Annotated in this window: 41 protein-coding genes, 2 rRNA genes, 1 pseudogene and 1 riboswitch; of the genes and pseudogenes, 15 read left to right on the top strand and 29 right to left on the bottom strand. The window is 71.5% G+C overall.

The annotated features are described in order from the left end of the window. Window positions 1-79: 79 nt before the first annotated feature. From ung to fabG, 4 genes are all read right to left on the bottom strand, one after another. Window positions 80-763, bottom strand: coding sequence for a uracil-DNA glycosylase (gene ung / locus ACFW01_RS19860; RefSeq protein WP_125494973.1), 684 nt, complete (start codon window positions 761-763; stop codon window positions 80-82). Between the two features lie 74 nt (window positions 764-837). Then, window positions 838-2,424 carry an ABC transporter substrate-binding protein gene (locus ACFW01_RS19855; RefSeq protein ID WP_384505079.1) on the bottom strand — a complete coding sequence of 529 codons (1,587 nt, stop codon included), beginning with the start codon at window positions 2,422-2,424 and terminating at the stop codon, window positions 838-840. 209 nt (window positions 2,425-2,633) lie between these two features. Next, window positions 2,634-3,395 carry an SDR family oxidoreductase gene (locus ACFW01_RS19850; protein WP_234957601.1) on the bottom strand — a complete coding sequence of 254 codons (762 nt, stop codon included), beginning with the start codon at window positions 3,393-3,395 and terminating at the stop codon, window positions 2,634-2,636. 42 nt (window positions 3,396-3,437) lie between these two features. Continuing rightward, window positions 3,438-4,199: a 3-oxoacyl-ACP reductase FabG gene (fabG, locus tag ACFW01_RS19845; protein WP_125494976.1), complete on the bottom strand. Its 762-nt coding sequence runs from the start codon at window positions 4,197-4,199 to the stop codon at window positions 3,438-3,440. A gap of 263 nt (window positions 4,200-4,462) precedes the next feature. Here fabG and ACFW01_RS19840 point away from each other — a divergent pair, with 263 nt between their 5' ends. Continuing rightward, window positions 4,463-5,188, top strand: a complete 726-nt coding sequence (locus ACFW01_RS19840; protein ID WP_384505075.1) for a hypothetical protein — start codon at window positions 4,463-4,465, stop codon at window positions 5,186-5,188. Between the two features lie 40 nt (window positions 5,189-5,228). Here ACFW01_RS19840 and ACFW01_RS19835 read toward each other — a convergent pair whose 3' ends face one another. The 3 genes from ACFW01_RS19835 to ACFW01_RS19825 form a co-directional block, all read right to left on the bottom strand. Further along, entirely contained in the window at window positions 5,229-5,612 is a 384-nt protein-coding gene (locus tag ACFW01_RS19835) for a DUF3037 domain-containing protein (protein WP_234957603.1), read from the bottom strand. Beyond that, on the bottom strand, window positions 5,609-6,364 hold the full coding sequence (locus ACFW01_RS19830; RefSeq protein ID WP_384505072.1) for a HipA family kinase: 756 nt from the start codon (window positions 6,362-6,364) through the stop codon (window positions 5,609-5,611). The genes ACFW01_RS19835 and ACFW01_RS19830 overlap by 4 nt, the downstream gene beginning before the upstream one ends. Before the next feature lie 67 nt (window positions 6,365-6,431). Beyond that, the gene (locus ACFW01_RS19825; protein WP_384505069.1) at window positions 6,432-6,821 is read right to left on the bottom strand and encodes an FCD domain-containing protein; all 390 of its coding nucleotides are present in this window, start codon (window positions 6,819-6,821) and stop codon (window positions 6,432-6,434) included. A 765-nt stretch (window positions 6,822-7,586) separates the two neighbouring features. On the opposite strand from ACFW01_RS19825, the gene ACFW01_RS19820 reads away from it, so the two are divergent. Genes ACFW01_RS19820 through ACFW01_RS19805 form a run of 4 tightly spaced genes read left to right on the top strand, consistent with a single transcriptional unit; the run spans window position 7,587 to window position 11,549 of the window. Beyond that, window positions 7,587-8,945: an enolase C-terminal domain-like protein gene (locus tag ACFW01_RS19820; RefSeq protein ID WP_384505066.1), complete on the top strand. Its 1,359-nt coding sequence runs from the start codon at window positions 7,587-7,589 to the stop codon at window positions 8,943-8,945. Next, window positions 8,942-9,697, top strand: a complete 756-nt coding sequence (locus ACFW01_RS19815; RefSeq protein ID WP_384505063.1) for an SDR family NAD(P)-dependent oxidoreductase — start codon at window positions 8,942-8,944, stop codon at window positions 9,695-9,697. The genes ACFW01_RS19820 and ACFW01_RS19815 overlap by 4 nt, the downstream gene beginning before the upstream one ends. Next, on the top strand, window positions 9,694-10,692 hold the full coding sequence (locus ACFW01_RS19810; RefSeq protein WP_234957609.1) for an aldo/keto reductase: 999 nt from the start codon (window positions 9,694-9,696) through the stop codon (window positions 10,690-10,692). The genes ACFW01_RS19815 and ACFW01_RS19810 overlap by 4 nt, the downstream gene beginning before the upstream one ends. Further along, window positions 10,689-11,549, top strand: coding sequence for an amidohydrolase family protein (locus tag ACFW01_RS19805; RefSeq protein WP_384505060.1), 861 nt, complete (start codon window positions 10,689-10,691; stop codon window positions 11,547-11,549). Before ACFW01_RS19810 ends, ACFW01_RS19805 begins: the two co-directional genes overlap by 4 nt. A 32-nt stretch (window positions 11,550-11,581) precedes the next feature. Here the strand turns inward: ACFW01_RS19805 and ACFW01_RS19800 are convergent, their stop codons facing one another. After that, window positions 11,582-12,271, bottom strand: a complete 690-nt coding sequence (locus tag ACFW01_RS19800; RefSeq protein ID WP_384505057.1) for a GntR family transcriptional regulator — start codon at window positions 12,269-12,271, stop codon at window positions 11,582-11,584. A gap of 290 nt (window positions 12,272-12,561) precedes the next feature. Here ACFW01_RS19800 and ACFW01_RS19795 point away from each other — a divergent pair, with 290 nt between their 5' ends. The 3 genes from ACFW01_RS19795 (at window position 12,562) to ACFW01_RS19785 (ending at window position 16,000) form a co-directional block, all read left to right on the top strand. Then, window positions 12,562-14,886, top strand: coding sequence for a glycoside hydrolase N-terminal domain-containing protein (locus ACFW01_RS19795; protein WP_384505054.1), 2,325 nt, complete (start codon window positions 12,562-12,564; stop codon window positions 14,884-14,886). Between the two features lie 167 nt (window positions 14,887-15,053). Further along, window positions 15,054-15,536 carry a Rieske (2Fe-2S) protein gene (locus ACFW01_RS19790; protein WP_234957613.1) on the top strand — a complete coding sequence of 161 codons (483 nt, stop codon included), beginning with the start codon at window positions 15,054-15,056 and terminating at the stop codon, window positions 15,534-15,536. Continuing rightward, window positions 15,533-16,000, top strand: a complete 468-nt coding sequence (locus ACFW01_RS19785; RefSeq protein WP_384505051.1) for a pyridoxamine 5'-phosphate oxidase family protein — start codon at window positions 15,533-15,535, stop codon at window positions 15,998-16,000. Before ACFW01_RS19790 ends, ACFW01_RS19785 begins: the two co-directional genes overlap by 4 nt. Window positions 16,001-16,038: 38 nt before the next feature. Here the strand turns inward: ACFW01_RS19785 and ACFW01_RS19780 are convergent, their stop codons facing one another. Then, window positions 16,039-16,950 (bottom strand): LysR family transcriptional regulator, encoded by a 912-nt coding sequence (locus ACFW01_RS19780; RefSeq protein WP_234957615.1) that lies wholly within the window; start codon window positions 16,948-16,950, stop codon window positions 16,039-16,041. Between the two features lie 75 nt (window positions 16,951-17,025). Here ACFW01_RS19780 and ACFW01_RS19775 point away from each other — a divergent pair, with 75 nt between their 5' ends. Next, a complete protein-coding gene (locus tag ACFW01_RS19775; RefSeq protein ID WP_384505047.1) occupies window positions 17,026-18,021 on the top strand; it encodes a DMT family transporter in 996 nt (331 codons plus the stop codon). Here the strand turns inward: ACFW01_RS19775 and ACFW01_RS19770 are convergent. Beyond that, complete coding sequence (locus tag ACFW01_RS19770) at window positions 18,012-19,349, bottom strand: aminotransferase class I/II-fold pyridoxal phosphate-dependent enzyme (RefSeq protein ID WP_384505044.1); 1,338 nt, start codon at window positions 19,347-19,349, stop codon at window positions 18,012-18,014. The genes ACFW01_RS19775 and ACFW01_RS19770 overlap by 10 nt on opposite strands. Before the next feature lie 35 nt (window positions 19,350-19,384). On the opposite strand from ACFW01_RS19770, the gene ACFW01_RS19765 reads away from it, so the two are divergent. After that, window positions 19,385-20,071 carry a pyridoxamine 5'-phosphate oxidase family protein gene (locus ACFW01_RS19765; RefSeq protein ID WP_234957618.1) on the top strand — a complete coding sequence of 229 codons (687 nt, stop codon included), beginning with the start codon at window positions 19,385-19,387 and terminating at the stop codon, window positions 20,069-20,071. A 349-nt stretch (window positions 20,072-20,420) separates the two neighbouring features. Here ACFW01_RS19765 and ACFW01_RS19760 read toward each other — a convergent pair whose 3' ends face one another. From ACFW01_RS19760 to ACFW01_RS19745, 4 genes are all read right to left on the bottom strand, one after another. Beyond that, on the bottom strand, window positions 20,421-21,365 hold the full coding sequence (locus tag ACFW01_RS19760; protein ID WP_384505041.1) for a DMT family transporter: 945 nt from the start codon (window positions 21,363-21,365) through the stop codon (window positions 20,421-20,423). A gap of 188 nt (window positions 21,366-21,553) precedes the next feature. After that, a complete protein-coding gene (locus tag ACFW01_RS19755; protein ID WP_384505038.1) occupies window positions 21,554-22,558 on the bottom strand; it encodes a DMT family transporter in 1,005 nt (334 codons plus the stop codon). 156 nt (window positions 22,559-22,714) lie between these two features. Continuing rightward, window positions 22,715-23,254 (bottom strand): Clp protease N-terminal domain-containing protein, encoded by a 540-nt coding sequence (locus ACFW01_RS19750; protein WP_234957621.1) that lies wholly within the window; start codon window positions 23,252-23,254, stop codon window positions 22,715-22,717. A gap of 185 nt (window positions 23,255-23,439) precedes the next feature. Further along, a complete protein-coding gene (locus ACFW01_RS19745) occupies window positions 23,440-24,087 on the bottom strand; it encodes a PadR family transcriptional regulator (protein WP_234957622.1) in 648 nt (215 codons plus the stop codon). Window positions 24,088-24,296: 209 nt separating this feature from the next. On the opposite strand from ACFW01_RS19745, the gene ACFW01_RS19740 reads away from it, so the two are divergent. Further along, window positions 24,297-25,106, top strand: coding sequence for a PhzF family phenazine biosynthesis protein (locus ACFW01_RS19740; RefSeq protein ID WP_384505034.1), 810 nt, complete (start codon window positions 24,297-24,299; stop codon window positions 25,104-25,106). Window positions 25,107-25,216: 110 nt separating this feature from the next. Here ACFW01_RS19740 and ACFW01_RS19735 read toward each other — a convergent pair whose 3' ends face one another. Both ACFW01_RS19735 and ACFW01_RS19730 read right to left on the bottom strand, forming a co-directional pair. Further along, window positions 25,217-26,044, bottom strand: a complete 828-nt coding sequence (locus ACFW01_RS19735) for a CPBP family intramembrane glutamic endopeptidase (protein ID WP_384505031.1) — start codon at window positions 26,042-26,044, stop codon at window positions 25,217-25,219. 98 nt (window positions 26,045-26,142) lie between these two features. Further along, window positions 26,143-27,660, bottom strand: coding sequence for a glutamate--cysteine ligase (locus ACFW01_RS19730; protein ID WP_234957625.1), 1,518 nt, complete (start codon window positions 27,658-27,660; stop codon window positions 26,143-26,145). Window positions 27,661-28,209: 549 nt separating this feature from the next. On the opposite strand from ACFW01_RS19730, the gene ACFW01_RS19725 reads away from it, so the two are divergent. The 3 genes from ACFW01_RS19725 to ACFW01_RS19715 all read left to right on the top strand — a co-directional run bounded on the left by ACFW01_RS19725 (window position 28,210) and on the right by ACFW01_RS19715 (window position 29,948). After that, window positions 28,210-28,794, top strand: coding sequence for a hypothetical protein (locus ACFW01_RS19725; RefSeq protein WP_234957626.1), 585 nt, complete (start codon window positions 28,210-28,212; stop codon window positions 28,792-28,794). Window positions 28,795-29,067: 273 nt separating this feature from the next. Next, window positions 29,068-29,271 carry a DUF5999 family protein gene (locus ACFW01_RS19720; protein WP_125494525.1) on the top strand — a complete coding sequence of 68 codons (204 nt, stop codon included), beginning with the start codon at window positions 29,068-29,070 and terminating at the stop codon, window positions 29,269-29,271. A 257-nt stretch (window positions 29,272-29,528) separates the two neighbouring features. Beyond that, window positions 29,529-29,948 carry a TOBE domain-containing protein gene (locus tag ACFW01_RS19715; RefSeq protein ID WP_234957627.1) on the top strand — a complete coding sequence of 140 codons (420 nt, stop codon included), beginning with the start codon at window positions 29,529-29,531 and terminating at the stop codon, window positions 29,946-29,948. Window positions 29,949-30,029: 81 nt separating this feature from the next. Here ACFW01_RS19715 and gcvP read toward each other — a convergent pair whose 3' ends face one another. After that, window positions 30,030-32,915, bottom strand: coding sequence for an aminomethyl-transferring glycine dehydrogenase (gcvP, locus tag ACFW01_RS19710; RefSeq protein WP_384505026.1), 2,886 nt, complete (start codon window positions 32,913-32,915; stop codon window positions 30,030-30,032). A gap of 176 nt (window positions 32,916-33,091) precedes the next feature. Continuing rightward, window positions 33,092-33,187, bottom strand: a riboswitch (glycine riboswitch). 149 nt (window positions 33,188-33,336) lie between these two features. On the opposite strand from gcvP, the gene ACFW01_RS19705 reads away from it, so the two are divergent. Continuing rightward, window positions 33,337-33,714, top strand: a complete 378-nt coding sequence (locus ACFW01_RS19705) for a PRC-barrel domain-containing protein (protein ID WP_234957629.1) — start codon at window positions 33,337-33,339, stop codon at window positions 33,712-33,714. Here ACFW01_RS19705 and ACFW01_RS19700 read toward each other — a convergent pair. The 12 genes and pseudogenes from ACFW01_RS19700 to ACFW01_RS19645 form a co-directional block, all read right to left on the bottom strand. Further along, window positions 33,669-35,142, bottom strand: a pseudogene (locus ACFW01_RS19700) (DNA polymerase IV). The gene ACFW01_RS19705 and the pseudogene ACFW01_RS19700 sit on opposite strands and share 46 nt — an antisense overlap. 76 nt (window positions 35,143-35,218) lie before the next feature. Further along, entirely contained in the window at window positions 35,219-35,902 is a 684-nt protein-coding gene (locus tag ACFW01_RS19695; RefSeq protein WP_384505023.1) for a MerR family transcriptional regulator, read from the bottom strand. Between the two features lie 132 nt (window positions 35,903-36,034). Further along, window positions 36,035-36,508, bottom strand: a complete 474-nt coding sequence (locus tag ACFW01_RS19690; RefSeq protein ID WP_030189411.1) for a bifunctional nuclease family protein — start codon at window positions 36,506-36,508, stop codon at window positions 36,035-36,037. Window positions 36,509-36,592: 84 nt separating this feature from the next. Continuing rightward, complete coding sequence (locus tag ACFW01_RS19685) at window positions 36,593-37,330, bottom strand: MerR family transcriptional regulator (protein WP_384505020.1); 738 nt, start codon at window positions 37,328-37,330, stop codon at window positions 36,593-36,595. Between the two features lie 22 nt (window positions 37,331-37,352). After that, window positions 37,353-38,312 carry an FHA domain-containing protein gene (locus ACFW01_RS19680; protein ID WP_234957633.1) on the bottom strand — a complete coding sequence of 320 codons (960 nt, stop codon included), beginning with the start codon at window positions 38,310-38,312 and terminating at the stop codon, window positions 37,353-37,355. A 61-nt stretch (window positions 38,313-38,373) separates the two neighbouring features. Continuing rightward, window positions 38,374-39,219 carry a DUF881 domain-containing protein gene (locus ACFW01_RS19675; protein ID WP_384505016.1) on the bottom strand — a complete coding sequence of 282 codons (846 nt, stop codon included), beginning with the start codon at window positions 39,217-39,219 and terminating at the stop codon, window positions 38,374-38,376. 5 nt (window positions 39,220-39,224) lie between these two features. Beyond that, window positions 39,225-39,557, bottom strand: coding sequence for a small basic family protein (locus ACFW01_RS19670; protein WP_003977440.1), 333 nt, complete (start codon window positions 39,555-39,557; stop codon window positions 39,225-39,227). Continuing rightward, window positions 39,554-40,390, bottom strand: coding sequence for a DUF881 domain-containing protein (locus tag ACFW01_RS19665; RefSeq protein ID WP_234957635.1), 837 nt, complete (start codon window positions 40,388-40,390; stop codon window positions 39,554-39,556). The genes ACFW01_RS19670 and ACFW01_RS19665 overlap by 4 nt, the downstream gene beginning before the upstream one ends. Before the next feature lie 166 nt (window positions 40,391-40,556). Beyond that, window positions 40,557-43,052, bottom strand: a complete 2,496-nt coding sequence (locus ACFW01_RS19660; protein WP_234957636.1) for a mannose-1-phosphate guanyltransferase — start codon at window positions 43,050-43,052, stop codon at window positions 40,557-40,559. A 112-nt stretch (window positions 43,053-43,164) separates the two neighbouring features. Beyond that, window positions 43,165-43,773 carry a CDP-alcohol phosphatidyltransferase family protein gene (locus ACFW01_RS19655; protein WP_161327924.1) on the bottom strand — a complete coding sequence of 203 codons (609 nt, stop codon included), beginning with the start codon at window positions 43,771-43,773 and terminating at the stop codon, window positions 43,165-43,167. A gap of 110 nt (window positions 43,774-43,883) precedes the next feature. Further along, window positions 43,884-44,000, bottom strand: a 5S ribosomal RNA gene (gene rrf / locus ACFW01_RS19650). An 89-nt stretch (window positions 44,001-44,089) separates the two neighbouring features. Next, a 23S ribosomal RNA gene (locus tag ACFW01_RS19645) occupies window positions 44,090-44,172 on the bottom strand; the annotation flags it as partial.

Raw genomic sequence — 44,172 nt, 5'->3', positions numbered from 1 at the left:
CCTACGGCCGCTGCCGCGGTGGTCTCGGCCATCCGCCGGGTCGGTCGGGCCCGTCCGAACCCCGGCCCGCGCCTCCGGGTCACTTCAGGTTCGGGATGGTCCAGTCGATCGGCTCGTGGCCCTGGGCCGCGACCGCCTCGTTGATCTGCGTGAACGGACGCGAACCGAAGAACTTCTTCGCCGACAGCGGGGAGGGGTGCGCGCCCTTGACCACCCTGTGCCGGGTCTCGTCGATCAGCGGCAGCTTCTTCTGCGCGTAGTTGCCCCACAGCACGAACACCGCCGGGTCCGGCCGGTCGGCCACCGCGCGGATCACCGCGTCGGTGAAACGCTCCCAGCCGCGGGCCTTGTGCGAGTTCGCCTCACCCGCCCGGACCGTGAGCACCGCGTTGAGCAGGAGGACGCCCTGCTCCGCCCAGGGCATCAGGTATCCGTTGTCCGGGACGGGCGTGCCCAGCTCCGCGTGCATCTCCTTGTAGATGTTCCGCAGGGAGGGCGGGACCTTCACCCCGGGCCGGACCGAGAAGCACAGCCCGTGGCCCTGGCCCTCGCCGTGATACGGGTCCTGGCCGAGGACCAGCACCTTGACCCGGTCGTACGGCGTGGCGTCCAGCGCGGCGAAGACCTCCTCGCGCGGCGGGTAGACGGGACCGTTCGCCCGCTCCTCCTCGACGAACTCCGTCAGCTCCTTGAAGTAGGGCTGCTGCAGTTCGTCGCCCAGCACCTCGCGCCAGGACTCGGGCAGCATGGCGGTGTCGGTCACGTCAACTTCCTTACGCTGTGCGGTCGCTTTCCACTCCTCAAGAACCTACCGGCGACCACTGACAACCGGTCCGCCTACCAACTGGTCTTCCGGGAGAGCCGCCACATCATCATGATCGTCGACGGGTCCATGGCCTGCTCCGCGCCCGAGATGTCGGCATTCGCGGCCACATACTGCTTGCCCTGCCACAAGGGCAGCAACCGCGCGTCGTCCAGCATGATCTGCTGCGCCCGCTCGAAGTCCCGCTCCACGTTGGCCCGGTCGCTCTCCCGGCGGGAGCGCGGCAGCAGCTCGCCGGTGATCTCCGGTGCGGCGTAGGGCGTACCGAGCGCGTTCTGCTCACCGACGAACGGGGCGATGAAGTTCTCCGCGTCCGGGAAGTCCGGGGACCAGCCGCGGCCGAACACCGGATACTCGCCCTTCTGGTAGCCCGTGACGTACGTCTTCCAGGGACGGCTCTTCAGGGTGACCTGGAACAGGCCCGAGGCGTCGAGCTGCCGCTTGATCTCCTTGAACTCCTTCGCCGTCTCGGAGCCGTACCGGTCGGTGGTGTACCAGAGGGTGAGCGGGACGCGCTCGGTGATGCCCGCGTCGGTGAGGATCTCGCGGGCCTTGGGGACGCTGGGGTCGCCGTAGTCGTCGAAGAAGCCCGTGGTGTGTCCGGTCAGGCCCTTGGGGACCATCGAGTACAGCGGGTCGACCGTGTCCTGGTGGATCGTGTGCGCGATCGCCGCCCGGTCGATCACCTGGGCGACGGCCCGGCGGACCTCCTTGCGGCCCGCCCACGGGTCCTCGGGGTTGAACACCAGGTAGCTGATCTCCGTGCCGCTGCCCTCGACCAGCTGGAGTTCCTCGTCCTTGCCGGCCTTGCCCTGGAGCGTGACGACGTCGTCGGCCGCGAGTCCCCGGTAGGTCACCTGGATGTCGCCGTCGCGCAGCGCCTTCACCATGCCGGCGGAGTCCTTGAAGTAGCGGATCGTCACCGCCTTGTTCTCCCGGTCGGCGAAGCCCTCGTAGCGGTCGTTGCGCACGAGTTCGGCGCGCTCGCCGTCCTCGTACGACTCCAGCGAGTACGGTCCCGAGCCCACGACCTGGCCGTCCTCGCGCAGCTCGTTCGCGGGGTAACTGCCGGGCTCGACGATCGACATGGCGGGGGTGGCGAGCACGAACGGGAAGGTGGCGTCGGGCTGGTTGAGGTGGAAGACCACCTCGCGCTCGCTCGGCGCCTGGACGCGTTCCAGGCTGCCCAGGAGTCCGGCGGGACCGCCGTTGACGTTGATGTCCTTGATCCGGTCGATCGAGTGCTTGACGGCGCGCGCGTCGAGGCGGTCCCCGTTGGAGAAGGTCAGGCCCTCGCGCAGCTCGCAGCGGTACACCTGGTTCGTGGAGTCGGTGAAGGCGCACTCCTCGGCGGCGTCGGGCTGGGGCGCGGTCGAACCGCTGGGGTAGCTGAGCAGCGTCTGGTAGATGTTCCGGAACAGCTCCCAGGAGCCGTCCCAGGAAGCCGCCGGGTCCAGAGTGCTGGGCGCGCTCGTCGTCCCCACGACGATCGGCCCCTCGTCCTCCGAGCCGTCGGACGACAGAATTCCGCAGCCGGTGACCAGCGACGATATGGACACGATGGCCGCCACCCGACGCAGGCCTCGGTTCCGGTTGAACACGCGCACGCTCCTCGATCCGCCGTGCCAAGGGTCGGCAGACCATACCGCAGCGCCGTGTCACCTGAACCCCCTTCTGAACAGGGGTTTTGATCATTTGGCGATGACTACGTTGTCATCCTGCCCGCGGTCTCGATACGCGGACACGGGCGCCGTTTCCGTCAACGGCGCCCGTGTCACAGGCCGGTCCTCGGCGCTGCCGAGAGGCGATATCAGGCCACGCCGGCGTTCAGGAAAATGCCTCCGTCGACGACGAGGGTCTGACCGGTGACCCAGTCGGACTGCGCCGAGGTGAGGAAGGCGGCGGCACCGCCGATGTCGGAGGGCACGCCGAGCCGGCCCAGCGGGTATCCGGCGGCCGCCTCCTCTTCCCGGCCCTCGTACAGGGCGGCGGCGAACTTGGTCTTCACGACGGCCGGGGCGATCGCGTTGACCCGCACCTTCGGCGCGAACTCGTGCGCCAGCTGCGCGGTGAGGTTGATGAGCGCGGCCTTGCTGACGCCGTACGCGGCGATGAAGGGCGAGGGCGAGAGGCCCGCGACGGACGCGATGTTGACGATCGCGCCGCCGTTCTCCTTCTGCCAGGCGTGCCAGGTGCGCTGGGCGAAGCCGAGGGCCGAGATCACGTTGGTCTCGAAGACCTTCCGCGCGACGTTCAGGTCGAGGTCGGCGATCGGCCCGAACACCGGGTTGGTGCCGGCGTTGTTGACCAGGAAGTCGACGCGGCCGAAGGCCTCCATCGTGCGCTCGACGGCGGCGGCCTGGTGGGCCTCGTCGTGCGCCTTGCCGGCGACACCGATGACCCGGTCGGCGCCGAGCTTCTCGACGGCCTCCTTGAGCGCGTCCTCGTTGCGGCCGGTGATGCAGACCCGGTCGCCGCGCGCGACGAGCGCCTCGGCGACGCCGTGGCCGATGCCGCGGCTGGCGCCGGTGACGAGCGCCACCTTGCCGGAGAGTACGGGGAGTTCAGTCATGTCCGTGTTCCCTAGTGTCCGTGTTCCCTGGTCTCCGGGTCCCTAGTCGAGCGGTCCGCCGGCCACGTACAGCACCTGGCCGGAGACGAAGCCGGCCGCCTCGCCGGTGAAGAAGGCGATGGCGTTGGCGATGTCGTCGGGCTCACCGACGCGGGCGACCGGGATCTGGGTGGCGGCGGCGGCCTTGAAGTCGTCGAAGCCCATGCCGACGCGGTCGGCGGTGGCCTTGGTCATCTCGGTGGCGATGAAGCCCGGGGCGACGGAGTTGGCGGTGACGCCGAACTTGCCCAGCTCCTTGGCGAGGGTCTTGGTGAAGCCCTGGAGACCGGCCTTGGCGGCGGAGTAGTTGACCTGGCCCCGGTTGCCGAGCGCGGAGGAGGAGGACAGGTTGACGATACGGCCGAAGCCGGCGTCCACCATGTGCTTCTGGCACGCCTTGGACATCAGGAAGGCGCCGCGCAGGTGCACGTTCATGACGGTGTCCCAGTCGGAGGCGCTCATCTTGAAGAGCAGGTTGTCGCGGAGTACGCCCGCGTTGTTGACGAGGATCGTCGGCGCGCCCAGCTCCCCGGCGATCCGCGCGACGGCCGCCTCGACCTGCGCCTCGTCGGAGACGTCGCAACCGACCGCGATCGCCTTGCCGCCGGCCGCGGTGATCTGCTCCACGGTGTCCTTGCAGGCGGCCTCGTCGAGGTCGATGACGGCGACGGCGCGGCCCTCGGCGGCCAGTCGTACGGCGGTCGCGGCGCCGATGCCGCGCGCGGCTCCGGTAACGACGGCGACCCGCTGCTCAGTGGTGGACATTGCTGCTCTCCTCGTCCTGGGGATGCGGCCCGTGCGGAGCGTGCGCCCTGGGTGAGCGACCGCTTAGTACCTTCCGCAGACGTGACGCTAGAAGCCCTGGCACCCGGTGTCAACGGGACACCGGGCCGGTGTGATCCATTACCCGGGCTCCCCGGTGCGTCACCGCCCCCGGCCTACCCGATCGGCCCAGCGCTGCGCGCCCCCGGGCCCCCGGGCCCCTAGCGTCGAAGCGCGAGCCACTCGTGGCCGGAAAGGAGACGTCCATGCGCCGTCTGACCGGTGCCGCAGGCATAGCCGTCGCGATAGCCGCGATCGTGCCGATGGCCGACACCGCACACACCCGGGACCTGGACTCCCGGAGTCTCACCCAGCAGCAGGCGGGCCAGGCCGCCTTCGCGAGCGATCCGGACGGCCCGGACGCGTTCACCGAGGATCTGTTCGCCCCGGACCCACTCGACCAGGGCCAACCCGAGGGAAGCGATTTCGGCGCGGGTTCGTTCGACCCCGGCGGAAACGACCAGGGCGGCAACGACCAGGGCGGAAGCGACCTGGGCGGGTTCGGCGAGGGCGGGTTCGGCGAGGGCGGAGCCGGCCAAGGCGGGTTCAACGACGGCCGGCACGACGAGGGCCGCAACGATCAGGGCGGTTTCGACCAGGGCGGGAACAACGACGGCCGGGAAGAGGACCGGGGCGACCAGGGCCGGGAGGTGGAGCAGAACCAGCGGGTGGAGCAGAACCAGCGCGTCGAGGTGCACGTCGCCTCGCTCCCGACCACCTCCTCGACCTCGGTGCCGCTCCCGGTCACGCCCGCACCGGCCACCGCCACGAGCCCGTCCCCCGCCGTCACTCCGACGCGCGGCACTCAGGGCGGCCTGGGCGGCTCCTTCAGCGGCGGGCCGAGCCGCTCGGACATCGCCATCGGACTGGGCTGCGTGGCCAGCGCCACGCTCGCCGCCGGCTACGCGCTCAGGCGCCGCCGGCGCGCCTGACACCCGCCACGGCTCCGGGCCGGAGCGAACCCGCCCGGCGTCACCGCACCAGCAGGTCGAGCAGCCGCTGCGCCTCGGCCGCCGGATCGGCGGTCAGGCCGGTGTGCACGGGGCCCGGCTGGACGATGGTCGAGCGGGGTGCGATCAGCCAGCGGAAACGGCGGCCCGGATCGTCCTGGGCCGCCTGGCCCGCCGCGTCCCCGCCGGTGCACACCCCTTCCACGGCGCGCAGCGCCGCGCGTACGCCCGGCAGGTCCACCCCCGGGTCGAGAGCCAGCAGCCTGGCTTCGTCGAGGTGGGTGCGGGCACCGACGTAGGACCTGGCCCGGCAGTACACGAGGACGCCGGCGTTGACGCACTCCCCGCGCTCGATCCGGGGTACGACGCGCACCAGCGCGTACTCGAAGACGTGGCGGTCGCTCACTGCTCCCCCTTGACGCGTTCGTGGATCGTGGCGGCCCGGGCGAGCAGCGGCCGGGCATAGGCACGCCGCAGGTCGTCGGGGGTCGCGAAGCCGGGCTCGTCCCGCAGCCACACGTCCGGGATCTCGGCGGTGACCTCCGCGAGGAGTTCCTCGGTGACCAGCGGCGCGAGCGCGGCGGCGGCCGAGCGGACGTCCGGCGAGAAGCGCGCGAGAGCGTGGTCGGACGCGTCGTAGGGGCGGGCCGCGGAGGTCTCGGCGCCGGGCCAGTTGTGCTGCCAGATCATGGTCGCGCCGTGATCGATGAGCCAAGTCTCGCCCCGCCGGCGCAGCAGGTTGGGATTGTGCCAGGACCGGTCGACGTTGTTCACCAGCGCGTCGAACCAGACGATCCGGCCGGCCTCCTCGGGGCTCACGTCGAAGGCGAGCGGGTCGAAGCCGAGCGCGCCGGAGAGGAAGTCCATGCCGAGGTTGGTGCCGCCGCTCGACTTGAGCAGCTCCTGCACCTGCTGGTCGGGCTCGCCGAGCCCCAGGACGGGGTCGAGGCCGACCGTCACGATGCGCGGGACGCGGAAACCCAGCCGCCGGGCCAGCTCACCGCAGACCACCTCCGCGACCAGCGTCTTGCGACCCTGCCCCGCGCCGGTGAACTTCAGGACGTACGTCCCGAGATCGTCGGCCTCGACGAGCCCCGGCAGCGAGCCGCCCTCGCGCAGGGGCGTGATGTAGCGGGTCGCGGTGACCTCTTTCAGCATGTTCCCGGGCCATCCGTCGGTGAATCTGCGTCGCGCATGCAGTGAGCATAGTGATCGCGGCCGGTCGTCACGCCTCGCCCTCCGCGTACCGGTCGCGGTGGCGCCGCAGGCTCGACTCCAGATGCTCGCGCATGGCCTCCGACGCCCGTCCGGGACTGCGGCGCAGCACCGCCCTCAGGATGCGGCCGTGTTCCATGACGGTGGCCGGACTGCCGCCCGAGACGGGGCTGAGCCGGAAGAGGTGCAGGTGGGTGTGGAGCCGCTTCACCGCCGCCGCGAGCATCGTCCGTCCCGACGCGACGGCCAGCGCGTCGTGGAACCGCTGGTCCAGCACCGCGAAGCGCCCGTACTCGGCATGGCTGTGCCCCCCGTACTCGGCATGGCTGTGCCCCTTGTCCGGCAGCCCTCGCATCTCCTCGACCACGGCCTCGATCCGGTCCAGCGCCGCCTCGTCCATGTGCTCGGCTGGACCACATGGTCCATGACCATGGCCTTGACCGCCTCGTGGGCGCTGACCTCCGGCACCGACATCGTCGCGCCCTCCCCTCCCGAGAACGGCATCGGTCGAGCCACGCCCTCGCCTCTCCTGGGCCCTATATGATCCGACGCGATCACCGTCGGCCAACAGCGAGACGACCGGTTCACCCACGCGCACTCTCACGACCCTCACCTTCCGCCTCGATCCGCACGCGATCGGCACCACCTCCGGGCTCTGCACCGCCAGGCAACCACTCGACCCGGCACGACCCTTGACGTGACCGCCACCGCTGCCCCAGCATCGCGGGCAACAAAATCCTATTTGGTTCCTGTAGGGCAGCATCATGAGCCGTCGCGGAACAGCCGGGTGCCATCGGCCTGGTCCTCCTGGCCACCACCTCGTCACCAGCAGAAGCAGAACGGCTGCTTCGAGTACCGCGGCGACGACGTGGCGGCGGACCTCGCCCCGATGGCCGACGACGCGTGCCGCGCAGGAGTGGTGGCTCCGGACAGCGCCCTGTCAGCACCCCGTCGACGAAGCCGCACCCGGCGAGTGGTGGGCGGCCATGACACAGGTCTTCCTCATGGCGTAGCGCACCCGGCCCGCCGAGCCCGACCGCACCGACCCCGCGGCACCGCCCGTGCCGCGACCGCGAGGAGAACACGTGAAGCTGCTGAACGGTGGAACTGGAGATCGACGGTCCCGGCCGCCGGCGTCGAACCTTCGAGGACGCGTGGGGACGCGATGACGACCAACCCCACGGCCCGCATCACGGACGTCGAGGTCGTCGACGTCCGGTTCCCCACCTCGCGTGAGCTGGACGGCTCGGACGCGATGAACCCCGACCCCGACTACTCGGCCGCCTACGTCGTCCTGCGGACCGACGCGGACGACGGCCCGCGGGGGCGTCTGGAGGGGCACGCCTTCACCTTCACCATCGGACGCGGCAACGAGGTGCAGGCGGCGGCCGTCACCGCGCTGCGCCCCCATGTCGTCGGCCGGTCCGTGGACGCGGTGTGCGCCGATCCGGGAACGGTGAGCCGGGCCCTCAACGGTGACAGCCAACTGCGCTGGCTCGGACCGGAGAAGGGCGTGATGCACATGGCCGTCGGCGCCGTGGTCAACGCGGTCTGGGACCTCACGGCCAGACGGGCCGGCAAGCCGGTGTGGCGGCTCCTCGCCGACGCGGAGCCCGAGTGGCTCGCCGACCAGGTGGACTACCGTTACATCGAGGACGCGCTCACCCGCGCGGAGGCCGTGACCCTGCTCCGTGGGGGGAAGAAGGGCGCCGCCGAACGGGAGGCCCTGCTGCTGTCGCGCGGATACCCGGCGTACACCACCTCCCCCGGCTGGCTGGGCTACTCCGACGAGAAGCTGGTGCGGCTCGCCAAGCAGGCCGTCGTCGACGGTTTCCCGCAGATCAAGATCAAGGTCGGTGCCGACCTGGCGGACGACGTCCGCAGGCTGCGCACGGCCCGAGCGGCGGTCGGCCCGGACATCCGCATCGCCATCGACGCCAACCAGCGCTGGAACGTCGCCGAGGCCGTCGAGTGGACCAGGGCCCTGGCCGACAGCGACCCGTACTGGATCGAGGAGCCCACCAGCCCCGACGACATCCTCGGTCACGCGACGGTGCGCCGGGGCGTCGCGCCCGTCAAGGTCGCCACCGGCGAGCATGTGCACAACCGCATCGTCTTCAAGCAGTTGCTGCAGGCCGAGGCCATCGACGTCCTCCAGATCGACGCGGCACGGGTGGGCGGCGTCAACGAGAACCTGGCCATTCTGCTGCTCGCCGCCAAGTACCGCGTCCCGGTCTGCCCGCACGCCGGCGGAGTCGGGCTGTGCGAACTGGTCCGCCATCTCTCGATGTTCGACTTCGTCGCCCTGTCCGGCACCACCGAGAACCGGGTCATCGAGTACGTCGACCACCTCCACGAGCACTTCGACGACCCCGTGGTCATCACCGACGGCCACTACACGGCGCCCACCGCGCCCGGCTTCTCGTCCCGGATGCACCCCGATTCCATCGCGACCTACCGCTATCCCGACGGCGTCTTCTGGGCCGCCGACCTCGCCGCACAGGAGAAGGGAACCCCCTCATGAGCGAAGTGTCCGGGCTCAAGGCCCTGGTGACCGGCGGCGCCTCCGGCATCGGCCGGGCCACCGCCGTCCTGCTGGCCGCCCGCGGCGCCGACGTCGCCGTCCTCGACCTCGACCCGTCGGCCGTGGACAAGCCCCTGCACGGCTACGCCGCCGACGTGTCCGACGACGCCTCGGTACGGTCCGCCGTCGCCGCGGCGGCCCACGAACTCGGCGGCCTCGACATCCTGGTCAACAACGCCGGGATCGGCGCGACGGGCACGGTCGAGGACAACGACGACGCCCAGTGGCACCGGGTCCTGGACGTGAACGTCCTCGGCATCGTACGCACCACCCGGGCGGCTCTTCCCCTCCTGCGTGCCTCCGCGCACGCCGCCGTCGTCAACACCTGCTCGATCGCGGCCACGGCCGGACTGCCGCAGCGGGCCCTGTACAGCGCGAGCAAGGGCGCGGTCCAGGCCCTCACCCTCGCCATGGCGGCGGACCACGTCCGCGAGGGCATTCGTGTGAACTGCGTGAACCCCGGGACGGCGGACACTCCCTGGGTGGGCCGTCTCCTGGCCCAGGCGCCCGACCCGGAGACCGAGCGTGCGGCGCTCAACGCCCGCCAGCCCATGGGCCGTCTGGTCACCGCCGAAGAGGTCGCCGCGGCCATCGCCTACCTGGCGAGCCCGGCCGCCGCGAGCGTCACCGGCACGGCCCTGGCCGTGGACGGCGGCATGCAGGGCCTCCGGCTACGCCCGGAGGGACGGTGAGGGCGGCGCTCCTGGGAGGCAGCGGCGTGCCGGTCACCGCCCTCGGCCTCGGTGCCGCCGCCATCGCCGGACTCTACGAGGACGTCGGCGAGGACGAGGCGGCGGCCACCGTGGAGGCGGCCTGGGACGCGGGCATCCGCTACTTCGACACCGCCCCGCACTACGGTCTGGGCCTCTCGGAGCGCAGGCTGGGCGCGGCCCTGCGGACAAGGCCCCGGGAGGATTTCGTCCTCTCCACCAAGGTGGGCCGGGTACTCGAACCGCACGACGGCGGCGGCGACGACCGGGCCAACGGCTTCGCGGTACCGGCGACCCACCGGCGCCGGTGGGACTTCAGCGCCGACGGCGTACGCCGCTCACTGGAGGACAGCCTCACCCGTCTCGGGCTGGACCGCGTGGACCTGGTCCTGCTCCACGACCCCGACGAGCACGGGGAACAGGCCTTCCGGGAGGCGTACCCGGCGCTGGAGGAGCTGCGGTCGCAGGGGGTCGTCCGGGCGATCGGCGCGGGGATGAACCAGAGCCGGATGCTGACCCGGTTCCTGACCGACACGGACGTCGACGCGGTGCTCTGCGCCGGGCGTTACACCCTGCTGGAACAGGGAGCCCTGGAGACGCTGCTGCCGGCCGCGACCGCCGCCGGCAAGGGCGTGATCGTCGGCGGTGTGTTCAACTCCGGGCTGCTGGCCGACCCCGTGCCGGGCGCCACGTACGACTACGCGGCGGCGCCCTCGGACCTCCTGGACCGGGCGGTACGGATGCGCGCGGTGACCGAGGCGCACGGGCTGCCGCTGCGGGCCGCCGCGCTCCGCTTCCCCTTCGGGCATCCGGCGGTCGCGTCGGTCCTCGTCGGTGCGCGCTCGGCGGCCCAGGTCGTGGACGCCGTCGCACAGGTCCGCGGGCCCGCCCCCGGGGCCGTATGGGACGATCTGCGGGCTCAGGGCCTGCTGCCCGGCGGAGTGCCGGTGCCGGCGCTGGAGGGGAGCCCGGGGTGACCGCCATCGACGCCCACCACCATCTGTGGGACCTCGCCGTACGCGACCAGGAGTGGCTCGACGGCCCCGGGCTCGCCCCGTTGCGGCGCTCCTTCGTCCCCGCCGACCTGGCGGCCGCGGCCGGCGCCGCGGGGGTCACGGCCACGGTGCTCGTGGAGACGGTCAACGTCGCCGAGGAGACACCCGAGTTGCTGTCCCTGGCCGCGCGGAGCGATCTGATCGGGGCGGTCGTGGGGTGGACCGATCTGACGGCCCCGGACGTCGCCGACGCGCTCGACGCGCTGCGGTCACTGCCCGGTGGTGACTTCCTGCGCGGGATCCGCCACCAGGTCCAGGGCGAACCCGACCCCGACTGGCTGACCCGCCCGGACGTTCTGCGCGGCCTGGGTGCCGTCGCCGGGGCTGGACTCGTCTACGACCTGGTGGTGCTGGAGCACCAGCTGCCCGCCGCGGCGCGAGCGGCGGCCGCGGTGCCCGGCCTCACCTTCGTCCTGGACCATCTCGGCAAGCCGCCGATCGCGTCCGGGGCGCTGGAACCCTGGGCAGGGCGGGTACGGGAGCTGGCCTCGCTGCCCAACACGGTGTGCAAACTCTCGGGCATGGTGACCGAGGCCGACTGGTCGTCATGGACGGTCGACGACCTCAGGCCGTACGCCGACACGGTGATCGACGCCTTCGGCCCCCGGCGGCTGATGTTCGGCTCCGACTGGCCGGTGAGCACGCTGGCCGGGGGCTACGGTGCGGTCGTCGACGCGGCCCGGACGCTCACCGCCGGATTGGACCCGGCCGAGCGGTCCGAGGTGTGGTCCGGCACCGCTCGGCGCGTCTACCGCGTGCCCGGAGCACACCCGGAGTGACGGGGAGGGGGCCGGCGCGCCGGTCCCCCTTCTCACTCCTCGTCGAACCGGCCCAGCTGGCGTTCGAGGCTGCGGTTGAGGTGCTCGGCCATCGCTTCCGCGGCGTGCTCGGCCCTGCGGCGCAGGATCGCCCGCACGATGCGTTCGTGTTCGCCCAGGGTCGGATCGTCCGCTTCCTGGATGTTCTGGACGTTGCTGAGGCGAAAGATGTGCAGGTGCGTGTGGAGCCGCTCCACCGCGTCCGCGAGCAGCGGCCGGTGGGCGGCATCCGCGACGGTGTCGTGGAAGCACTGGTCCAGCGCGGCGAAGTCCCGGTAGGAGGCGTACGGCCCGGTGGGCCCGGGGTGGGCCTGCATGCCCTCCAGCGTGGCCTCCAGGGCGTCGAGCTGGCTCTCCTCGGCGTTGTGCGCCGCCAGGGCCGCGGCGCGCGGCTCCAGGAGCAGCCGCATCTCGAACAGCTCCGCCACCCCCTGGCGGGTGAGCAGCTCGGTCGCCCGGTACCCGGACAGCGAGCGCTTGACCACGAGACCGTCGGACTCCAGCCTGGCGAGCGCCTCCCGCACCGGGGTCGGTGAGACGTCCAGCTCACGGGCCAGGGCCTCGATGCCGACACGGGCGCCCGGAGCGATCTCGTGGTCCATGACCTTGGCCTTGATGTCCTCGTAGACACTGTCGGACAGAACCTGACGGACCGGCGGGACGGAGGAGTCGTGCGCCGGCATCCGGGTCTCCTACTGATCGGTGCGGTGGGGGCTGGGGCCATCAGCAGTTTAACGATGTGAGGTCGTCCACCCTCCCTCCATGCCCAGCCCTCGATCGAATAGGAAACGGCCACAGGGTCTGTCCCGGCGTTACCCAAGAGACCAGGCGAAGGCACGGGGGTACGGAAAGTCAACCTCGCTCTTTCCTATAGGAAACAGGCCGGATGGGTTGACAGTACCCGGTCCGCCCGGCTGCACTGCTGCCTGTCGCGGAGTCCCGCATTCTCCCCCTCGCAAGGAGCCGTATCCCCATGTCCGATCGCTCCCGCACCCCCTCCCCCGCCGCCGACGACAGCCCTTCCGGCGCGGCGTCGCTGGTGCCGGAGAGCGAGGCGGTCGCCCTCTGGTACACGAAGCCCGGCGCCGAGGAGAGGGTGATCGAGGAGGGCCTGCCCATCGGCAACGGCAGGCTCGGCGCCCTGGTCACCGGCCACCCGTCCCGGGACGTCCTGGTCCTCACCGACGCGACCCTGTGGACCGGTCACGCCAACGCCGCGCTGCAGTCCGACGGCCAGTTCCCCTACGGCACCGACGACTTCGGCACCTTCGGCATGCTGGCCAAGGCCTGCGTCGACATCCCCGCCCACACCCCCACGGCAGTCGCCGACTACCGCCGCACGCTCGACATGAGCAACGGACTGGTGACCGCCACCTACGAGTTCGGCGGCGTCACCTACCGCCGCGAGGTGTTCTCCAGCCACCCGGACGACGTCGTCGTGGTGCGCCTGTCCCAGAGCGGCGGCGGCTCCTACACCGGCTCCCTGACGCTGGCCGGGACACGCGACGAGAAGGTGACCGCCGACGCGGGCGCCGCCGAGGCGTCCTTCGCCGCGACGTTCACCAACGCGCTGAGGTACGCGACCCTCGTGAAGGCGGCGGGCGCGGGCGGCACCGTCTCCGCGACCGGCACGAAGGTGACCTTCAGCGACTGCGCCGAGGTCGTGCTGATCGTCTCGGGCGGCACCGACTACAAGGCGGACGCGTCGATCGAGTACAAGGACACGGACCTCGTTCCGCTCACCGTCGCCCGCGACAAGGCCGCCCGGGCCGCGGGGGCCGGCGGCTCGGCGCTGCTCGCCGGCCATGTCGCCGACTTCCAGCGGCTGCAGAAGCGGACGACGGTGAACCTGGGCAGCTCCAGCGCCGCCCAGCGTGCCATGGAGACCCCCGTCCGGCTCGCCGCCCGCGCCGAGGCAGGCGCCGCCCCCGACCCCGAACTGGAGGCCTCCTATCTGGAGTTCGGCCGGTACCTGACCATCTGCGGCTCCCGGGACAGCCTGCCCACCGGTCTCCAGGGCCTGTGGCTCGACAGCAACACCCCGGCGTGGATGAGCGACTACCACACCGACATCAACGTCCAGATGAACTACTGGCTGCCCGACCGGGCCGGGCTGTCCGAGTGCTTCGACGCCTTCACGGACTACTGCGTGGCACAGTTGCCGGGCTGGCGGGCCACCACGGAGGCCCTCTTCCAGGACCCCCGCAACCGCTTCCGGAACACCTCCGGCAAGGTCGCCGGCTGGACGCTCGCCATCTCCACCAACGTCTGGGGCGGCAACGGCTGGTGGTGGCACCCGGCGGGCAACGCGTGGGTGTGCAACTCGCTCTACGAGCACTACGAGTACACCCGGCACCCCGCGGACCTGGCGAAGATCTACCCGCTGCTGAAGGGCGCCTGCGAATTCTGGGAAGCGCGACTGATCACGACGACGGTGGCGGGGCGAGAGGTCCTCGTCGACGACCACGACTGGTCACCGGAGCACGGCCCGCAGGACGCCCGCGGCATCACCTACGCGCAGGAACTGGTCTGGCAGCTGTTCAAGAACTACCGGGAGGCCGCCGCCGAGCTGGGCAGGGACGCGGCGTACGCCGCCACGGTCGACGGACTGAGGAGCAGGCTCCACCTGCCCGAGGTCGGCGCCCGCAGCGGCTGGCTGGAGGAGTGGATGAGCGAGGACAACCTGGGCGAGACCACGCACCGCCACCTGTCCGCACACGTGGGCCTCTTCCCCGGCGACCGCGTCAACCTCCAGGACTCCCCCGCCTCGCTCATCGGCGGTGCCACCAAGCTGCTGGAGGCGCGCGGCATGGACAGCTTCGGCTGGGCCACCGCATGGCGGTCCCTGTGCTGGGCACGGCTGAAGCACGCCGACAAGGCGTACCAGTGCGTGCTCACCGTCATGAAGCCGTCCGTGGACTTCGGCAACGGCACGGCGGGCAACTTCTTCGACATGTACTCGTTCGGAGGCAGCTCCGTCTTCCAGATCGACGCGAACTTCGGCACGCCGGTGGCGATGATCGAGATGCTGGTCCAGTCCCGCCCGGGCCGCGTCGAGCTGCTCCCCGCTCTGCCGGACGCCTGGTCCGCCGGCGGATCGGTCACCGGAATCGGCGTACGCGGCGGTTTCACGGTCGACGTGGCCTGGCAGGCGGGGCGGGTAACCGCCGCGACCCTGCACGGCGCCCCCGGCCGCACCATCACCGTCGTCATCGGCGGCCGGAGCCGCCGGGTCACCATCGGCTCGTCCGGTTCCGTGACCGTGTCGCCTCCGGCGCACACCACCGACCAGCGGTGAACTCCCCGGCGGCGCTCCGAGTCACCCGTCGACAGCGAATCGACAGCCGTGTTTTACGCCCGCCCGACCGCCGAACCGACAGCATCACCGCACGGTCTGAACAGCACGTGCCACGGGGCCGTACCTCTCGGCAGATCATCACGCATCCCCCCGAAGGGAACCCCAGCATGACCAGCGCATCGTTTCATCCCGTCGCCGGACCGGCCCGTCGTACCGTCGTGGCGGCGGCCGGAGCGGCGGGGCTCACCGCCGTGCTGGCGGCGTGCGGAGGCTCGGACGAGGACGCGTCGAGCGACACCGGCGGCGCGTCCTCGGGCTCCCCGTCCGCGGAGGCGGGCGGCGGCGAGGACGCGGGAGCGGGGGCCGCGCTCGCGGCGACCGCCGACATCCCCGAGGGCGGCGGTATGGTCTTCGCCGACCAGAAGGTCGTGGTCACCCAGCCTTCCGCGGGCGAGTTCAAGGCGTTCTCCGCCACCTGCACCCACCAGGGCTGCGCCGTGAAGAGCGTGTCCGACGGGGTCATCAACTGCCCTTGTCACAACAGCAACTTCTCCATCACCGACGGCAGCGTGCAGAGCGGTCCGGCGCCCAAGCCGCTGCCCGCCGTGCAGATCACGGTGAGCGGGGACTCGATCCAGCTGGCCGGATGACCGTGACCCAGCGCCGGGGCCGGAAGATCATGATGACCCCCGGCGAGCTGGAGGTGTTCCTCACCACCCAGCGCACCTGCCGGGTCGCCACGGTCTCGGCCGACGGCGCCCCGCACGTGAGCACGCTGTGGTTCGCCTGGGACGGTGCCTCGATGTGGCTGTACTCGGTCGTGCGCAGCAGGCGCTGGACGGATCTGCGGCGCGACCCGCGGGTGGCGGTCGTGGTGGACACCGGTGAGGAGTACGACGAGTTGCGGGGCGCGGAGCTGTCCGGCCGGGTGGAGTTCGTGGGCGAGGCACCGCGCACCGGTGAGCTGTGTGCCGAACTCGACTTCCCGGAGACGCTGTTCGCCCGCAAGAACTTCGGTCTGGAGGAGCTGCCCCATGACGGCCGGCACGCCTGGCTGCGGCTGACCCCGGAGAAGGTCGTCAGCTGGGACTTCCGCAAGCTGGCGTCGCCGTAGAGCGGCCTTGGTCACTTCTGGCGTCCGCCGTGGCGGACTCAGCCCGGCTGTCCCACCTTCGCCGCGGCCGCCCGCAGCGCGTCCACCGCCGCCCGGATCGACGGGCGGCGGTCCGCGTCCGCGCGCCACACGACGTACACGTGCCGGCGCACCCGCTGCCTCAAGGGGACGGTGACGACCTCCGCTGGCATCGGCAGGCGCCCGAGCAGGGGCGCGATGCACACGCCGAGCCCGGCGGCGACCAGGCCGAGCTGGGTGTGGGTCTCGGCGGCGCGGTGTCCGACGATCGGCTCGATGCCCTTCGAGCGCAGCGTGAACATCAGCCACTCGTGGCAGAACTCGCCCTCGCCCCAGGTGATCCACTCGTCCTCGGCGAACTCGGCGAGGTCCACCTCGTCCCGGCCCGCGAGCGGGTGGCCGGCCGGCATGGCCACGTCGGCGGGGTCGTCGAGGAGCGGCGCCTTGACCAGGCCGTCGGGCAGCGGCATCGGCTTGTTGTACCAGTCGAGGACGACGGCCAGGTCGAGGTCGCCGCGGACCACGCCGTTGATGCCGCGTTCCGGTTCCAGTTCGCAGGAGCGCAGGCGCAGCGCGGGGTGCTCGGTGCGCAGGTCGGCGAGAGCCGTGGGGAAGAGTCCGCGGGCGGCCGTCGGGAACGCGGACAGCCGCAGCTCGCCCGCCACCTGCCCGCGCTGCGCCTCCAGATCGGCCTGGGCCAGCTCGACCTGGGAGAGGATGCGGGCCGCGTGCTCGGCGAGCAGCCGTCCCGCGTCGGTGAGCCGCACCCCGCGCCCGTTCTTCGCCAGCAGTTGCTGACCGGCCTCCCGCTCCAGCTTGGCCATCTGCTGGGAGACGGCGGAGGTGGTGATGTGCAGACCGGCGGCGGCGCCGCTCACCGAACCGTGCCGGGCGAGGGCGTCGAGGGTGCGCAGGCGCTCCAGGTTCAACATGTAAGCAACACTACGGCGTATTCGGTTCCAAATCTCGATTGTGCTACGAGGATGTTCTGCTCCATCGTTGCTCGCATGAGCAGCACTGGTACGTCCTCGCCCGCGGCCCGTCGCGTCCTCGACTGGCGGCTGCGCTTCGGGTTCCTCTCCCTCGTGTGGGGTTTCAGCTTCCTCTTCATGAAGGTGGGGACGGAGAGTTTCGCCCCGTTCCAGGTCACGCTGGGGCGGCTGGCGTTCGGTACGGCGGTGGTCGCGGCCGCGATGGCGGTGAAGCGGGAGCGGCTGCCGCGCGGCGCGTGGACCTGGGTGCATCTGACGGTCGCCGGGTTCCTGCTGAACGCGCTGCCGTTCTCGCTGTTCGCCTTCTCGGAACTGACGATCCCGTCGTCGCTGGCCGGCATCTGCAACGCGACCTCGCCGCTGTGGGGCATGGCCCTGTCGCTGGTCGCCCTCTCCGAGGACCGGCCGACGCGGCGCCGGGTGGCAGGGCTCGGCATCGGCTTCCTGGGCGTCCTGACGGTGCTGGGGGTCTGGCAGGGCTTCGAGGGACTGGACGTCACGGGCACCGCCCTGGCCCTGCTGGCCTCGTTCAGCTATCCGGTCGGCTGGATCTACGTGCGCCGCACCCTGGCCGGCTCCAGCCACTCCCACCTCTCACTGACGGGCGCCCAGCTGGGCCTCGCCACGCTGCAACTCGCCGTCGTGACACCGCTGTTCACCTCGGTCCCGACCAGTCTTCCCGTCCTGCCCCTGCTGTCGGTCGCGGCCCTGGGCGTCCTCGGCACCGGGCTGGCCTTCCTGATCCAGTACGACCTGGTCGCGGAGGTCGGGCCGACGACGGCCCAGATGGTCACGTACTTCACCCCCGTCATCGCCACCGCGGCGGGCGTGGCGCTCCTCGGCGAGTCGCTGTCCTGGTCGACCCCGGTCGGTGCGGTGATCGTCCTCGCCGGGGCGGCGCTGACCCAGTCCCGGCCGAGGACCGCCGGGACGCCCGCGGTCGCCCCGGTCCCGGAGCACGCGGAAGCGAGGCCGCGGGAGCATCCTCGGACCACCGCCTCTCAGACGTAGCTCCGCGAAGCCTCCGCCCCCGGCCCCACCGCTGCCGCAACTGCCGCCGCCAGCGGGCCGATGTCCTCCTCGGACAGCGCCGAGACCGTGATCCGGATGCCCGGCGGGGCGCCGACGCGGAAGCGTGCGCCGGGGGCCACGGCCCAGCCGGCGTGCAGCAGCCGGGCGACGGCACCGGTCTCGTCCGGCACCGGGATCCACACGTTCATGCCGCTGCGGCCGTGCGCGGCGACCCCGTGGTCCGCGAGGGCGGCGAGCAGCGCGTCCCGGCGCCGCCCGTACACCGGCGCGACCGCGTGCGCGTCCACCGCGCCGCCCGCCCAGAGCAGGGCCACGGCCCGCTGGGTGACGTGGCTGACCCAGCCGGGTCCCAGCCGCTGGCGGCCGCGGACCCGGTCGAGCGTGACGGGGTCCCCCGTGAACACGGCGAGCCGTAGGTCGGGCCCGCAGGCCTTGGCCGCCGAGCGGACGAAGGCCCAGTTGCGGGTCGTACCGGCGAGGGGGTGCGGGGGCAGGTCGACGATGCGGTGGCCGTGGTCGTCCTCGATCAGCAGGGTCTCGGGATGGTCGCTCAGCACGGACCGCAGGTCGGCCGCGCGCGCCGCGCCGACGGCCGCGCCCGTCGGGTTCTGCGCGCGGACCGTGACGACCAGCGCGCGGGCACCGGCCGCCAGCACCCGGCGCACGTCCTCGGGCAGCGGCCCCTCGTCGTCCACGCGGACGGGGACCGTGCGCAGTCCGAGCGCCGGGACCAGGTCGAGGAGGCTGCCCCAGCCCGGGTCCTCCACGGCGACGGCGTCGCCGGGCCTGAGGTGGGCGGCGAGGACCCGTTCCATGGCGTCCAGCGAGCCGGACGTGACCACCACGGGCCCGGCGGGCACTCCGTCGGCGTCCAGTTCGGCGCGGGCGACGCGCGCGAGTTCCTCGGAGACGGCCGCGTGCCCGTACAGCACCGGATCCCGGTCGCCCTGCTCGGCCGCCGCGGCGAACACCGGGCCCAGCGCGGGCAGCAGTGCCGGGTCCGGATTGCCGTCGGAGAGGTCGCGCACCCCCTCGGGCACCTCCACCCGGATGAACTCGCGGCCCGTGGTGGCGGGCTTCGCGCGCACCCGGCTGCCCCGGCGCCCGGCCGTCTCGATCACCCCGCGCTCGCGCAGGGTGCGGTAGGCGGCGGCGACGGTGTTCGGGTTCACCCCGAGCCGCTCCGCCAACTCCCGCATCGGCGGCAGCGGTTGCCCCGGCTCCAGCTCCCCCGAGCCCACCGCACGCTCGACGCTCGCGGAAATCTCCGCTGCGCCCCGTCCTGCGATCAGATACTCTCCTAGCACAAATAACATTATGCACTAGTGCAATGGAGAACGCCATGCAGGGGACCGCACCGACGCCGTCGCAGCCCGCGACCACCTACCCGTCCACCGACCGCACCGTCCCCACCCGCTCCCCCGACCGCGCCTCGTACGACAGGGAACTGGTGCACGCGATACTCGACGAGGGCTACGTCTGCCATCTCGGCTTCGTACGGGACGGTGCCCCGGTGGTCCTGCCGACCCTCTACGGGCGGGTGGGCGAGCGGCTCTACGTGCACGGCTCGACGGGCTCGCGCCCGCTGCGGATGACCGGCGCCGCGGACCCGGGCCTGCCGGTGTGCCTCACGGTGACCCACGTGGACGCGCTGGTGCTGGCCCGCTCCGCCTTCCACCACTCGATCAACTACCGGTCGGTGGTCGTGCACGGCACGGCGTACGAGGTGACGGACCCGCAGGAGCGGCGCACCGCCCTGGACGCCCTGGTCGACCACGTCGTCCCCGGCCGCTCCCGGGACTCCCGGCCCGCCAACAAGAAGGAGCTGGCCGCCACCGCCGTGATCCGCCTCGACCTGAACGAGGTCTCCGCCAAGCTCCGCACCGGCGGTGTGAACGACGAACCGGAGGACCTCGCCCTCCCCCACTGGGCGGGTCTGGTCCCGGTGCGCAAGGGGTACGACGCCCCGGTCGCCGACCCGGACCTCGACACCGGCACCGCCCTGCCCGGCTACCTCTCGGACCTGTGATGCCGGTCCACCCCTGGGACGCGTCGCGGGACACGACGAGTGGCGCGACCGGCGGGGTGATCACACACCTCACCCCGCCCAACCCGCTGCGGTCCGCGCTGGAGGCCGCCCCGCCACTCTGCTGAGCGTGGTCGACGACTCCGTGTACGTCCCCAGCCCCTGGCAGGCCGCCCCGCAGGGGCCGCCACGCGGACCGCGGCGGGCGAGGCGCCGTACGGCGGGCTGCTGTCCGGCATCCGCGGGCTGCGGCTGGAGGCGACCGGCGTACGGGCGAGGTCCACGGCGGGATCCCTCCGAGGGCGCGGGAGGACCACCCGTGGGGCCGCCCGCACCGAGCGGCCCCCGGTCGTCAGGCGGGCGCCGGTCGTGACCGTGCCGCCTTGGTCTCCGCCACCGCCAGCCCCGCCACCGAGCCGAGCATCAGCAGCGTGCCGGCCAGGGTGGCCGCCGTGAGGTGCTCCCCGAGCAGCAGAACGGCGAGCGCCGCCGCGCTGACCGGCTCCAGGAGCATGATCACGGAAACGGTGGCGGACCGGACCACGGCCGCTCCGGCGAAGTAGAGCCCGTAGGCGAGGGCGGTCGGCACGGCGGCGACGTACGCGAGCAGCAGCCCGAGCCGGACCGGTTCGGCGGTGTGCGGCAGCAGGCCCTCGGCGAGGGCGAGCGGCAGCAGGCACAGGCTGGTGACGGCGAAGGCGCCCACCGACGTGCTGCCGGCGTCCGCCCCGCCGTCGCGGCCCCACCAGCGGGTGAGCAGTGTCATCACCGAGTACCCGGCGGCGGACAGCAGCGCGAGGAGTACGCCCGACAGGCGGACGGTCGTGCTCCCTTGGCCGAGGACGAGCACCACGAGCCCGGCGAGCGCGCCGACGACGGCGGCGGCACCGCCCGGTCCGAGGTGCTCACCGAGGGCGAGGCGCGCGCCGAGCGCGATCAGCACGGGCCCGGCGCCCAGGGTGACGACGGTGGCCACGGCCAGCCCGGTGGACTGCACCGCGGCGAAGTAGGCGGTCTGGAACACCGCGAGACCGAGGCCGGTGACGAGCGCCCGCCGCGCCTTGCGGGCGAACGGCTCGGCCACGGCCGTGCTCCGCCCACGCGGACGCAGCGGGCGGACGGCGAGCAGCAGGACGAGTCCCACGGCGCAGCGCCAGAAGGACAGGGCGACGGGGCCCATGTCACTGGACCGGTAGACCAGCGAGGCGGCGGCACCGGCGGTGCCCCAGGCGACACCGGCGACGATCAGATAGAGGAGGCCACGCCCGACGGGCAGGCCGGAGACGGCATTCGACACGAGTTCTCTCCGCAGACGCGCACGAGGCGCGGACGTTCGGAGCGGCCCCGGAGCTGCCGGGGACGCGAGGACTGCGTCTGCGGGCAGCACCGTCCGGCCCGGCGACCACGCGCCGGGCTCGTCACAGGGGCCCGCCTCAGGCGGCCGGAGGCGGGAGGACGAGTGCGTCGGAGTGCATGATCCGCACCCTAGGCCGCCGTTCCCCGCCGGGACAACTCCCTTTCCTCCCCGCCGCTCGCCACCGGTTCCGCGGAGCCCTTGGCGGGCGTCGAGGACTGGGCGATGAAGGCACCGGCCAGCACCACGACGCCGCCGACGATCTGCGGGGCGGAGAGGTGCTCGCCGAGCAGCACCCAGGCCAGCACGGTCGCGACGACCGCTTCGAGGCAGGCGACGACGCCGGCGACCTGCGGAGACAGCCGGCGCACGGCCACCACGCCGGTGACGTAGGCGAGGACCGTTGCGATGAACACGATCCAGGCGAGCAGCAGGGCCGCGGCGACCGGGGTGCCGCCCATGGGGGCGGTGTGGCCGAGGACGGACCAGTCCATCGTCCAGGGGCGGGCCACGACGGTGAGCACGGCGGCCCCGACGAGCAGGCCGTAGGCGATCACGCCGAGCGGGTCGGGGGCCTCGTCACCGGCGTCACTGCCCTGATCGGACAGGACGAAGTAGCCGACCTGACAGCAGGCGGCACCGAGCGCGAGCAGTAGTCCGACGGCGTCGAAGCGCAGGCCCGACCAGACCTCCACCACACAGGCGAGCCCGCCGACCGCGAGGACCACGCCGAGTGCGGCGGCCCGTGTCACCGGCCGCCGCTGCACGAACCGGACCCAGCCCAGGACCAGGGCGGGCGCGAGGTACTCGACGAGCAGGGCGACGCCCACGGGGATGCGGGAGATGGCCGCGAAGTAGCAGGCCTGCACACCGGCCACGGCCAGCAGACCGAACCCGGCGAGCAGTCCGGGGCGGCGACGCAGCAGGTCGCGGTGGCGCACGGCGAGCGGCAGCATCACCAGGGCGGCGCCGGCCACCCGCAGCCAGACCACGTGGAGCGGGTCGAGGCCCGCCTCGATGAGCGGCTTGGCCGCGACTCCGGAACCGCCGAAGGCGACCGCGGAAGCGAGCGCCAGGCCGAGCCCGGTCCCCTTGCCGCGGCTGCCGCGAGCGCTGTCAGACGTATACACCGGCACATGATGACAGGGGTCGACATGACCGTCACCCCCAATGGCTCCTGTCTCACCGACTGGACGTCCGGGCGTCCCAGGCTTACGTGGGGGGGGGCGGGCGGCACGCGTGGGAAGGACGGCCCGGCGATCGCCTGAGGCCGAGCGGCCGAACCTCGGGGCTCAGGACGCCGGTTCGAAGTACCGGTCCACTTCGGCGGTCACCGTGCGCGGCTCGACGGCCACACGGGCCAGGATCTCGACGGCGCGCGCCTGCGGGTCCGCGACCAGGGCGGCGAGCAGGTCGACGCCGCAGGCCCGGACGTGCCCGCGCCGTGCGGCCCGCACACCGGCCTCCGCCATGGCGGCCGCGGCCAGCGGCGAGAATCCGGCGACGCCGGTCACGAGGGGGAGGGCTCCGGAGTCCTCGACGGCGCTCTGCCAGCGCAGGCCGTAGCCGATGCTGCGCTGCACGAGGTAGCCGAGCAGCCGGGCGATCCGGGGCCCGTCCCCGAGCACCGCCCGGACCTCGCCGTCGGATTCCAGGAGGGAGTGCAGCAGATGGGCCGTGTCGACCTGCCGGTCCCCGTCCCGCACCGCCCTGCGGCGGGCACCGGAGACCGCCGACGCCAGTTCCGCGGTGAACCGGTCATCGAGGTCGGTGCCGTCCGGGCGCCGGACGTCCTGCTCGCCGGCCGACTGCCGGGGGATACGGGGTTGCACATCTCCCAGCTCACCAGTCCCGGACGTGCGCGTCATCCCCGAGGGGGAGCATTTCGGCGTCCCACACAGAGTGGACCCGCGCGGCCGGAATCTCCTCCTTGCGGATGAGATCAAGCCGTTTCACCCCGACCACGCGACGGTGCCCCGCGGATCGCTCCGCGGGGCACCCGGCACTCCGTATTCCGTCAGTCCTCGTCGGCGAGGATCAGGTACAGCTTCTTGCGGGCGTCACCGATGACGGCGAGCGCCTTGTCCCGCTGCTCCTTGCTGCCGGTCTTCCAGACCTGGCCGAACGCCTCCATCAGCCCGAAGCCGGCCTGCCGGATGTCGTTCAGGGCCTCCCAGTCGACGCCCTTCGAAGCCTCTTCCCAGGGTGCGTCGGGGCCTTCCCCGGCCGCGGCGCGGCCCTCCTCGGTGAGCGCGAACAGCTTCTTGCCGCCCTCGCTCTCGCTGGCGATCAGGCCCTCGTCCTCCAGCAGCTGGAGGGTGGGGTACACCGAACCGGGGCTGGGCTTCCACGCCCCGCCGCTGCGCTCGGCGATCTCCTGGATCATCTCGTAGCCGTGCATCGGCCGGTCCTTCAGGAGGGCCAGGATCGACGCCTTCACGTCGCCCCGCCGTGCCCTTCCCCTGGGCCCGCCGCGCCCTCGGCCTCCCCAGGGGCCGCCGTGACCGAAGCCCGGCCCGAACGGACCACCGGGGCCGCCGCCGGGGCCACCCGGCCCGAAGGGGCCGAAGGCCGCACGCCGCCCGTCGAAACCGCCACGGCCGTAGGGGCCGCCTTCGCCGCGGCCCTGTCCACCATGTCCACGCTCGTATCCGTGGGTACGCATCGCCATCACTCCATTCAGTCGTTGATCTGTCGCGATACCTCGACGATATATCGGAAGCTATCGCAGAGCAAGCCCCCGTTTCGTTCCCCGAGCCCTGACGCCTGTATGGGCGGATGTGCGGCGCCGGGCCCGCGATCCACGTGGAACCCGGTCCAGCGACCGGCGATTGGCCTTGGTCCGCGGCGCCGCGCGACGTCTAGCGTCGGGGCATGCGTATCCGAATCGTCGACGCCTTCACCGACCGGCCCTTCGCCGGCAACCCCGCCGGAGTCCTGCTCCTCGACGCCTTCCCGGACGACGACCGACTGCAGCGGGTCGCCCTGGAGGTCAATCACGCCGAGACGGCGTTCGCCCACCCCCTGCCCGCGGGCGGCGAAGCCGACTGGGCGCTGCGCTGGTTCACGCCGGCCACCGAGGTCGCGATGTGCGGCCACGCGACCCTCGCCACGGCCCACGTGCTGTCCACCACCGGCGCCCACCAGGGCCCGGTGCGGTTCGCCACCCGCAGCGGCGTCCTCGTCGCGACGCCTGGCAAGGACGGCTCCATCACCCTGGACTTCCCGACCGCGCCGCTGACTCCGGTGGAGACCCCGGCGGGCGTCGCCGAGGCCCTCGGGGCCCAGCCCCTCACCGTCCTCGACACCGGGCCGAACACCGGCGACCTGCTGGTCGAGGTCGCCGACGAGGCGACCGTGCGCGCCCTGACGCCGGACCACAAGGCGCTGGGCGCCCACTCCGAGCGGGGCATCATCGCCACCGCCCGCGCGGACGACCCCGCCCAGGGGTACGACTTCGTCTCCCGCTGCTTCTTCCCCAACGTCGGCATCGACGAGGACCCCGTCACGGGCAGTGCCCACACGGCCCTCGCGCCCTTCTGGTCCGAGCGACTGGGCCGACCCGCCCTCACGGGGCTCCAGGCATCGCCCCGCTCCGGCCTGGTCCGCACGGAGCTGCGGGGCGGGCGCACACTGCTCAGCGGCAGCGCGGTGACGGTGCTCGAGGGTGAGCTGCTGGCCTGACCGGCCGTCGGGACGGGGCGGGGAGACTCACGCCACGCCACCCGCACCGGACGGTACCGCGCACGCGCCAGGCCACCCGGCACGCGCACACCGTTCCCCGCCCCGCGCGCTCACGCCGTCGGCAGCCAGCCCACCTTGCCGGCCAGCAGCGCGTACCCGACGAAGGCCCCGATGTCGAGCAGCGCGTGCGCCACCACCAGCGGACCCACGCGCCCCCAACGGCGGTACAGGTACACGAAGACGACGCCCATCACCATGTTGCCGATGAAGCCGCCGATGCCCTGGTAGAGGTGGTACGACCCGCGCAGCACCGAGCTGGCCGCCAGTGAGGCGCCCGCGCTCCAGCCGAGCTGGTCGAGGCGGCGCAGCAGATAGCCGACGACGATGACCTCCTCCAGGACGGAGTTCTGCACCGCCGAGAGGATCAGTACGGGGTACTTCCACCACACGCCGGGCAGGGCCTCGGGCACCACCGTGAGGTTGAAGCCGAGGCCACGGGCGGCCAGGTAGAAGGCGATGCCGGTGCTGCCGATGACGGCGGCGACGGCGGCCCCGCGGCCCAGGTCGGGCCACGGCCGGGTGCGGTCGAAGCCCAGGGCGCGCAGGCCGCTGCCCTCCCGGAGCAGGAAGTGCGCGACGAGGGCGACGGGGACGAGGGCCGTGGTGATGCCGAAGAGCTGCCAGGCCAGGTCCAGCCAGGGACGGCCGGGCGCCGCGGAGGCGTTGAGGGTGGCCGCCTGGTCCTTGAGCCCGCCGGGCCGGGTGACCGAGCCGATGAAACTGATGAGGGCGGACACCCCGCTCGCGCCCAGCGACAGCGCCAGGACGAGCAGCGTCTCGTCACGCAGGGTCCGCCGTGAGAGCCGCTCCGGGGAACCCTGCTCCCCGACGACCGGCTTGTGAGGGAACGAATCGTCCACCGGGCCCGCCTCCGCCATGCACACCTGCCTCCAGCTGGGACGTCACAGCTTGCCCGATCAGTATGGGACGGTGCGCGGCGGGGCCCGGGGCCGACCCGGCGCCGGCCCGGTGCGGGTCAGCCCAGCGCCGCCGGCTCCGGCAGGCCCACCGGCCACAGGTGCACGGGATCACCCTCGCGCATCAGCTCGACGTACCGGCGGGTCGTGGCGGCCAGCGCGTCCTCCCGGGACAGCCCTGCCTCCAGCCCCCGGTGGAACGTGGCCGCCTGCCAGGACGCGCCGTTGACCCGGCGCCGGCACCGCTCCTCGATCACACCGAGGTACAGGTCCCGGTCGGCGGGCTCCACACCCCACGCGTCCAGCCCGGCCGCGGCGAGCGGCAGCAGTTCGTCGCGTACGAGGACGGCGGCGTCGACCTCGGTGGTGCCGCCCAGCCGGCCGCGGCGGGGCCACTCGAAGCGGGCGTCGATGCCGTGCCGGCACGCGGCCTCGAAGTTGTCGGCGGCGGCCTCGAACGGCAGCCGGGTCCACACCGGCCGGGGCTCCTCGGCGAGCGCGCGCACCACACCGTAGTAGAAGGCCGCGTTGGCGATGACGTCGGTGACGGTGGGTCCGGCGGGCAGGACGCGGTTCTCCACCCGCAGGTGGGGGACGCCGTCGGCGATGTCGTAGACGGGGCGGTTCCAGCGGTAGACGGTGCCGTTGTGCAGGACCAGTTCGGCGAGCGAGGGCACGCCTCCGGCGTCCAGGACCGCCAGCGGGTCCTCGTCGTCGCAGATCGGCAGCAGTGCCGGGAAGTAGCGCCGGTTCTCCTCGAACAGGTCGTAGGCCGAGGTCACCCAGCGCTCCCCGAACCAGGTGCGCGGCCGCACGCCCTGGGCCTGCAGCTCGGGCGGGCGGGTGTCCGTGGACTGCTGGAACAGCGGAGGGCGCGACTCGCGCCACAGCTCGCGGCCGAACAGAAACGGCGCGTTGGCGCCGACGGCGATCTGCGCGGCGGTGACCGCCTGGGCCGCGTTCCACACGTCGGCGAAGCGGTCCGGGGTGACCTGGAGGTGCAGTTGCACCGAGGTACAGGCGGCCTCGGGCGCGATGGACTTGGAGGTGCAGGTCAGACGCTCGACCCCCTCGATGTCGAGGGTGAAGTCCTCACCGCGGGCGGCCACGATCTGGTCGTTGAGCAGGGCGTAGCGGTCCACGGCGGAGAGATTGGAGGAAACGAGATCGTCACGGTCCAGCGTCGGCAGAATTCCGATCATCGCGATTCCCGCGTCGACCTCGCCGGCCTTGCGGTCCGCATATGCCAGAGACGTACGGATCTCCTCGGCGAGCCGGTCGAATACCCGGCCGCCCAACCGGTGGGGAGCGATGTTGACTTCCAGGTTGAACATGGCGAGTTCTGTTTGGAAGTCCCGGCTCGCGATGCGTTCGAGGACTTGCGCATTCAACATTTTCGGCATCCCGTCCGCACCGACGAGATTCAATTCGATCTCCAGCCCCATCAGGTTCTTCGGTTCGTCGAACCGCTTCTCCGCCAGAAGCCGCTCCAGACCCGTCAGGCACCGCTGCAGCTTCTCGCGGTAGCGCTGGCGATCGGACAGGTCGAACTGACCTGCCACGACCTTCTCCCCCATGGAGGCTTCCCTTCTGCGAGCGGCAGTCGAAGATCCGGCCGCCGGTGGCCGGTCAGGTTGGATGATGCCCAGCCGAAGCGATCGATAACGTCCCGCGGCGGCCCGGCACCCGCTACGCTGTGCCGATGTGACCGGTGGCACATTCACCAGGCATGGCGCGCGGAGCAGTTTCCGGGTCCGGTAACTCGTGAAAAACGCCGACGACAATTGGCCGACCGCTCGGTGAACATTCCCCGAGGTCACCGTCGTGCACCGGCCGGAAAATCCGGAGAAATCCCGCATCTCCACGACCGAATGCAACCTTGTACTGGTTGCCGGAATCGGCTAGCCGAAACACAGTCTGAACACATGTCGTATAAACTCCGCTGAAGGCAGAAGACCGGCGCCCACGGTCGAAGGATGCCGTCGTCGAGCTGACACGCGGCAGACCTCACCCCCTTCTCGGTTCCCGGACCCCGGCCCCTGCCTCCCCAGCCCTGTGAGCTGACAGCGTCGTCCGCCCCGCTCCGCCCTCGCGCCACCGTGCCTTCGAATGAGAGGCGACCCACCATGCCCCTGCGTGTCCCGCCGGCCCCCGCGCCCGCCCTGCGCTCCGTCCTCACCGCCCTCTCCTCGCCCACCGCGGTCCACGAGGCCCGGACTCCCGGGCTGCTCGGTGCCCAGGGCCCCGTCGCGCCCGAACTGCCGCTGCCCGTGCACGTCCTGGACCGGGTCACGGCGGAGGGCGCGACGGCGACGCGGCTGGCCGGGTGGCGGTTCCTGATCCGCTGCGGCGACCGGGCGGTGGCGGCCGCGGAGACCATGCTGACCCCGGACGGCTGGGCGTTCTCGCACTTCTTCGAGGGTCCCTACGTCGCCTCGACCGAACGCGCGCTGCGGCAGGCCGAGTCGGTGCCCCAGCCCTACCAGCCGCGTCTGCTGTCGGTTCCCGAGCTGTACATGCTCACGCTGTGGCTGCACGGCGACTGCGCCGCGGACGCCGCCGCCGGACACCCCGCCGCCGCCGACCTGCTGATTCCGCTGGCGCCCGCGCCTCCGGGCATCGCGGCCCACCGTCCGCACCGGGTCGCCGAGCTGCTGCCGGTCCTCACGCACCGGGTGACACCTACGGGGCTGCTGAGCTCGCCCGCCTGACCCGCATCGCACCCACCCGCGCGGACTAGCCCCATTCGGCCATGCCGAACCACCCGAAGTGACAGTGCAGTTGGGCTGAACCGTCCGCGCGGGTGATGCGTCATCAACGGGTGAGAAGCGGTGCTGCGAAATACCTGCGGATCGGCGCCCGTGGGGCAACACTGGGTTCGGACCGACTTGAACATACGGGGGGCGGCCATGAACAACGCTTCACGCCGCGGGACAGACAAGACAGCAGACTCACCCATCACCACAGACCGAGAGACCCCACTCATGTGTCAGCACCAGCCACCGTGCCCGTCAGCCGACTCCGCCGACCGGGAATCCGCCCGCCTCGTGGCGCACCACCCGGAGCAGGGCTGGAGCCTGCTGTGCAACGGCGTCGTCCTCTTCGAGGACACCGGTGAGCTTCTGCCGGACGGCCAGATCATCGCCCCGCACCGCCCCGTCGGCGCGGGTCTGATCACCGCCGCCTGAGCACCCGCCGGCCGGGGTGACATCACTCCGCCGGCGCGTCATGGGGCCGGCCCGCAGCCACGGTTGCGAACCGGCCCCGATGTGTGCCCAAGGCCGATCACTCCCCGTAATCCGCCGCGCCTACGCGGTCACGGCCGCCTCCCCAAGCCCTCTCCCCTTCCGCCCGAGCCTCCTTCCCTGGTTTCGACGCCATATCGCGTTACCTCCAACGCCCCGGGTGCCCGGCACAGCTCCCCTCTCAGGGCTACGGTCCCCCCATGAGCCTGAGCATCCGCAACCAGCTCCCCGGCACCGTCACCACCGTCACCCCGGGCGAGGCCATGGCGACGGTCAAGGTCCGCCTCTCCGGCGGCCAGGACCTCACCTCGGCGATCACCCGGGACGCCGCCGACGACCTGGCGCTCGCGGCCGGTACCGCCGTCCGGGCCCTGGTGAAGTCCACGGAGGTCGCCCTGGCCACCGGGCGCGCCGAGGGCCTGTCGATCCGCAACCGGCTGCCCGGCACCGTCACCGCACTCACCACGGGGGGTGCGATGGCGTCCGTCGGGATCGCGGTCGAGGGCGGCGCGCTGACCGCCGTCGTCACCAAGGAGGCCGCCGAGGACCTGGGCCTGTCCGTCGGCTCTCCCGTCGTCGCGCTGATCAAGTCGACGGAGGTGTCGCTCGCGACCGCCTGACACGACGAGAGGCTCCGTACCGCCCGTCGGGTCGGTACGGAGCCTCTCGTCGTAGTAGGCCGTACTGGGCGTACTGGGCGATCAGTCCTCGTAGGCGTCCAGCGGCGGGCAGGAGCAGACGAGGTTCCGGTCACCGAAGGCCTGGTCGATGCGGCGCACCGGCGGCCAGTACTTGTCGGCGGCGGACACCCCGGCCGGGAAGACGGCCTCCTCGCGCGTGTACGCGTGCTCCCAGACACCGCCCAGGGCCGCGGCGGTGTGCGGCGCGCTCCCGAGCGGGTTGTCGTCGGCGGGCCAGGCGCCGGAGCCGACCTTCTCGATCTCCGCGCGGATGGCGATCATCGCCTCGCAGAACCGGTCCAGCTCGGCCAGGTCCTCGGACTCGGTCGGCTCGATCATCAGCGTGCCGGCCACCGGGAAGGACATCGTCGGCGCGTGGAAGCCGTAGTCGATCAGCCGCTTGGCGACGTCGTCGACGCTCACGCCGGTCGCCTTGGTCAGCGGGCGCAGGTCGATGATGCATTCGTGCGCGACCAGCCCGCCGGGGCCGGTGTACAGCACCGGGAAGTGCGGTTCCAGCCGCTTGGCGATGTAGTTGGCGGACAGCACGGCCACCTGCGTGGCGCGCTTGAGGCCCTCGCCGCCCATCAGCCGCACGTACGACCAGGAGATCGGCAGGATGCCGGCCGACCCCCAGGGCGCCGCGGAGATGGGCCCGACGCCCGTCTGCGGGCCTGCCGCGGGCTGCATCGGGTGGTTGGGCAGGTACGGCGCCAGGTGCGACCGTACGGCCACCGGGCCGACGCCGGGACCGCCGCCGCCGTGCGGGATGCAGAACGTCTTGTGCAGGTTCAGATGGGAGACGTCGCCGCCGAAGTGGCCGGGCTTGGCGAGGCCGACCAGGGCGTTGAGGTTGGCGCCGTCCACGTAGACCTGACCGCCGGCGTCGTGCACCCGGCCGCAGATGTCGGCCACGTGCTCCTCGAAGACACCGTGCGTGGACGGGTACGTGATCATCAGCACGGCCAGCTCGTCGCGGTGCTGCTCGATCTTGGCGCGCAGGTCCTCGACGTCGATCTCGCCGTCCTCGGCGGTCCGGACGACGACGACCTTCATGCCGGCCATCACGGCGCTGGCCGCGTTGGTGCCGTGCGCGGACGACGGGATGAGGCAGACGGTGCGCTGCTCGTCGCCGTTGGCCCGGTGGTACCCGCGTACGGCGAGCAGGCCCGCGAACTCGCCCTGCGACCCGGCGTTGGGCTGCAGCGAGACCTTGTCGTACCCGGTGACCTCCGCGAGCCGCTCCTCCAGCTCACGGATGAGGGTCAGGTAGCCCTGCGCCTGCTCGGCGGGCGCGAAGGGGTGCAGCGCGCCGAACTCGGACCAGGTGACCGGCTCCATCTCGGTGGTGGCGTTGAGCTTCATGGTGCAGGAGCCCAGCGGGATCATGCCGCGGTCCAGCGCGTAGTCCCGGTCGGCGAGGCGGCGCAGGTAGCGCAGCATCGCCGTCTCGGAGCGGTGCTGGTGGAAGACCGGGTGGGTCAGGAACTCGTCGGTGCGCAGCCGGGCCTCGGGGAGCGTCTCCGCGGTCTCCGCGTCCAGCGCCTCGATGTCGCCCTCGACGCCGAAGGCGTGCCACACGCCGCCGACCTGGGCGCGCGTGGTGGTCTCGTCGCAGGCGAAGGAGACGTGGTCGGCGTCGACGAGCCGCAGGTTGATGCCGTTCTCGCGGGCGGCGTGCACGATCGCGTCGGCCCGGCCGGGCACCCGCGCGGTGACGGTGTCGAAGTAGGCGCCGTGGACGATCTCGACGCCGCCCGCGGCGAGGCCCGCGGCGGTGATCGAAGCGTACCGGTGGGTGCGCCGGGCGATGGCCCGCAGGCCCTCGGGACCGTGGTAGACGGCGTACATGCCGGCCATGACGGCGAGCAGCACCTGGGCGGTGCAGATGTTGCTGGTGGCCTTCTCGCGGCGGATGTGCTGCTCGCGGGTCTGCAGGGCCAAGCGGTAGGCCTTGTTGCCGTCCGCGTCCACGGAGACGCCGACCAAGCGGCCGGGCAGGCTCCGCGCGAACTTCTCGTGCACGGCCATGTAGCCGGCGTGCGGCCCGCCGAAGCCCATCGGCACACCGAAGCGCTGGGTGGTGCCGACGGCGATGTCCGCGCCCAGCTCGCCGGGCGAGGTGAGCAGGGTGAGGGCGAGCAGGTCGGCGGCGACGGTGACGAGCGCGCCCAGCTCGTGCGCCCGCTCGACGACCGGCTTGATGTCGCGTACGGCACCGGAGGCGCCCGGGTACTGGAGCAGGACGCCGTTGATCTCCCGCTCGGCCACCTCGGCCGGGATGCCCTCGCTCAGGTCGGCGACGACGACCTCGACGCCGGTCGGCTCGGCACGGGTCTGGATCACGGCGATGGTCTGCGGCAGCACGTCCGCGTCGACCAGGAAGAGGCCCTTCTTGTTCTTGCCCATGCGCCGGGAGAGCGCCATCGCCTCGGCGGCGGCGGTGCCCTCGTCCAGCAGGGAGGCGCCGGAGGTGGGCAGGCCGGTCAGCTCGGCGACCATGGTCTGGAAGTTGAGCAGGGCCTCCAGGCGGCCCTGGGAGATCTCGGGCTGGTACGGCGTGTACGCGGTGTACCAGGAGGGGTTCTCCATGACGTTGCGCAGGATGACCGGCGGGGTGAAGGTGCCGTAGTAACCGAGGCCGATCATGGAGTCCAGGACCTGGTTGCGGTCGGCCAGCGAGCGCAGCTCGGCCAGCACCTCGGCCTCGGAGCGCGCGCCCGGCAGGTCCAGCGCGTCGGCGTTCTTGATCACATCCGGCACCGCGGCGGCCGTCAGCTCGTCGAGCGAACCGTAACCGACCTGCGCGAGCATCTTGGCCCGGGCCTCGTGGTCGGGGCCGATGTGGCGCTGCTCGAACGGCGCTGCCTGTTCGAGTGCGGTGAGCGGAGTGCGGTGGGCGGTCATTGCGGAGGCCTCCTGGTCTGACGACCTTCGAGGGGCACCACGGCGCGGGTACCCGGACGGCCTCCCCCTCTGTCATCTCAACCTGAGAGCTTCACCGGGGCGGCCCGAGGGCGTCCCGGCTTTCACCGTCGGTGAGAGCGGAAGCCGTCGACACCCGCTCTGCTTTCCAGAGTGACCTCGTCCGTGCGGTACGTGAGCCTGAGAGATTCCGGGGAGGATTTGCTCCTTCGGCGCCTCCGATGGTGTCCGGAGGACTCTCCCGCGCGGGGTCAGCAGCCGTTTGCCAGCGTACCAGCGAGCCCGCTGCACGGACCTTCGAGTGGCCGACCGGCCATATGTAGTTTTTTGTAGTACTTACGGATGATTTCGGCGGCTGGTGTGCGACCCCAGTGCGACCAAGTGGTGACCAAGTGGAGGGCCCGTGCGTACTGACATCGACCCGCGGAACCTGATAGGCCGCAAGGCGTTCGACCGCGACGGCACCAGGATCGGCACCGTGGACGAGGTGTACCTCGACGATGCCACCGGCGTGCCCGAGTGGGCGGCCATCCGCACGGGCCTCTTCAGCAGGGACGCCTTCGTACCCCTGGAGCCCAGCGAGCTGGTCGAGGGCACCCTGCGCGTGCCCTTCGACCGGGCGCTGATCAAGGAGGCACCGGACTTCGGCGTCGGCCGCCACCTCTCGCCGGAACAGGAACTCCAGCTGTACCACCACTACGGCCTCGACGTGGCCGCCGCTCCCCCGCTCCCCGATCACGACTTCGGCAAGCTGGCGGGCAAGGGCAACGAGGAGGCCTGACGCTCCGCCCCCACGACGGACGCGGCACGTACGGGACGCACGGCACGGTCAGCCGGCCACCGGTCTGGCCGGGCCTTCGGGTCTTAGCGTCCCGGACGGAACCAGCGGCAGCGGATCCGCGGGCGTCAGCTCCGGGTCGTCCATCGGAAAGGTCCGCACCCGCCCGGTCCGCGAGTACGGCGTCTCGAAGCGCACGGTAACCCTCCCCAGCCCGCTCCCCTGGACCCACCCGTGCCCGAACCGCGCGTGCCGCACGTCGTGCCCCGACGGCCAGCGGCGCTCCGCGGGTGCCGCCGGGCGGTGCTCCGCGGCGGGCTCGGTCTCCGGCTCCTCGGCCGGGCCCTCGGCCCCGCCCCCCGCCGCCTGCGCGAACAGGTCCTCCTGCGTGTAGTCGGCCAGGCCGCTGACGCCGACCCCGAGCAGCCGCACACCCCCCGTGGTGTCCACCGAGTCCAGCAGCCGGGCGGCGGCCTCCCGCACCACCGCCGGGTCGTCCGTGGGCCCGCGGAGCGTCTCGGAGCGCGTCAGCGTGGAGAAGTCGTATCTGCGCACCTTGAGCACGATGGTCCGCCCGGACAGCCCGGAAGCGCGCAGCCGGCGCACGCACCGGTCGGCCAGCCGGCCCACCTCCACGCCGACCCGCACCCGGTCGTGGATGTCCACGTCGTAGGTGTCCTCGACCGACACGGACTTGGTCTCCCGCTCGGCCACGACGGGCCGCTCGTCGAGCGCCAGGGCCATGGCGTACAGGCCGTGTCCGTGCGCCTTGCCCACCAGCCGCACCAACTCGTCCTCGCCCGCCTCGGCCAGCTCCCCGACGGTGGTGATGCCGGCCCGGCGCAGGTGGTCGCCGGTCGCCGGGCCGACGCCGGGCAGGGTCCGCACGGACATGGGCTCCAGCATGGCCCGCTCCGTCCCCGGCGGGATCAGGACCAGCCCGTCGGGCTTGGCCTCCTCGGAGGCGATCTTGGCCAGCATCTTGGAGGCGGCCAGTCCCACGGATCCGGTGAGGCCCGTGACGGCTCGGATGTCCGTGCGCAGCTTCGTCCCGGCCAGCCGCGCCGACGCCGCGTCCCAGGCCGTCCCCCCGGCCTCCAGGTCCACGAACGCCTCGTCCAGGCTCAGCGGCTCCACCAGCGGCGACAACTCCCTGAGCAGCCGCATCACCTGTTCGCTGATCGACCGGTACAGCTCGAACCGCGGGACGAGATAGGCGGCGTTGGGCGCCAGCCGCCTGGCCTGGCCCATGGGCATCGCCGAGTGGACGCCGAAGACGCGCGCCTCGTACGAGCAGGTGGCGACGACACCCCGCGGCCCCAGGCCGCCCACCACCACGGCCTTCCCGCGCAGACTCGGCTTGGACGCCTGCTCCACCGAGGCGAAGAAGGCATCCATGTCGAGATGCAGGATCGTGGGCGCGGTTCTCACATCTCCGATGCTGCCCTACGCCACTGACAATGCGGCCGCCAGCGGTCGGCCCGCGCGCCGGGCGGACCGGCGCCGCTCAGACCGCCCTGTTGCGGCGTCGCGCCAGCTCGTCCGCCGGATTGTGCCCGACCAGGGTCTCCCCGGTGTCGATCCGCTCTCCGTGCAGCTGGGACAGGGCGCTCTCGACGTCCCGCCAGACCACGCCGACGGCGATCCCGAAGATGCCCTGGCCGCCCTGGAGCAGGGCGTGCACCTCGTCGGGCGAGGTGCACTCGTAGACCGTGGCGCCGTCGCTCATCATCGTCATCCGCTCCAGGTCACGGAAACCGCGCTCCCGCAGGTGCTGGACGGCGGTCCGGATGTTCTGGAGGGACACCCCGGTGTCGAGGAAGCGTTTGACGATCTTCAGCACGACCACGTCGCGGAAGCTGTACAGGCGCTGTGTGCCCGACCCGTGGGCCGGCCGCACACTGGGCTCGACGAGCCCCGTACGGGCCCAGTAGTCGAGCTGCCGGTAGGTGATGCCGGCGGCCGCGCAGGCCGTCGGCCCGCGGTAGCCGATCTCCTCGGACGTCATGGACGCCGCCCCTCCGCTGGTCGGCACGGCGGCCGGCCGCTGCGGAGCGGAATCGGGCGCGCCGGCCTGCTGCGCGTACCCCCCGCCCGAGCGGAGCCGAGAGTCCTGGGGAGGGTACGGACCACTTGCCCCGGGACCGAACCCGGGGCCACCCCCAGCCGTACCGTCGCCGCTGATCCTCACGCCGACCTCCGTCCTTGACCTGCCTCCTCGAAGGTAGGCAGTCACCAAGGGTGCGTCAACGATCGCCACACTCGGCACGCCGAGTGATAATCACCCTAAGAGTGGTTTCGCGTGCCCCGATTCGGGGAAACCCTACTGGTTGCTCGTCCCGAAGTCCTCCGGCGAGATCTGGTCGAGGAACTCGCGGAACTTCTCCACCTCGTCCTCCTGCTCGTCCGGGATCGCGATGCCCGCGTCGTCGAGGACCGTGTCGCTGCCGTAGATCGGCGTTCCGGTGCGCAGGGCCAGCGCTATGGCGTCGGAGGGCCTGGCGCTGACCTCGACGCCGCTGGCGAAGACCAGCTCGGCGTAGAACACCCCGTCGCGCAGGTCGGTGATGCGCACCTCGGTGAGCTCCTGGCCGACGGCTTCCAGCACGTCCTTGAACAGGTCGTGGGTCAGCGGCCGTGCCGGAGCCATGCCCTGCTGGGCGAAGGCGATCGCCGTCGCCTCACCCGGTCCGATCCAGATGGGAAGGTAGCGGTCGCCTCCCACCTCGCGCAGCAGCACGATCGGTTGGTTGGAGGGCATCTCGACCCGGACACCTACGACATCGAGCTCGTTCACACAGCAACCCTAGGCCGTGCCCGGGACGTTTGGGTAGTCGGGCCGGGATCGGCTGGGCGATCCGGGGCTCCGAACAGGCGTGTTTCAGGGAAGCCGCACGCCGAGCGCGGTCTGTACCAGCGCCGCGTGCAGCCTCACCGCCAGACCCGCCAGCTCCTTGGTACGCGCTTCCGCGTGTGCCCTGGTCTGGGGGTTGCGGTGTCGTTTCAGCGGGGCGACCACCTGGTCCACCAGCCCGGCGTCCCGGTCGGCGGCGGCCTTCATCACCCGCAGGTGCCGCGGCTCGATCCCGAAGCGCCCCAGCTGCGTCACCAGCGACGCCACGGTGACCGCCTCGGCGTCGTACGCCCCGTCGGGCAGAGGGGCGAGGAGCCCGTAGGACTCCCACTCCTTCAGCTCCTGGGCGTCGATCCCGGCCGCGGCGAGCAGCTCGTCCCGTCCGATCCGGGCGACGGCAGGGCTCTCGAGGGGGTCCGGCGCCGCCTCCCCGTCCCGCTGCCGGCCGACCGTGGGCAGCGACACCGCCTCACCGCGCTCCACCGCGTCCAGGTGCTCACGGATGACCTTGAGCGGCAGATAGTGGTCCCGCTGCATCCGCAGCACCCGGCCCAGACGCTCCACGTCGTGCGCGCTGAACTTGCGGTACCCGGCCGGGGTCCGCCGCGGCTCGACGAGGCCCTCGGACTCCAGGAAGCGGATCTTGGAGATGCTGATGTCGGGGAACTCGTCACGCAGCACGTTCAGCACCGTGCCGATGCTCATCAGCCCACTGTCCGTGGCGGCGGCGCCGTGACCGGCACCGCCGCTCGGTGTATGCAGCATGGACCTTCCCTGGAGGTTCGGGTCAGTAACCCCGCTGGCTCGCGTAGAACACCAGCCGGTACTTGCCGATCTGCACCTCGTCACCGTTCGACAGGGCGACCTGGTCGATGCGCTCCCGGTTGACGTACGTACCGTTCAGGCTGCCCACGTCGGCGACCGTGAAGGATCCGTCCGGACTGCGGCGGAACTCCACGTGCCGGCGCGAGACCGTCACGTCGTCCAGGAAGATGTCGCTCTGCGGGTGACGCCCGGCGGTGGTCAGCTCACCGTCCAGCAGGAAGCGGCTGCCCGAGTTCGGACCGCGGCGCACGACCAGGAGCGCGGAGCCGAGCGGCAGCGCGTCCACGGCCGCCTGCGCCTCGGGCGAGAGCGCCGGGACCGCGGTCTGACCGGTGACCTCGGCGTCGTAGGCCTCGAGACCGGAGATGGAGATCGTGGAGGTCGTCTCGGAGGCACGCTCCGGAACCGCGCCGGCACGCAGCGGCGCACCGCAGTTGGAGCAGAAGCGGCTGTTCTCCGCGTTGCGGTTGCCGCACCTCGTACACACCAGGGCCGACATGGACGGATCCTCCTGCCGCGGCTGCCCCGCCGGGGCGTTCGACGCGTACGGATCGGGGCTGAACCCTCCACCCGCACCTGAGGTTGACGGCTGCCCGAAACCTATGCCGCCGGACTGTGCAGGGTCAACAGACGGCGCGCCCTGACCACCGGGAATGTCACCGCCCGGACCACCCACCTGGTCCCGGAACATCGGGCGTCGGCCCTCCGCGTCGGGCTGGGCGCGATGGCGGGCGGTGGCGTTGTCGCTGCCCTCTCGCGCGCTCTTGCCGAACAACTTCGCAAACAACTTCACGGGCGATTCCCCTTGACCGAAACAGACCCGCCCGTGGGGCAGGACGAACCCTGACTGACCGTACTGACCGACCCGGACATCTTCACAACGTCCGTCTCCACCAGACAGTTTCCACCACGCACCACCCAATCGGTGCGCCGACCCCCCGCAACCTCATGCCCTAGCCGGACGTCCCCCATGCACCGCCGGTTCACTGGGAGGACGACCGAGCGTAGTCAGGCCGCTCCGCCGCTCGCAAGGCGTCCACGACGATCTTGCTCGACCGCTCAACAGTAACGGTGGCCTGTTCCTTTTCCAGAGTCTGCACCACGCCTCCAGGAATGTTGAGAGCCGGTTCGAGGTCCTGCGGCTTGCCGATGACCTGGAAACGATAGGGCGCGTTGATCTTGTTCCCGTCCACGCTCACGGACTTGTCGGAGTCCGCGAGGTAGGTGCCGGCGACGACCCTCACACCGTTCACCTGGATCGCCTCCGCGCCCGCCGCACGCAGCTCCTGGATCGCGTCGAGCAGCATGTCGGCCTCGACCGCTCCCTTCGTGTCCTGGACCGTCACCGTGATGCCGGGCCCCTGCGCGGCCACGGTGCCCGCGAGGATGCCCAGTTGCCGCTCCTTCTCCAGCGTCTGCTTGCGGGCCTCCTCCGCCTGGTCGGAGCTGTTCTCCAGCTCGTCCCGCTGCTTCTCGAGGCCCTGCTTCTCGTCTTCAAGACGCTGAGTACGGTCGTCCAGTTCATCGAGGATGCGGACCAGATCCTCCTGCCGGGCACCGCGCAGCGCGCCGTCGCTCTCGCTGTTCGACGCCACCTGGACCGCGAGCCCGAATCCGAGCCCGAACAGGAGCAGGGCCACGATGAGTTGGGCCCTGGTCAGACGTGGCGGCCACAGGCCCTTGAGCAGCCGCTCCCGGCCGCTCGGCCCGCCCTGCACCGGCTGCGGCTCCTCGGGAGTGCCGGCGGCCGGGGCGTCCTGCGCCGGCGCCACCTCGTCGGGCAGTTCCTTGCGCAGCCGGTTCGCGGGCTGCTCGTCGTGGTCGCTCATCGGCCTCACGCCCGGAAGACGTGGCGGCGGATCGCCGCGGCGTTGGAGAAGATCCGGATGCCGAGGACGACCACGACACCGGTGGACAGCTGGGCACCGACGCCCAGCTTGTCGCCCAGGAACACGATCAGCGCGGCCACGACCACGTTCGACAGGAAGGACACCACGAAGACCTTGTCGTCGAAGATGCCGTCGAGCATGGCCCGCAGGCCACCGAAGACGGCGTCCAGCGCCGCCACGACGGCGATCGGCAGGTAAGGCTCCACGGCCGCCGGCACCTCGGGCCGGACCAACAGTCCGGCCACGACTCCCACGACGAGGCCCAGTACGGCGATCACGATGTGCCCTTCTCGGTTATCGGCTGTGCTGTACGTACGATCACACTCGGTGCGGCAGGCAGCCGTAGGTCGTTCGCCACGGAGATGGCCGTCCGGATGCCGTAGTTCTCCTGAAGGGCGTGCAGGTACAGCCCATCGGCGCTGTCCTGGAACGTGCTGCTCAGCCGCTCGCCGCCGCCCACCGCCAGCACCGTGTACGGCGGCACCAGGGGCCTGTTGTCGACCAGTATCGCGTCACCGGCGGCCCTGATCGCCGACAGTGCCGTCAGACGCTGTCCGTTGATGGAGACCGCCTCGGCGCCCGACTCCCACAGCCCGTTGACCACGCGCTGCATGTCCCGGTCCCGCACCCGGCCGGTGTCGGAGAACCCGGAGGTGCCGCGCGGCTGCCCGTCACCGCCCGTGGCCACGTCCTTGGCGTCGTTCACCACGAGCTTCACGCCCGGGCCGTGCACCTCCACCGCGCCCGACAGGATGCCCACGAGGTCGGACCGGTCGCCGGCGCCGCTCTTGTCCAGCGCCTCGCGCTGTCGCGCGCCCACCTCGTCCCGCAGCTCGTCGACGCTCTTCTCCAGTTTGTCGGCCGCCGAGGTCTCCCCCTCTATGCGGTCGATCAGCTCCTCGCGCTCCTTGGCGACCACGGGAGCGGCGACCCGTGCCTGAGCCGCGCCGACCGTGACGACCAGGGCCGCCAGCACCAGGCCTGCGGCCAGTCCGAGCTTGGCCCGCAGGGTCTTCGGCATACCGCCGCCGCCCTCGGCCTTCTTCCGCGCGGCCGCCTCGGCGTAGCCGTCGTCGAGGCTGTGGTCCATGACGTTGGTGAGCAAGGACATGGACGCGTCCGGGCGCGCGGGCCGCGTGGATGTGCTCCGAACGGGGGGTTGCTGCGGCATGCCGCACATCGTCGCACGCCGCCGCCGCTACCTCCGAACGGCCCCACCGGCGTGCCGGACAGGCCCCCTTGGGGACACTTGTCCGGCACGCACGCGTGCGGTGTTTCTACCGGCCGGCGCTGTCCACCACCGCGGCCCACTCGTCCAGCAGCGCCTGCGCGGAGGCGTCGTCGGGACCCTCGGCCCACAGATGGGTCACCGCTTCGGCCGGGTCGGGGAGCACCATCACCCAGCGTCCGTCGGTCTCCACCACGCGCACACCGTCGGTCGTGTCGACCGAGCGGTCCCCGGCGGCCTCGACGACGCGCCGCATCACGAGGCCCTTGACGGCCCACGGAGTCGCCAGATCACGCTTGAGGACGTGCGCCCGCGGGATCCGCGCGTCGATCTGGCTCAGCGTGAGCTGCGTCCGCGCGACCAGCCCGATCAACCGCACGAACGCCGCCGTACCGTCGTAGACACTGCTGAACTCGGGGACGATGAATCCGCCCTTGCCGTCGCCGCCGAAGATGGCCCCTTCCTCTCCGCCGACCCGCGTCAGGTCGTCCGGAGAGGTGGTCGTCCACTCCACCTGGGTGCCGTGGTACGCGGCGACCTGCTCGGCGATCCTGGTGGTCGTCACGGGCAGGGCGACCCGCCCGCTGCGGCGCTCCGCCGCGATCAGGTCGAGCAGTACCAGCAGCGCCCGGTCGTCCTCGATGATGCGGCCCTTCTCGTCGACGAGTGACAGCCGCTCGCCGACCGGGTCGAACCGCACCCCGAAGGCCGCCCGGGAAGACGCCACGATCTCCCCGAGCCGCACCAGCCCCGACCGCCGCACGTCGCCGGTCTCGGTCGGCCTGGACTCGTCGAGTCCGGGGTTGATGGTCAGCGAGTCGACACCGAGCTTGCCGAGCAGACTGGGCAGCACCAGCCCGGCACTGCCGTTGGAGGCGTCGACGACCACCTTGAGGCCAGAGTCCGCGATCCCGGTGATGTCGATGTTCCGCAGCAGCGATCCGGTGTACGAGTCGAACACACTGGACGGGAAGTGCAGGTCCCCGATCTCACCGGGGAACGCGCGCCGGTACTCCTGCCGCGCGAACACCCGGTCGAGCTTCCGCTGGCTGCCCTGCGACAGGTCGGCGCCCTGCCCGTCGAAGAACATGATGTCGACGGAGTCCGGCACCCCGAGGGTGGTCCGGATCATGATCCCGCCCGCACTGCCCCGCGCGGTCTGCTGCCGCGCCACGGGCAGCGGTACGTTCTCCAGGTCGCGTACGTCGATGGCGCTGGCCTGCAACGCGGAGATCACCGCCCGCTTCAGCGCACGGGCACCACGGGAGTGGTCACGGGCGGTGGTGACGGTGGAGCCCTTCTTGAGGGTGGTCGCGTAGGCGCCGGCCAACCGTACCGCCAGTTCTGGCGTGATCTCCACGTTCAGGATGCCGGACACCCCACGCGCCCCGAACAGATGCGCCTGGCCCCGGGACTCCCAGATGACCGAGGTGTTGACGAAGGCTCCGGCCTCGATGGTCTTGAACGGGTAGACCCGCACGTTGCCCTGGACGATCGATTCTTCGCCGACCAGGCATTCGTCGCCGATGACCGCGCCGTCCTCGATCCGCGCGGCACGCATGATGTCGGTGTTCTTGCCGACCACACAGCCCCGCAGATTGCTCTGCGGGCCGACATACACGTTGTCCGCCACCACGGCCTTGTGGAGAAAGGCGCCGCTCTTGACGACGACATTGGAACCGACGACCGTGTGTTCGCGGATTTCGGCGCCGGCCTCGACCTTCGCGTAGTCACCGATGTACAGCGGCCCCCGCAGCACGGCGTCCGGATGCACCTCGGCCCCTTCGGCCACCCAGACGCCCGGAGAGATCTCGAATCCGTCGATGTCTACGTCGACCTTGCGTTCCAGAACGTCGGCCTGGGCCTTGACGTAGCTCTCGTGGGTGCCGACGTCCTCCCAGTAGCCCTCGGCGACGTAGCCGTAGACCGGCTTTCCTTCCTTCATCAGCTGCGGAAAGACGTCGCCGGACCAGTCCACGGGCACATCGGGGTCGACGTAGTCGAAGACCTCGGGCTCCATGACGTAGATACCCGTGTTCACCGTGTCCGAGAAGACCTGGCCCCAGGTCGGCTTCTCCAGGAAGCGCTCGACCTTGCCCTCTTCGTCGACGATGGTGATACCGAATTCCAGCGGGTTGGGCACGCGTGTCAGACACACGGTGACGAGCGCGCCCTTTTCCTTGTGGAAATTGATCAGATCGGTGAGATCGAAGTCGGTCAGGGCATCGCCGGAAATAACGAGGAAGGCATCGTCCTTCAATGCCTCCTCGGCGTTCTTGACGCTTCCGGCGGTACCGAGTGGCTTCTCCTCATTGGCATACGTGAGCTCCATCCCGAGCTCTTCGCCATCACCGAAGTAGTTCTTGACCAGGGAGGCCAGGAATTGGACGGTGACAACGGTCTCGTTGAGCCCATGCCTTTTCAGCAGCCGCAGCACATGCTCCATGATCGGCCGGTTGGCCACCGGCAGGAGCGGCTTGGGCATGCTCGAGGTCATGGGACGAAGGCGGGTGCCTTCGCCTCCAGCCATCACGACGGCCTTCATGTCGGAAGCGTCCTCCTCTAAGAGACGACGGTTAAGCCGACTTCACCCGTCCAGGGTCCCGCACTTTTCCAGCGCGGGCCATCCGGCCACTGGGGCCGCACAATCAGCGAGTTCAATCGGCTGTGGCGTCCGCACGGACCAGGCGGCGGACCTGCACCACGTAGAGAACACCTGCCCACCAGTACAGGGTTGTACCCCATCCGGCGAACGCCCATCCGAAAACAGCGGCCAGTGACGCGATCCACCCGCTGCCGTCGCTGAGCAGCAGCAGGGGGAAGGCGTACATGAGGTTGAAGGTGGCCGCCTTCCCCAGGAAGTTCACCTGCGGCGGCGGATAGCCGTGCCGGCGGAGGATGCCCACCATCACGAGCAGGACGGCCTCGCGGGCAAGAAGTACAAGCGTCAACCAGAGGGGGAGAATCTCCCGCCAGGTGAGGCCCACCAGCGTCGACAGGATGTAGAGCCGGTCGGCCGCGGGGTCCAGGAGCCGCCCGAGATTGCTGATCTGGTTCCAGCGCCGCGCGAGCTTCCCGTCCAGGTAGTCGCTGACCCCGCTCAGGGCCAGCACCAACAGCGCCCATCCGTCGCTCTGCGGGCCGCCGAACTCGGGGCGGAGGATGAGCCACAGGAAGAGCGGCACGCCGGCGAGGCGCGCCATGCTCAGGATGTTCGGGATGGTGAGGACCCGGTCGGTCTGCACGCGGGTCTCCTGGACCTCCACGCGGGGGCCTCCTGGTGGGAAACGAGCCAATGATGCTCACTGACCTTACCTCAACGCAAAAAAGCTCTGGCTCTCGGGCTGTGTGCCCAAGAGCCAGAGCTCTAAGAGGAGTTCGGCGGCGTCCTACTCTCCCACAGGGTCCCCCCTGCAGTACCATCGGCGCTGTAAGGCTTAGCTTCCGGGTTCGGAATGTAACCGGGCGTTTCCCCTACGCTATGACCACCGAAACACTATGAAACAGACAACCAGCCGCACCCTGTGACCAGGGGGCGGGTTGTTCGTGGTTTCAGAACCAACACAGTGGACGCGAGCAACTGAGGACAAGCCCTCGGCCTATTAGTACCGGTCACCTCCACACCTTGCGGTGCTTCCAGATCCGGCCTATCAACCCAGTCGTCT

The organism is Streptomyces sp. NPDC058985 (assembly GCF_042740985.1).
In the GTDB taxonomy this organism is placed as follows: domain Bacteria; phylum Actinomycetota; class Actinomycetes; order Streptomycetales; family Streptomycetaceae; genus Streptomyces.
This window is presented reverse-complemented; position numbering and strand designations above follow the sequence as displayed.

What these genes read in the sequence shown, in the direction of transcription:
- ACFW01_RS19850 (WP_234957601.1), bottom strand. Translation starts at nt 3,395, where the DNA reads ATGACTGAACTCCCCGTACTCTCCGGCAAGGTGGCGCTCGTCACCGGC.
- fabG (WP_125494976.1), bottom strand. Translation starts at nt 4,199, where the DNA reads ATGTCCACCACTGAGCAGCGGGTCGCCGTCGTTACCGGAGCCGCGCGC.
- ACFW01_RS19840 (WP_384505075.1), top strand. Translation starts at nt 4,463, where the DNA reads ATGCGCCGTCTGACCGGTGCCGCAGGCATAGCCGTCGCGATAGCCGCG.
- ACFW01_RS19830 (WP_384505072.1), bottom strand. Translation starts at nt 6,364, where the DNA reads ATGCTGAAAGAGGTCACCGCGACCCGCTACATCACGCCCCTGCGCGAG.
- ACFW01_RS19825 (WP_384505069.1), bottom strand. Translation starts at nt 6,821, where the DNA reads ATGGACGAGGCGGCGCTGGACCGGATCGAGGCCGTGGTCGAGGAGATG.
- ACFW01_RS19820 (WP_384505066.1), top strand. Translation starts at nt 7,587, where the DNA reads ATGACGACCAACCCCACGGCCCGCATCACGGACGTCGAGGTCGTCGAC.
- ACFW01_RS19815 (WP_384505063.1), top strand. Translation starts at nt 8,942, where the DNA reads ATGAGCGAAGTGTCCGGGCTCAAGGCCCTGGTGACCGGCGGCGCCTCC.
- ACFW01_RS19800 (WP_384505057.1), bottom strand. Translation starts at nt 12,271, where the DNA reads ATGCCGGCGCACGACTCCTCCGTCCCGCCGGTCCGTCAGGTTCTGTCC.
- ACFW01_RS19795 (WP_384505054.1), top strand. Translation starts at nt 12,562, where the DNA reads ATGTCCGATCGCTCCCGCACCCCCTCCCCCGCCGCCGACGACAGCCCT.
- ACFW01_RS19790 (WP_234957613.1), top strand. Translation starts at nt 15,054, where the DNA reads ATGACCAGCGCATCGTTTCATCCCGTCGCCGGACCGGCCCGTCGTACC.
- ACFW01_RS19785 (WP_384505051.1), top strand. Translation starts at nt 15,533, where the DNA reads ATGACCGTGACCCAGCGCCGGGGCCGGAAGATCATGATGACCCCCGGC.
- ACFW01_RS19780 (WP_234957615.1), bottom strand. Translation starts at nt 16,950, where the DNA reads ATGTTGAACCTGGAGCGCCTGCGCACCCTCGACGCCCTCGCCCGGCAC.
- ACFW01_RS19775 (WP_384505047.1), top strand. Translation starts at nt 17,026, where the DNA reads ATGAGCAGCACTGGTACGTCCTCGCCCGCGGCCCGTCGCGTCCTCGAC.
- ACFW01_RS19765 (WP_234957618.1), top strand. Translation starts at nt 19,385, where the DNA reads ATGCAGGGGACCGCACCGACGCCGTCGCAGCCCGCGACCACCTACCCG.
- ACFW01_RS19745 (WP_234957622.1), bottom strand. Translation starts at nt 24,087, where the DNA reads ATGCGTACCCACGGATACGAGCGTGGACATGGTGGACAGGGCCGCGGC.
- ACFW01_RS19740 (WP_384505034.1), top strand. Translation starts at nt 24,297, where the DNA reads ATGCGTATCCGAATCGTCGACGCCTTCACCGACCGGCCCTTCGCCGGC.
- ACFW01_RS19735 (WP_384505031.1), bottom strand. Translation starts at nt 26,044, where the DNA reads ATGGCGGAGGCGGGCCCGGTGGACGATTCGTTCCCTCACAAGCCGGTC.
- ACFW01_RS19730 (WP_234957625.1), bottom strand. Translation starts at nt 27,660, where the DNA reads ATGGGGGAGAAGGTCGTGGCAGGTCAGTTCGACCTGTCCGATCGCCAG.
- ACFW01_RS19725 (WP_234957626.1), top strand. Translation starts at nt 28,210, where the DNA reads ATGCCCCTGCGTGTCCCGCCGGCCCCCGCGCCCGCCCTGCGCTCCGTC.
- ACFW01_RS19720 (WP_125494525.1), top strand. Translation starts at nt 29,068, where the DNA reads ATGTGTCAGCACCAGCCACCGTGCCCGTCAGCCGACTCCGCCGACCGG.
- ACFW01_RS19715 (WP_234957627.1), top strand. Translation starts at nt 29,529, where the DNA reads ATGAGCCTGAGCATCCGCAACCAGCTCCCCGGCACCGTCACCACCGTC.
- gcvP (WP_384505026.1), bottom strand. Translation starts at nt 32,915, where the DNA reads ATGACCGCCCACCGCACTCCGCTCACCGCACTCGAACAGGCAGCGCCG.
- ACFW01_RS19685 (WP_384505020.1), bottom strand. Translation starts at nt 37,330, where the DNA reads ATGCTGCATACACCGAGCGGCGGTGCCGGTCACGGCGCCGCCGCCACG.
- ACFW01_RS19675 (WP_384505016.1), bottom strand. Translation starts at nt 39,219, where the DNA reads ATGAGCGACCACGACGAGCAGCCCGCGAACCGGCTGCGCAAGGAACTG.
- ACFW01_RS19665 (WP_234957635.1), bottom strand. Translation starts at nt 40,390, where the DNA reads ATGTCCTTGCTCACCAACGTCATGGACCACAGCCTCGACGACGGCTAC.
- ACFW01_RS19660 (WP_234957636.1), bottom strand. Translation starts at nt 43,052, where the DNA reads ATGAAGGCCGTCGTGATGGCTGGAGGCGAAGGCACCCGCCTTCGTCCC.